Raw genomic sequence first — 57,671 nt, 5'->3', positions numbered from 1 at the left:
TTGCCTCCATCGTATCTCCACAGTTCCTCCATCGAAACCCCATCATTGCCACGCACACTGCGCGCTTCAGAACCTATCCGCCGCCTGCGCGGCATTGTGCACAGCAATGAGAACCTTCAGGACTCCGGTCGCGTTGATCGCGGCCCTCGCCCTGGCCATGACGGCCTGCTCAACCCCCGAAGCCCCTCCCGAAGCCGCACCGCGTGTCAGCGTGATCACCGTCGGCCCACAGGTGGTGCAGCGTGACGACGAACTGCCCGGCCGCGTGGCCGCCGTGCGCACCGCGCAGATCCGTGCGCAGGTGGGCGGCATCGTGCAGCGCCGGCTGTTCGACCAGGGGGCCGAAGTGAGCGCCGGCCAGGCCCTGTTCCAGATCGACCCGGCCGCGTTCCGGGCCGACGTCGATTCGGCACTGGCTGCCTTGCAGCGCAGTGAGGCCGCGCTGGGCCGCAGCCGCGTGCAATCGCAGCGCCTGCATGCGCTGGCCGCCGCACAGGCGGTCAGCCAACAGCATCGCGACGATGCCAGCGCCGAATACGAGCAGGCCCGTGCCGCAGTGAACGAAGCGCGCGCGATCCTGTCCCGTCGCCAGCTCGATCTGCGTTACGCGACGGTCAGTGCACCCATTGCCGGCCGTATCGACCAGGCGCTGGTGACCGAAGGTGCGCTGGTCGGCGTGGCTGATGCCGAGCCGATGGCGGTGGTGCAGCAGATCGACCAGGTCTACGTTGATGTGCGCCAACCGGCGGCGCAGCTGGAGTCGCTGCAGCGCAGTGCCGCCGGTGATGGCGAGCTGCCGGTGACGATCATCGGTGCGGCCGGCAAGCCGCTGCCAGAGCGCGGGCAGCTGTTGTTCTCCGGCATCAATGTCGATGCGCGGACGGGTGACGTGATCCTGCGCATCCTGGTTGACAACCCGCAGCGGCAGCTGCTGCCGGGCATGTACGTGCGCGCGAGGGTGCCACGTGGCGCGCCCGCCAGTGCATTGACCGTGCCACAGCAGGCGGTGCTGCGCAGCGCCGGTGGCCAGGCCTATGCCTGGGTGATCGGCGCCGACGGCAAGGCGGTGATCCGCACGCTGGAAGTGGACGGTAGTGTCGATCGCCAGTGGCTGGTGCGCACGGGCTTGAAGGCCGGCGAGAAAGTGGTGGTCGAGGGTCAGGAGCGCCTGCAGGAAGGCGTGGTGGTCGATGCGCGCGACTGGCAGATGCCGGTTGCCAGCGCCGGTGCAGTACAGGCCGGCAGCAAGGGCTGAGCCTGTTCCCGGCCGGCCCCTCCAGGAAAATCCAACATGGCACGTTTCTTCATCGATCGCCCGGTGTTCGCCTGGGTGCTGGCGATCTTCATCATCCTGGCCGGCGTGCTGGCGATCCCGCGGCTGGCGGTGGAGCGCTATCCAGCAGTCGCCCCGCCCAGCGTCAGCATCTATGCCAGCTACCCGGGTGCCAGCCCGCAGACGCTGAATGATGCCGTGGTTGGCCTGATCGAGCGCGAGCTGTCCAGCGTCAAGCACCTGCTGTACTTCGAGTCGTCGGTGGACACGTCCGGCGAAGCGTCGATCACTGCCACCTTCAAGCCCGGCACCAATCCGGAGCTGGCGCAGGTGGACGTGCAGAACCGGATCAAGGCGATCGAACCACGGCTGCCGCGCAGCGTGCGCCAGAACGGCCTGTTCGTGGAGGCCGCTGATTCCGGCTTCCTGATGCTGGTCGGCCTGCGTTCGCCCGATGCCAGCGTCAGCGAGGCCGCGCTGGGCGATTTCATGGCGCGCAACATCATCGAAGAGCTGCGCCGTATCGATGGCGTCGGCCGCGTGCAGTTGTTCGGTGCCGAGCAGGCGATGCGCGTGTGGCTGGACCCGACCCGGTTGACCGGCTACGGCCTGACCATGGGCGATGTGGCAGCCGCGATCGAGCAGCAGAATCTGGAGATTTCGCCAGGACGCATTGGTGATTCGCCGGGTGTTCCAGGCCAGCGCATCACCGTGCCGCTCAGTGCCGACGGCCAGTTGTCCACGCCGGAACAGTTCGCGGCGATCGTACTGCGTGCCGGCGCCGACGGTTCACGGGTGGTGCTGGGTGATGTCGCCCGCGTCGAGCTGGGCGCGCAGAGCTATGCCTGGGGCACCCGCGAGGACGGCCATCCAGCCACCGCCGCCGGCGTGCAGCTGCGGCCGGGCGCGAACGCGGTGCGTACCGCTGCGGCGGTGCGTGAGCGCATGGCTGAGCTGGCGCCCCTGCTGCCGCGCGGGGTGGAAGCGAGCATCCCGTTCGACACCGCGCCGTTCGTCAAGATCTCGATCCAGAAGGTGGTGCAGACCCTGCTGGAGGCGATGCTGCTGGTGTTCGCGGTGATGTACCTGTTCCTGCAGAACTGGCGTTACACGCTGATCCCGGCGTTGGTCGCACCGATCGCGCTGCTGGGTACGTTCGCGGTGATGCTGGCGCTGGGCTTCTCGATCAACGTGCTGACCATGTTCGGCATGGTGCTGGCCATCGGCATCATCGTCGACGACGCGATCGTGGTGGTCGAGGGCGTGGAACGGATCATGGCCGAGGAGGGCCTGCCGCCGCGCGAGGCCACCATCAAGGCGATGCGTGAACTGACAGGCGCAGTGATCGGCATCACCCTGGTGCTGACTGCGGTGTTCATCCCGATGGCGCTGGCCAGCGGTTCGGTGGGCGCGATCTACCGCCAGTTCACCGTGGCGATGGCGGTGTCGATCCTGTTCTCTGCGCTGCTGGCCCTGAGCCTGACGCCGGCGCTGTGCGCGACCCTGCTGCGCCAGGCCACCCACGGCCATCACGGTCGCGGTGGGCTGTTCGGCGCCTTCAACCGGGGTTTCGAGCGGATGACCGGGCGTTACCAGCGTGGTGTGGCGTCGGTGCTGCAGCGGAGCGGGCGGGTGATGGGCGTGTTCGCCGCGCTGGTGGCGGCGTTGCTGCTGGGCCTGCACTGGCTGCCGGGTGCATTCCTGCCGGAAGAAGACCAGGGCTATTTCATGACCTCGATCCAGCTGCCGGCCGAGGCGACGGCCGAGCGTACGCTGGCCGTTGTCGAAGCCTATGAACGGCACGTGGCCTCGCGTCCGGGCATCGGCTCCAACCAGTCGATCCTCGGCTACAGCTTTTCCGGTTCCGGCCCGAGTGCGGCGCTGACCTACACCATGCTGAAGGACTGGGGTGAGCGCGCAGGCGCAACCGCGGCCGGTGAGGTGGAGGCCGCACAGCAGGCGATGGCCACAGTTGCCGAGGGTGAGGTGATGAGCGTGATGCCGCCGGCCATCGACAGCCTGGGTCGTTCCTCCGGCTTCTCGCTGGCCCTGCAGGCGCGTACCGGGCAGGGCCAGGCCGAACTGCGCGCAGCCCTGCAGCAGCTGCTGAAGCTGGCCGAAGCCAGCCCGTTGCTGTCGGAGGTGCATGCCGATGGCCTGCCAGCCGGCACCAGCGTGCGGCTGGAGATCGACCGCGCCAAGGCCGAGGCGATGGGCGTGGGCTTCGAGCACATCAGCAGCACGCTGTCGGCGGCCATGGGCTCGCAGTACGTCAACGACTTCCCCAACAAGGGACGGCTGCAGCAGGTGATCCTGCAGGCCGATGCGCCGCACCGGATGGAGCTGGAAGACGTGCTGAAGCTGTACGTGCGCAACAGCGAGGGCGGCATGGTGGCGTTGTCCGAGCTGGTCACCCCGCACTGGACCGAGGCGCCGTTGCAGCTGCAACGCTATCTTGGTTTCCCGGCGCTGAACCTGTCCGGCGCCCCGGCCTCTGGCGTGTCGACCGGCCAGGCCATGGCGGAGATGGAGCGGTTGGCCGAAAAGCTGCCGTCCGGCTTCGCCCTGCAATGGACCAGCCAGTCGCTGCAGGAGCGTGAGTCGGGGGCGCAGGCGCCGTGGCTGCTGCTGTTGTCGATGCTGGTGGTGTTCCTGGTGCTTGCCGCGCTGTACGAGAGCTGGTCGATTCCGTTGGCGGTGCTGCTGGTGGTGCCCCTGGGCCTGCTTGGCGCGGTCGCCGCGGTGCTGTTGCGCGGCATGCCCAACGACGTGTTCTTCAAGGTCGGCATGATCACCGTGATCGGGCTGTCGGCGAAGAACGCGATCCTCATCGTCGAATTCGCGCGGCAGCTGCAGCAGCAGGGGCGCGGCCTGGTTGAAGCAGCGCTGGAGGCGGCGCGGCTGCGCCTGCGTCCGATCGTGATGACCTCGCTGGCGTTCGCGCTGGGCGTGGTGCCACTGATGCTGGCGCAGGGCGCGTCGAAGGAAACCCAGCAGGCGATTGGAACCGGTGTGTTCGGCGGCATGGTCAGTGCGACCGTGCTGGCGGTGTTCTTCGTGCCGGTCTTCTATGTAGTGGTGCAGGGCGCGCGGCAGTGGATCGCGCAGCGCCTGCGCAGGCGCCGGCCGATGCCGGGAGGAACCGTGGATGGAACGGAACATCGTTGAAGATCTGCATGAGCAGCAGTTGATGGCGCTGGAACAGCGCCTGTGCGCAGCGCTGCTGGAGAACAATCACGATGCGTTGAACGCGCTGGTATCGCCGGCCCTGTTCCTGATGGATAGCTACGGTGGCCGCATGCTCGATCTGCCGTGGCTGGGTGATTGGTTGGCCGGTGACCTGCAGGTACGAAGCCTGCAGCTGCACGCGGTGGAAACGCTGCTGTGTGGCCGTCTGGCGTTGCTGTCCAGCGACGTGCGGCTGTCGGTGTGGCGGCATGGCCGGGAGCGTGAACTGAAGCTGCGCCTGTTGCGGGTCTGGACCTGCAGTTCCGGCGGCAGTGGCGCGCAGCTGCTGTCGATGGCGGTGCTGGCCGCATGAGTGCGGTCAGGCTGTTTTCAGGCCCCGCTCACCGCGAGGTGGTAGGGTCGAGCATTCCTGTAGTGTCGACAAGGAGTCGAGCCATGCGTGTAGTTCCCAGTCTGTTGGCAGCCTCCCTGGGGTTGGTCCTGGCCGCGTGCCAGCCGGCCCAGGCACCCGCGGCGGGCAGCAATGACGCCTCGCCTGCCACGCCGAAGCCGAGCGCCAACACGGAAGGTGGCAGCGAGACCGCCTACCAGTGTGGTGATCTGAGCGTGCGCGCGACCTTCAATGGCGAGGATGCTGCCACGGTGGTGATCGGCGAGCGTAGCTTCGCCATGACCTCCGAGCGCGCGGCATCCGGCGCCAAGTACAGCGATGGCCTTGGCAACAGCTTCTGGACCAAGGGCAGCGATGATGGCCTGCTGAGCCTGAAGGGCGAGCCGGATCGCGAGTGCCATACGGTGGAAGCTGCCGAAGGCGATGGCAGCGCCGGCAATGCCGCGTTCCGTGCCACCGGCAATGAACCCGGATGGCTTGCAGTCGTCGATGGCGATATGCCGGGCCTGCAGGTGGAAGTTGACTATGGCGAGCGCCGCTTTGACGTGGCCAGGCCCACCCAGGGCGCTGATGGATGGAGCGGCAAGGCGTCCGACGGCACCGACGTCAAGCTCAGCTTCCAGCGCACTGCCTGCCAGGACGATATGAGCGGGGAGGCGTTCGAGGCGAAGGTGATGCTGACCGTCGGTACCCGCCAGTACCACGGCTGCGGCAATTTCGGCGCGAAGCAGCCGTAAGTTACCTGTAGAGCCGAGCCCACGCTCGGCTGCAGTACCTGTCCAACCCACCGCAGCCGAGCACGGGCTCGGCTCTACACAACTACTGTCAGCGATGCGCTGCTTGCTGCCTGCGGCGAACTTGCCGCAGGCAGCGATCGGCAGGCGATCGGCGCAGGGTGCTTAGTCGGCACGGCCGGCGAATTCGCCGGTGGCGGTGTTCACCAGCACGCGCTCGCCGTTGACGATGTACTCCGGCACCATGATCTCGATGCCGGTGTTGAGCTTGGCCGGCTTCGGGCGCTTGGTGGCGGTGCCACCCTTCAGTTCCGGCGGCGTCTCGATCACTTCCAGCACCACGGAGGCCGGCAGCTGGATCGCCACCGGCTGCTCGTCGATCACCTGCACGTAGATGCCGGTCAGGCCGTCGGTGATGTAACCGGCGTCATCGCCGATCACGTCCGCATCCAGGGTGTACGGGGTGTAGTCCTCGTCATCCAGGAACACGAAGGCATCGCCGTCCTTGTACGAATAGGTGGACTGGCGGCGCAGCAGTTCGACCTCGACCAGGTTGTCGTCGGCATCGAAGCTGGCGTCGAGCTTGTTGCCGCCCGGCACGCTGTACATGATGAAGCGGAAGCGGACGTTGCCGCCGCGACCCTGCGGCGAGCTGCGCTCGATGTCGCGGATCTGGTACACGCCGTTGTTGTACTCGACGACGTTGCCCTTCTTGATGTCGTTGGCTTTCATGGTGATCTAGGTCGTTGGGGGAGGGCGCCGTCCCGGCGCCCGTGGGGAATCACTTCGGAGCGAGGCGGGTAGCGCCGTCCAGGCGGATGGTCTCGCCGTTGAGGTAGGTATTGCCAAGGATGAAGCCGACCAGGCTGGCGAAGTCTTCCGGCTTGCCCAGGCGCGACGGGAACGGAATCGAGGCGGCCAGCGACTGCTGCACGGCTTCGGGCATGCCGTCCACCATCGGCGTCCAGAACACGCCGGGAGCAATCGTATTGACGCGGATGCCGAAGCGCGACAGTTCGCGCGCCATCGGCAGCGTCATCGAGACCACGCCGCCCTTGCTGGCGGCATAGGCGGCCTGGCCGATCTGGCCTTCATAGGCAGCGATGCTGGCGGTGTTGATGATGACGCCGCGCTCGCCGTCGGTGCCGGCCTCGTTGTGCTGCATGCGGTTGGCCGCGGCCTTGGCCACGTTGAAGCTGCCGACCAGGTTGACCATCACCGTGCCCTGGAAGCCGGCCAGCGGCATCGGGCCTTCTTTGCCCAGCACGCGGCCGGCGCCGAGGATGCCGGCACAGTTCATCGCCACGTTCAGGCCGCCGAGGAAATCGTGGGCCTGGTCGATGGCTGCCGAGACGGCCGCTTCATCGCTGACGTTGACGTTGAAATAGCGGGCCTTGTCGGCACCCAGCCCGGCAATGGCGGCGGCGCCCTTGGCGTCGTTGAGGTCGAACAGGGCCACCTTGCCGCCCTGGGCGACGAGGTGCTGGGCCACGGCCAGGCCGAGGCCGGAGACGCCGCCAGTGATCACGGCACGTACGGAAGACAGCTGCATTGAACGGTCCTGCAGGTTCGAGAACCGCCGATTCTAACGGAAGCCGTGACCGCCGCCGTTGTGCACTGCGCCGCCGGTGCAGGGCGGCGCAGTGCAGCGGTCAGCTGGCGGCGGCCAGCGCCTGCCCGGTGCGGCTGGCGGTGGCGCGACCGAGCAGGCCGGCCAGCCAGCGGCCGGTCTCGGCCAGTGCCGGCAGGTCCACGCCGCTGTCCAGGCCCAGGCCCTGCAGCAGATAGACCACATCCTCGCTGGCGACGTTGCCGCTGGCGCCCTTGGCATACGGGCAGCCACCGGCGCCGGAGACCGCGCTGTCGACCACGCGCACGCCTTCTTCCAGGCAGGTGGCGATGTTGGCGATGGCCTGGCCGTAGGTGTCGTGGAAGTGCACGGCCAGTGCCGTCATCGGAATCTCGGCGGCAACCGCCTGCAGCATCGCCCGAGCCTTGCGCGGGGTGCCGACGCCGATGGTGTCGCCCAGTGAGATTTCGTAACAACCCATCTGGTGCAGGGCGCGCGCCACCCGCACCACGTCGGCCAGTGGCACCTCGCCCTGGTAGGGGCAGCCGAGTACGGTGGAGACATAGCCGCGCACGCGCACGCCATCGGCGGCGGCGCGGCGCAGGATCGGCTCGAACCGGGCCAGCGATTCGTCGATGCCGGCATTGGTATTGGTACGGTTGAACGCCTCGGAGGCGGCGGTGAACACCGCCACTTCCTCCACGCCCACCGCACGGGCGCGGTCGTAGCCCTGTTCGTTCGGCACCAGTACCGGGTAGTGCACGCCCGGCCGGCGCTGGATGCCGGCATAGACCTCGGCGGCGTCGGCCAGTTGCGGGATCCACTTCGGGCTGACGAAACTGGTCGCCTCGATGCTGCGCAGGCCGGTGGCCGACAAGCGGTTGATCAGTTCGATCTTGTCGGCGGTGGACACCGACTGCTTTTCGTTCTGCAGCCCATCACGCGGGCCGACCTCGACGATGCGGACGTAATCGCTCATGCGGCTGCCCCATCGGACGGACGGTGGCAGACCGCTTCGATGTTGTTGCCGTCCGGGTCGAGCACGAAGGCGGCGTAGTAATCCGGGTGGTACCACGGGCGCAGGCCCGGGGCGCCGTTGTCGCGGCCACCGGCGGCGAGGGCGGCGGCGTGGAAGGCGTCCACCTGCGCGCGGCTGGTGCAGGCAAAGGCCACGTGCACGCCGTGACTGGTGGTGCCGCCATTGCCGAGCCAGAAGAACGGCTTGCCGTCGCTGCCGAAGCCGATGTGGTCGTGGTCACCGGTTTCTTCGGCGCTCACTTCCATCACCACGCCGATCTGCAGCGGCGCCAGTGCCTGCAGGAAGAAGGTCCTGCTGCGCGCCAGGTCGGCGCTGGTCAAACCAAGATGATCGAGCATGTTCAGGCTTCCGTGACCCAGTGGGGGGCGCGCTTGTCGAGGAAGGCGCCCAGGCCTTCCTGGCCCTCGGCGGACACCCGCAGGCGCGCGATCAGGGCGGCATTATCCCGATCCAGCGCGTCGCGGTCATGGCTGTCGCGGACCTGCCGCACCAGCTGCTTGGCGGTGGACGAGGCGATCGGGCCGGCCTTGTCGAGCAGGGCCAGCTGGCGTTCCAGGGCTTCGTCCAGGCGTTCGGGCTCGACCAGTTGGTGGACCAGGCCGATGCGCAGCGCGGTATCGGCGTCGAAGTGCTCGCCGGTGGCGAACCAGCGCCGCGCTTGGCGCGGGCCGATGGCCTCGATCACGTAGGGCGAGATCACCGCCGGCAGCAGGCCGAGGCGGCTTTCGGTCAGGCCGAAGCGGGCCGAGGTGCTGGCGATGGCGATGTCGCAGCAGGCGACCAGGCCGACGCCGCCCCCGAAGGCGGCGCCATGGATCCGGGCCAGGGTCGGCTTGGGCAGCTCGTCCAGGGTGCGCATCAGCCGCGCCAGGGCCAGCGAGTCCTCGCGGTTGTCGGCCTCGCTGGCGGCGGCCATGCCGCGCATCCACTGCATGTCGGCACCGGCCGAGAAGGAAGCGCCGTGACCGGCGACCACCACGGCCCGGACCGAATCATCGCCGCCGGCGGCTTCCAGTGCGGCAGTCAGCCGGGCGATCAGGCTGGCGTCAAAGGCGTTGTGCAGCTCCGGCCGGTTCAGCCAGAGGGTGAGGACAGCGCCACGGCGCTCGATCTGCAAAGCATCGTTCATGGGATTCCAAGGTCACTCCATACCTGTATGGATCATAGCGGGCCATTGGTCATGGGCCATGACGCGACGCGGGAATGTTAGAATCGAGAACCATTTACATCCAGCAGAGAACACGCTAGATGACGCTGTCCGAACTGCCGCTGCACACCTCGGCCGTGGTCGAGTCCGTGCAGGACCTGCATGCCAACGATGCCATTGCCCGTCGCCTGCGCGAGCTGGGTTTCGTGAATGGCGAGGAAGTACGCTTGGTGGCCAAGGGCCCGGTGGGGGGCGAGCCGCTGCTGGTGCAGGTCGGGTTCACCCGGTTCGCGCTGCGGATCAGTGAAGCCAAGCGCGTCGTGGTCGACGCTGCCAGCCAGGAACGACGTGCATGACCGCCACTGTCTCCGCCTCACCGCTGCGCATCGCGCTGGTCGGGAACCCCAACAGCGGCAAGACCGCGCTGTTCAACCAGCTGACCGGCAGCCGGCAGAAGGTCGCCAACTACACCGGCGTCACCGTAGAGCGCAAGGAAGGTCGCCTGCGCGCGCCATCCGGCCGCGAATTCGCCGTGCTCGACCTGCCGGGTGCCTACAGCCTGCATCCGGCCAGCCTGGATGAGGCGATCACCCGTGACCTGTGCCGGGGCTTCTACCCGGGCGAAGCTGCGCCGGACGTGCTGCTGTGCGTGATCGATGCCACCAACCTGCGCCTGCACCTGCGCTTCGCGCTGGAACTGCGCGAGCTGGGCAAGCCGATGGTGGTGGCGCTGAACATGGTCGATGCCGCCCAGCGGCGTGGCATCCAGGTGGATGTGGCTGCGCTGGAGCGCGAGCTGGGCGTGCCGGTGGTGGAGACCGTGGCGGTGCGCAAGCAGGGTGCCAAGGCCCTGGTCGAGCGCCTCGATGCGATGGTGCCGCACCTGGATGCACCGGTGCCGGGCCCGGAAGGTGGCATCGACTACCATGCCAAGGTGCGCGAGATCCTGTCGGTCGCCGTGCGGATGCCAGCGCGGACCGCGAAGATCGACGACGCGCTGGACCGCTGGCTGCTGCACCCGGTGTTCGGGCTGATCAGCCTTGCAGTGGTGATGTTCCTGATCTTCCAGGCGGTGTACGCCTGGGCGACGCCGTTGATGGATGGCATCGAGGCTGGCTTCGCCTGGCTCGGTGCTCTCGTTGGCAGCGTGTTGCCGGAGGGTCCGCTGGCCAGCCTGCTGACTGACGGCATCATCGCCGGCGTCGGTGGCGTGGTGGTGTTCCTGCCGCAGATCCTGATCCTGTTCTTCTTCATCCTGGTGCTGGAGGAATCCGGCTACCTGCCACGTGCGGCGTTCCTGCTCGACCGCATGATGGCCGCCGCCGGCCTGTCCGGCCGCTCGTTCATCCCGCTGCTGTCCAGCTTCGCCTGCGCGGTGCCGGGCATCATGTCCACGCGCAGCATCCAGGACCCGCGTGACCGCCTGGCCACCATCCTGGTCGCACCGCTGATGACCTGCTCGGCGCGCCTGCCGGTGTACGCCCTGCTGATCGGTGCGTTCATTCCGCAGAAGACGGTGTGGGGGGTGTTCAACCAGCAGGGCCTGGTCCTGTTCGGCCTGTACGCCGCCGGCATCCTCAGTGCGCTGGCGATGTCCTGGATCATGAAGAAGTGGCGCCGCGACAAGAGCGAGCATCCGCTGATGCTGGAGCTGCCGTCGTACCGCCTGCCACATGTGCGTGACCTGGCGGTCGGCCTGTATGAGCGCGGCATGATCTTCCTCAAGCGCGTCGGCGGCATCATCCTGGCGCTGACCATCCTGCTGTGGGTGTTGCTGTCGTTCCCGGCGGCCCCGGCCGATGCCACGATGCCGGCCATCGACTACAGCTACGCCGGCCGGATCGGCCATGCGATGGCGGTGTTCTTCGCACCGCTGGGCTTCAACTGGCAGATCTGCATCGCGCTGATTCCGGGCCTGGCCGCGCGTGAGGTGGCGGTGTCTTCGCTGGCCACCGTGTATGCGCTGTCGGCCGCCGATGACGATGCCGCCAGCCAGGCGCTGACCCCGTTGATCAGCGATGGCTGGTCGCTGGCCACGGCCCTGTCGCTGCTGGTCTGGTACATCTACGCCCCGATGTGCATCTCGACGCTGGCTACCATCAAGCGCGAGACCAACTCGTGGAAGCAGATGGGCTTTGCCGCGTTCTACCTGTTTGCCGCGGCTTACGTGGCCGCGCTGATCACCTACCAGGTGACCAGCGCGCTGGGAGGCGGCTGATGGATACCGGGCTGCTGATCCAGTACCTGATCATCGCGGTGGCCGTGCTGGTCAGCGCCTGGGTGGTGCTGAAGAAGCAGTTCCCCGGTACCGTACGCAGGCTGCGCGGCGCATTGGCGCTGGCCCTGCTGAAGCCGGGTCGCGCGGCCTGGCTGCAGGCGCTGGGGCGGAAGATCGCGCCGCCGGCCAGTGGTGGGGGGGGGGGCTGTGGGGGGTGCGACAGCTGCGGGCCGACTCCGCCGAAGCAGCGCTGACGCTGCTTTCCTGCTCTGGTGGGTGCGAACCCTGGTTCGCACACTTGCGGGCTTCATCCACGCATGGCGTGGATCTACCGGACGCAGGCCGGATTCAGACCTCTCTGCGGATGATCGCGCGGAAGTTCCCGCCCTGATTCAATCGCCGCACCGATTCGCGGTTTCCATGGGCTGTTGCGAAACCCGCCACGTCGGCCAGGGCATCGAGCAGCAGGGCCTTCAGCGCGTCGCGGTTGCCGGCCTCCAGCAGGTCATCAAGATCCTGCTGGATGAAGGTCCGGCGCAGGCCCGGCGTTTCTTCGATCCGCCAGTCGACATGGGGCGTGGGAATGCTGGAGCGGTACCGGAAAGCCGTTTCAAGATCGTCAGGCGCGAGGGGATACGCGAGCAGCTCTGGAAAGTAGAGTCCAGCATTCACATAGAAGCCCCGGCTTTCGCTGGCGCGCTGGTGATTCACGACAAGCAGGGCGTCATCCAGCAAGCGGTAGCGGGTGGTCGACGTCCCGGCATAACCGGTCTTCCTGGCGCATTTGCTGAAGACGGTCGAGGATTTCATGGGTTTTGCCCGGGCTGAGGGAAGGGCCACAGACTTGAAGGGGAGCGTTGCCGCGTCCAGTGGCAAACCCGTCACCGCAGGGGCATGCAGCATCGCAGCGATGGCGCTTGCCGGAGCGGGCGTGCTGCCGCTAGCCTGCAGGCATGAACCAGACTCCCCTGCGATTGCTCATTCACGGTGCCTCCGGGCGCATGGGCCAGGCCCTGCTGCGGCTGGCCGCCGAACATTCCGAAACCCTGCAGATCGTGGCCGCCGTGACCGGTCGCGCGCCGGCCCAGCGCGTAGTCGACGGTGTGCCGTTCTTCGCGGCCAGCGAACTGCCCGGTGCGCCGGTGTTCGACGTGGCCATTGACTTCAGCCTGCCGGAGGGCTTCGACCCGCTGCTGGCGCTGTGCGTGGATCGCGGGGCCGGGCTGGTGTCGGGTACCACCGGTATCTCCAGCACACAGCGCCAGGCGCTGGACGCCGCGGCGGCGAAGATCCCGCTGGTATGGGCCTCGAACTTCAGCCTGGGCGTGGCGGTACTGGACGAACTGGTGGAGCGCGCGGCGCAGGCGCTGGCCGGCTGGGACTGCGACATCGTCGAATCGCACCACACCCAGAAGAAGGACGCGCCATCGGGCACTGCATTGACCCTGGGCGCGGCCGCGCAGCGGGGCGGGGCGGAGCCGCACTACGCCAGCCTGCGCGCCGGCGACATCGTAGGCGAGCATTTGGTGCAGTTCACCGGGCTGGGCGAGCGCATCGAGCTGGTACACCGGGCCACCAATCGCGACATCTTCGCCCGCGGCGCCCTGTTTGCCGCCCGCCAGCTGCAGGGCCGGGCCCCGGGCAGCTACCGCGTGCGGGACCTGCTGCAGTAAGGCGGGTTGATTCCTGGGGTCGGATCCCTTTCCAGCGGAGAGGGCTCTGCCCCCATCCGAGGGCGCCTGGGGTCAGAGCCTTTCCCATTCGGGAATGGATCCGACCCCGCCTCCGGCCCGCATACCCGGCCGGATTGAAATGAATGCGCAATCGCCTGTTCATGAAGCGCGATAACCGCTGGCGTGAGCGCCCCGGCAGCGCTACAATTCGCACTCGCCGAATCACGAAAGCCGGACCGGTCCCAGACCGTACGTCCGCGCTTTTTTGCAACCGGATTTCCGTGAAGCGCAGGCGTGACTTCGGCAGCCCCCTCGGTAGCCAAAGTGAGATTCCCGTGACCCAAGCCGCAATCCTCGTCCTCGAAGACGGCACCGTATTCGAGGGCGAATCCGTAGGCGCGCCCGGCCTGTCCGTCGGTGAAGTGGTGTTCAACACCGCCATGACCGGCTATCAGGAAGTGTTGACCGACCCGTCCTACGCCCGGCAGATGGTCACGCTGACCTATCCGCATATCGGCAACACCGGCATGACCGACCAGGACGACGAAGCGTCCAAGGTGTGGTCGGCCGGCCTGATCGTGCGCGACGTTCCGCGCCGCCCCAGCAACTGGCGTAGCCAGGTGTCGCTGCAGGACTGGCTGATCCAGCGTGGGGTGGTCGCCATCGCCGGCATCGACACCCGCAAGCTGACCCGCATCCTGCGCGAGAAGGGTGCGCAGAACGGTGCGCTGATGGCCGGCGACATCGACGTGGAAAAGGCACTGGAAGCCGCCCGCAAGTTCCCGGGGCTGAAGGGCATGGATCTGGCCAAGGTCGTCACTACCGAGAAGACCTACACCTGGACCGAGGGCCAGCTGGACCTGGATGCCAACGCCTTCGTCAGCGTGCCGGCCAAGTACAAGGTCGTGGCCTACGACTTCGGCGTGAAGACCAACATCCTGCGCATGCTGGCCGAGCGCGGCTGCGAAGTGACCGTGGTGCCGGCGCAGACCCCGGCCGCCGAGGTGCTGGCACTGAAGCCGGACGGCGTGTTCCTGTCCAACGGCCCGGGTGACCCGGAACCGTGCGACTACGCCATCGAAGCGATCAAGACCTTCATCGACGTGAAGATCCCGACCTTCGGCATCTGCCTGGGCCACCAGCTGCTGGGCCTGGCCTCGGGCGCGCAGACCATGAAGATGGGCCACGGCCACCACGGTGCCAACCACCCGGTGCAGGACCTGGACAGCGGCCGGGTGATGATCACCTCGCAGAACCACGGTTTCGCGATCGATGAAGCAACCCTGCCGCCGACCCTGCGCGTGACCCACCGTTCGCTGTTCGACGGCACCAACCAGGGCGTCGCCCGCACCGACGTGCCGGCGTTCTCGTTCCAGGGCCATCCGGAAGCGTCGCCGGGCCCGCACGACGTCGGTCCGCTGTTCGACCGCTTCGTGGTGCTGATGGAGCAGGCCAAGGCGTGATCAGTACGCCGCCGGCCTGCCGGTGGCGTCGCGATGGACCGTAAACCCCGCATCGCTGCTGCCCCCGGCGCGGCGCCGCGGATCAAGATTCCTGATCGACAGCGTGCGATCACCCCCCTTGTCACGCTGTACTGACTTAGAGAAGAAAATGCCCAAGCGCACTGACCTCAAGACCATCCTCATCATCGGTGCTGGCCCGATCGTCATCGGCCAGGCCTGCGAGTTCGACTACTCCGGTGCCCAGGCCTGCAAGGCCCTGCGTGACGAGGGTTACCGCGTGGTGCTGGTCAACAGCAACCCTGCCACGATCATGACCGACCCGGAGATGGCCGACGCCGTCTACATCGAGCCGATCAACTGGCAGACGGTCGAGAAGATCATCGCCAAGGAAAAGCCCGATGCGCTGCTGCCGACCATGGGTGGCCAGACCGCGCTGAACTGCGCGCTGGACCTGGCCGACCACGGCGTGCTGGAGAAGTACAACGTCGAACTGATCGGCGCCAAGCGCGAAGCGATCCGCATGGCCGAAGACCGCGAGCTGTTCCGCGTGGCCATGGGTGAGATCGGCCTGGAGTGCCCGACTGCCGCCGTCGCCCACACCCTGGACGAAGCGCTGGAAATCCAGACCCGCGTCGGCTATCCGACCATCATCCGCCCCAGCTTCACCCTGGGCGGCAGCGGTGGCGGCATTGCCTACAACCGCGAAGAGCTGGTCGAGATCGTCAGCCGCGGCCTGGAACTGTCGCCGACCACCGAAGTGCTGGTGGAAGAGTCGGTGCTGGGCTGGAAGGAATTCGAGATGGAAGTGGTCCGCGATACTGCGGACAACTGCATCATCGTCTGCTCGATCGAAAACCTGGACCCGATGGGCGTGCACACCGGTGACTCGATCACCGTGGCCCCGGCCCAGACCCTGACCGACAAGGAATACCAGCGCCTGCGCGATGCATCCATCGCCGTGCTGCGCAAGATCGGCGTCGATACCGGTGGCTCGAACGTGCAGTTCGGCATCAACCCGAAGACCGGCCGCGTGGTCGTCATCGAGATGAACCCGCGCGTGTCGCGTTCCTCGGCGCTGGCTTCCAAGGCCACCGGCTTCCCGATCGCCAAGGTCGCCGCCAAGCTGGCCGTGGGCTACACCCTGGACGAACTGAAGAACGAAATCACCGGCGGCCTGACCCCGGCCTCGTTCGAGCCGTCCATCGACTACGTCGTCACCAAGATCCCTCGCTTCGCCTTCGAGAAGTTCCCGGCCGCCGATGCCCGCCTGACCACCCAGATGAAGTCGGTGGGCGAGGTGATGGCGATGGGCCGCACCTTCCAGGAGTCGGTGCAGAAGGCCCTGCGTGGCCTGGAAACCGGCAAGGTCGGCTTCGACCCGACCGGCCTGGACCTGGGCAACGAAGACGACCTGCAGACCCTGCGTCGCGAGCTGAAGGCGCCGGGCCCGGAGCGCCTGTTCTATGTGGCCGATGCGTTCCGCGCCGGCATGAGCGTGGAAGAGATCTACGCACTTTCGTTCATCGATCACTGGTTCCTGGACCAGATCGAGGAAATCATCGCGGCCGAAGCCGAAGTCGCTGCCGGCGGCATCGATGCGCTGGATGCCGCACGCCTGCGCAAGCTGAAGCGCGCTGGCTTCTCCGACGCGCGCCTGGCGCAGCTGACCGGCACCAACGAAGCCGCCATCCGCGCGCTGCGTCGTGCGCACAAGGTGCGCCCGGTCTACAAGCGCGTGGACTCCTGTGCCGGTGAGTTCTCCACCGGTACCGCCTACCTGTACTCGACCTACGAGGACGAGTGCGAGGCCGCGCCGAGCAACCGCGACAAGATCATGATCCTGGGCGGTGGCCCGAACCGCATCGGCCAGGGCATCGAGTTCGACTACTGCTGCGTGCACGCGGCACTGGCGCTGCGCGAGGATGGCTATGAAACCATCATGGTCAACTGCAACCCGGAAACCGTGTCGACCGACTACGACACCTCCGACCGCCTGTACTTCGAGCCGCTGACCCTGGAAGACGTGCTGGAAATCGTCGAGCTGGAACAGCCGAAGGGCGTGATCGTGCAGTACGGCGGCCAGACCCCGCTGAAGCTGGCGCGCGCGCTGGAAGCCAACGGCGTGCCGGTGATCGGCACCAGCCCGGACTCGATCGACCTGGCCGAAGACCGCGAGCGCTTCCAGCAGCTGGTGGACAAGCTGGGCCTGAAGCAGCCGCCGAACCGCATCGCCCGCAATGATCAGGAAGCCCTGCTGCTGGCCCGCGAGATCGGCTACCCGCTGGTGGTGCGCCCGAGCTACGTGCTGGGCGGCCGTGCCATGGAAATCGTCTACGGCGAAGCCGACCTGGCCCGTTACGTGCGCGACGCTGTGAAGGTGTCCAACGATTCGCCGGTGCTGCTGGACCGCTTCCTCGACAATGCTGTCGAGTGCGACGTCGACATCATCGCCGACAAGGATGGCAACGTCCTGATCGGTGGCGTGATGGAGCACATCGAAGAAGCTGGCGTGCACTCGGGCGATTCCTCGTGCTCGCTGCCGCCGTACTCGCTGTCGGCTGAAACCCAGGCCGAACTGCGCCGCCAGGTGGTGGAGCTGGCCAAGGCCCTGAACGTGGTCGGCCTGATGAACACCCAGTTCGCGATCCAGACCAGCGACGAGGGTGCCGACACCATCTACCTGCTGGAAGTGAACCCGCGTGCCTCGCGCACCGTGCCGTTCGTGTCCAAGGCCACCGGCATGGCGCTGGCGAAGATCGCCGCCCGTTGCATGGCTGGCAAGAGCCTGGCCGAGCAGGGCGCGACCAAGGAAATCGTGCCGGACTACTACTCGGTGAAGGAAGCGATCTTCCCGTTCGCCAAGTTCCAGGGCGTCGATCCGATCCTCGGGCCGGAGATGCGCTCCACCGGCGAGGTGATGGGCGTCGGCCGCACCTTCAACGCCGCCTTTGCGCGTGCGCAGGAAGCCGGTGGCATCAAGGCACCGCCGGTCGGCAAGGCCTTCGTCTCGGTCCGCGACCCGGACAAGAAGCGCGTGCTGCCGGTGGCCAAGGCGCTGCTGGCGCGTGGCTACAGCTTGGTCGCCACCCGTGGCACCGCCGCGTGGCTGCAGCAGCACGGCATGGACTGCGAGATCATCAACAAGGTGGTCGAAGGCCGTCCGCACATCGTCGACTCGATCAAGAACGGCGAGATCGTCTACATCGTCAACACGACCGAAGGTCGTTCGGCGATCAACGACTCGTTCTCGATCCGCCGCGAGGCGCTGCAGCATCGCGTCACCTACTCGACCACCATTGCCGGCGCCAAGGCGCTGGTGGATTCACTGGAATTCCGCGGCACCGGCCCCGTCTGGTCGCTGCAGGAGCTGCACAAGGAGTTGAATGCATGAGAGCCCCCATCACCATGAAGGGCGCGCAGAAGCTGCGCGACGAACTGGATCACCTGAAGTCGGTCAAGCGCCCGAAGGTCATCGCCGCCATCGCCGAAGCGCGTGAGCACGGTGACCTGAAGGAGAATGCCGAGTACCACGCCGCGCGCGAGGAACAGGGCTTCATCGAAGGCCGCATCAAGCAGCTGGAGGGCGAGCTGTCGCACGCCGAGATCATCGACGTGAGCAAGCTCAATGCCGGCTCCAAGGTGGTGTTCGGCGCCAGCGTCACGCTGGCCGACGTGGAAACCGACGAAGAGAAGAAGTACCAGATCGTCGGTGACCTGGAAGCGGACATCAAGCTGGGCCTGATCGCGATTTCCTCGCCGGTGGCGCGGGCGATGATCGGCAAGCTGGAAGGCGATTCGATTGTGATCGACGCCCCGGCCGGCCAGCGCGAGTACGAGATCGTCAGCGTCAGCTACGTGGACTGACCGCGTGGCGACGGCGACCCTGCTGTTGCCTGCACGCAGCCGCTTTGCCGCGGCTGCGCTGCCGGACGATGTGGCACGCGCGCTCGGCCGTGCCACGACGGTGCAGGTCCTGCCGGGCGAGCGCGCGCAGCTGACACGCCATTTCTCGGTTGCCGCGCCGCACTGGCCGGTGGCCGCGTTGACCCGCCAGCGCGACGTCGGCGATGCCGCCGGCGCCAGCTGGCTGCGTGCCGATCCGGCCTGCATGGTGCCGGACATGCACGGCGCGCGGATGATGGCCTACGGCGAAACACTGCGGCCGACGCTGGCCGACAGCCTCGCGTTGCTGCCGGTGCTGCAGCCATTGTTCGCCGATGCCGGCTTCGTGCTCGACGCACCCGATCCCTCGCGCTGGTACCTGCGGCTGCCGATCGACAGCGAGCTGCCGGACTTCGACAGCCCCGACGAGGTCCTCGGCGATGACCTGTTCTCGCATCTGCCCGAAGGCGAGGGCGGTCGTCGCTGGCGGGCGCTGATGACCGAGGCGCAGGTGCTGCTGCACAACCATTCCTGGAACCAGCAGCGTGCCGCACAGGGACAACAGCCGATCAATTCGCTGTGGTTCTGGGGCGGTGGCGTGATGCCGGTGTCGGTCAGCACGCCGCACGCGCAGGTGCGCAGCCGGGACGCGCTGCTGCAGGGCCTGGCCCTGGCGGCTGGTGTGGCCGTGGATGGCGAGCAGGCGGTGGATGCGCTGGTCGACCTGCGCCAGCTGCGCTCTTTGCAGCAGCTCGGCAATGATGCGATCCGGCCGCTGCTGGCCGCGCTCAAGCGTGGCGAACTGCAGCGGCTGGTACTGGACTTCGAGGACGGCCTGCAATTCCAGCTGGACCGTGGCCAGCGCTGGCAGTTCTGGAAGAAGCCGCGCCAGCTGCACGATTGAGCGGGGCTATCCACGCATGGCGTGGATCTACTGTAGAGCCGAGCCCATGCTCGGCTGGTGTCATTTCACCTCGCTGACCACCGTCGGCAGGGTCCAGTGCCCACCCGCAACGCCCCGGCACTGCCCGGTGGTGAACTCGCTGCTCTTCACGAATCGCGCGCCATCCCAAGCCCAGTCGTGGCCGGAGGAGCAGTCACCGACGCCGCGCCCACGGAAGCGACCGCTCAACGTAGCGTCGTCGCGATCGAAGTCTTCTGCATCGGACGTGACGAAGCGTGCTTTGTACGGCGGCTTGTCCTGCACTACCCAGTAGCCGCTGCTGAAGTTGTAGGCACCCACGAAGCAGCTGGTGCTTGCCAGCACATGTTGGGCGTCCAGTCGCTGGATCTCGATTTCATCTGTCCCGCCATCGCTCAGGCGGCCGCATTCATCCGGCTTGGGCAGGCTGGCGATCAGTGCCTTGCGCAGGCCCGGTGCTTTCGCCAGTGCCGCGTCCGAGGCGCGCGGTGCCACCAGCGTGCCGCGCACGATCACTGGCACCGGCAACGCCGCAGGCACGCTTGCTTCGGGCTTGTCGCCACGCCGCACCAGCGCACCGGGGGTGCCCAGCCGGCCCTGTGCCTCGTCCATCTTCAGCAGTACGGCCGCTGCACCGCGGTCGGAGATCGGCCAGGCCTTGCCCTTGCCGTCGATGATCTCGATGCGTGCCTGACGCGGCAGTGCGGCGGCCAGTGCATCGGTCTGTGCCTGCTGCAACAACACTTTGTCCCCGTCGCCGGTGTCGCGCACCGCGCCCAGGTCCTTGCCGTTCAGGCGCAGGCGCAGTGCCCCGGTCGGCGTCGGGCTTTCGCCATCCTCGCCATTGCGCAGCCGCGCGATCACCTTCGCACCCGGGCCGCCGGCGCGCTCAAGCATCAGGCTGAGCAGGTTGCCGGGTTCTTCCGGACTGTAGCCGGCGGCGCGGCAGGTGCGGGTGTTGTCACAGGCCAGCGACCAGTCGTTGTGTTCGAATTCGACCCCGGGCCTGGGCTCAGGCGTCGCGGAGTGGGCAGCCGGGGCCACGGTGAGTGCCATCAGCGCGGTCAGCAGGGTGCGGGTCATGGATGGAAGTCCGTTCCAGGGCAGGCAAGCATGGAAGATGCGGTCGTGAATTCCAAATGCTGCTGGCCGAAGAGCCAAGTTGCCTCGTCAGCAGCGGCAGCCGACCGGGGGAGCGGTGCACGTTATGATGTGCGGGTCTCTCGTAACCGGCGATGCCGATGTCCCTTGCCGCCGATGCTGCGCAGCCGCCCTCTGATACACCGCTGATCCGCCGCCGCGACGTGGTCGTGCCCGGCAGCTGGCCAGAGGGCACGCTGCCATTGCTGGCCCGACTCTATGCCAGCCGTGGTGCGGGAACGCCAGAGCTGGCGCTGCCGAAACTGGGAAGCCTACACGCGCCCGAGCTGCTGACCGGTATCGATGATGCAGTGGGCCTGCTGATCGAAGCCATCGCCAACGACAAGCGCATCCTGGTGGTCGGCGATTTCGATTGCGATGGCGCCACCGCCTGTGCGGTCGGCGTGCGTGGCCTGCGCATGCTCGGCGCGCAACACGTCTTCCACGCGGTGCCGAACCGCATGGTGCATGGCTATGGCCTGTCACCGTCGCTGGTGGAAGAGTTGGCCGCGCTGCAGCCGGACCTGCTGGTCACGGTCGACCACGGTATTGCCTGCCATGCCGGTGTCACCGCGGCCAAGGCGCGCGGCTGGCAGGTGCTGGTCACCGACCACCATCTGCCGGGGCCGCAGCTGCCGCCGGCCGACGTGATCGTCGATCCAAACCTGGATGGCGATGCCTTCCCCAGCAAATCGCTGGCCGGTGTTGGTGTGATCTTCTATGTGCTGATGGCGCTGCGCCGGCATATGCGCGAGGCCGGCGTCTTCGCAGATGGCAAGGGGCCGGACCTGACCACGCTGCTGGATCTGGTGGCGGTGGGCACCGTTGCGGACCTGGTAGCGCTGGACCCGAACAACCGTGCGCTGGTCAGCGCGGGCCTGCGCCGTCTGCGCGCGGGGCAGGGCTGTGTTGGCCTGCGTGCGCTGATCGAAGCCAGCGGCCGTGATGCCGCGCGGCTCACTGCCACCGACATCGGCTTCGCACTCGGCCCGCGCCTGAACGCGGCGGGCCGGCTGGAAGACATGGCGCTGGGCATCGCGCTGCTGCTCACCGAAGATCCGCGCCAGGCGCGCGAGATCGCGCAGACGCTGGAGCAGATCAACGCGGAACGCCGCGCCGTGCAGCAGTCGATGACCGACGATGCCGAGCAGGCCCTGACCCGCGTGGTGCTGGACATGGCCGGGCAACGGCCGGTGGCCGCCTGCCTGTTTGATGCCGACTGGCATCCCGGTGTGGTCGGCCTGGTCGCTTCGAAGATGAAGGATCGCCTGCATCGTCCGGTGATCGCCTTCGCTCCGGCCGAACCGGGCGCCGACACGCTGCGTGGCTCGGCGCGCTCGATTCCCGGGCTGCACATCCGTGACACCCTGGCGCTGGTCGATGCGCGCCATCCGGGCCTGATCGACCGCTTCGGCGGTCACGCCATGGCGGCCGGCCTCAGCCTGCGGCTTGACCACGTTGATGACTTCAAGGCCGCCTTCGTCGCCGTGGTGCTGGAAATGCTCGACCCGGCGGCACTGCAGCAGCAGGTGCTCAGCGACGGCGAACTGGCCGCGGACGAGCTCGATCATCGCCACGCCGATGCGCTGCGGTTGGCCGGCCCATGGGGCCAGGGCTTCCCCGAACCCCTGTTCGACGGCCACTTCGAAGTGGCCAACTGGCGCGTGCTGAAGGAGCGCCACCTGAAGCTGGAACTGCGCCTGCCGGGCGTGCCTGGCACGATCAACGCGATCCACTTCGGCGGCTGGCACGGCAATGCCCCTGGCCGCCACGTGCATCTGGCCTACCGGCTGGCCTGCGACGACTATCGCGGCGGCAGCGCCATCCAGCTGATCGTCGAACACTGCCTGCCCGCCTGAGAAAAAGGGGACGGAGGGGATTAAGTCGCAACTGGCAAACAGGGCATAAGCGACTTAATCCCCTCCGTCCCCTTTTTGGGTCTCCCAACCCCGTTACGGCTGCTGGTGCGTTCAAGGGTCCACGATCCCACTGGAGTCCGGTCATGGTCTTCGCCCGTTGCTGCATTGTGTTGTTGCTGGCCCTTGCGGCCTGGCCCGCTGGCGCGCAGTCGCCGCCGATCTCCCGGCCGCAGGCCGCCACGCCGCTGCTGATCGCACCGGCGGCTGAGCAGGCGGTCCAACTGCGACACGCCCGCATCGAGGGCGAGGTCCAGGCGGGCATCGCCCAGACCCGGATCATCCTGGAATTCCACAACCCGAACCGGCGCGTGCTGGAGGGTGAGCTGCAGTTCCCCTTGGCCGATGGCCAGCAGATCAGCGGCTTCGCGCTGGATATCAACGGCGAGATGCGTGACGCGGTGCCGGTGCCGAAGGACCGCGGCCGCCAGGTGTTCGAGGAGATTGCCCGCCGCGGCGTTGACCCGGGCCTGCTGGAACAGACCGCCGGCAACCAGTTCCGCCTGCGTATCTATCCGCTGCCGGCCGGCGGCAGCCGGCGCGTGCAGCTGGTGATTCGCGAGCCGTTGGCCTTCGCCGGCCAAGGCTGGCAGTGGACGCTGCCGCTGCAGTTTGCCGCCGGTGCAGCCTCGGTTGAACTGAAACTGCAGGCACCTGGCACGACCACCGCAGGTACGGCGCCATTCCGCATCAGCGCGGGCCAGCTGCAGTGGCAGGGCAAGGGGGCGCAGCTGCCGAAGCAGCTGCAGTGGGATCTGCCGGCGACCCGCCAGGCACGGGTGCAGGTGGCGCCCTGGCAGGATGGCCACTATCTGCTGGCGCAGCTGCCGGTGGCGGCCAGCAGCACGCCGCGCAAACTGCCGAGCGAAATCGGCCTGCTGTGGGATGGCTCCGGTTCGGCGGGCCAGCGCGATCACACACGTGAGTTCGCCCTGCTGGATCGCTATTTCGCTGCGCTGCGCGACGGCACCGTGGCCTTGACCGTGCTGCGCGATCGCGCCGAGCCGGTGCGTCGCTTCCGCATCCGCGCCGGCAACTGGAGTGAACTGCGCGCAGCCCTGCAGGCCGTACGCCCGGACGGTGCCAGCGCGCTGGCACAGTGGCAGCCGCAGCCGGGCGTGAAGGAGTATCTGCTGGTCAGCGATGGCCTGCTGACCTATGGGCCGGAACAGCTGCCGGCGATGGCGGCGGATCAGCGCCTGTTTGCGGTCAGCAGTGCCGGTGCGCGCACCGATGCCGTGCGACTGCGTGGTTGGAGTGAAGCGCATGGCGGCCGCTTCGTCGCGCTGGGCAAGGATGTCGATGCGGCCGCGCGTGAGCTGCTGTCGTCGCCGTTGGATGTGCAGGTCGATGCAGGGCGTGGCGTGCAGGACGTGGTCATCGACCGTCGCAGTGAAGCTCAGGGTTGGCTGTGGCTGCATGCGCGACTGGCAGCTGACGGCGTGCCGATGCGGGTGCGCGTGGGTGGCGGCGAATGGCAGGCGCTGCCGGCCATGCAGAAAGGCGATGACGGCGAACTGCTGGCCGGCCTGTGGGCGCAGGCGCGCCTGCAGCAACTGGCCGTTGACCGCCGCGGCAACCGCGAGGCCATGCAGCGCCTGTCGCAGCAGTTTGGCCTGGTCGGGCCGGACACCTCATTGATCGTGCTGGAGACGCTGGAGGATTACCTGCGCTATGCCATCCGTCCGTCCGGCAAGCTGCGCGCGGACTACGATGCGCGGTTCGCACGGCAGGTGACTGACCGCGCCGCTGCTGATCGCGAGCGCTTGGACCAGGTGGCTGCGCGCTGGAAGGAGCGCCAGCAGTGGTGGAGCCGCAGCTGGCCGAAGGGTGCGCCGCCGCGGGCCAAGGAAGCAGCGCTGGACGTTGCTTCGGCCGACTATCCTGCCGAGTCAGCGCCGATGGCGATGCTCGTCGCACCGGCGCCCGCGGCACCGCCCGCGCCTGCACCGATGGCCGCGGCGGCAGAACAGCGCATGCAGGCCAGCAGCGCACGCGCGCGTCGTCCGGCGCCCGCGTCGGAGAATGCACTGGATGCGATTGTGGTCACCGGCGGCACGGTCGATGCCGCTGCGGCCGCCAACGATGGCCAGCTCGGCATCCAGCTGGCGGCCTGGCAGCCGGACTCGGCCATCGCCCGGCGCCTGCGCCAGGGCCCGCCGTCGCAGCTCTATGACCGCTATCTGGCCGAGCGCGATGCCCACGCCGACAGCAGCGCCTTCTTCCTCGATGTGGCCGACCTGCTGCTGGAGCAGGGCCAGCGCGAGCTGGCACTGCGGGTGCTGTCGAACCTGGCCGAAATGGATCTGGATAACCGCCACCTGCCGCGCGTGCTCGGTTACCGACTGATGCAGGCCGATGCTCCCGCACTGGCGGTGCCGGTGTTCGAGCAGGTGCTGGCGATGGGCCAGGAAGAACCGCAGAGCTTCCGCGACCTGGGCCTGGCGCTGGCAGCGGCCGGCAAGCCACAGCAGGCACTGGCGCCGCTGTACCAGGTGGTGGTGCGGCCGTGGGACAGCCGCTTCGATGGCATCGCCCTGATCGCGCTGGATGAGCTGACCAACCTGGTGGCCGGCAGCACGCCCCGGCTGGATACCACCGGCATCGACCCGCGCCTGTTGCAGGCGATGCCGCTGGACCTGCGCGTGGTGCTGTCGTGGGACGCCGACAACAGCGACATGGACCTGTGGGTAACCGACCCGAACGGCGAGCGCGCCTACTACGGCAACCGGCTGACCTACCAGGGCGGGCAGATGTCGCAGGACTTCACCGGCGGTTATGGTCCCGAGCAGTTCTCGCTACGCAATGCCAAGCCGGGCAAGTACAAGGTGGAGGCGAACTACTTCGGCAGCCGCCAGCAGCTGGTGACCGGGGCGACGACACTGATGCTGCGCCTGACCACCCATTGGGGCACGGCAAAGCAGAAGGATCAGATGGTGACGATGCGACTGAAGGACCGCGCCGAGACCGTGCTGGTGGGCGAATTCGAGGTTAAATAGTCAACTGCCCCAAGTGGCCGTCCGAGGGTGGGCCAAGGAAGACCCTCGTCGACGCCGCTCTGGGGCAAGGAGGCCCTGTGCGGGGTCGGCTGCAGCCCAGCCGGCTCCCTGCGCCAAGGCGGGTACCGCCTGCCTGAATGCAGCGCCGGCGCATCACGCTCGAGCCTCCCCGGCGCAGGCCCAGGCCCTCATTCCGGGGATCCCCGGCCTGCGGTATCATTACCAGTCATCTTTTGAATGCATAACCGCCGACATGATCGAACTGAATCCTGTCCGCCAGCGCATCACCGATCTGACCGATCGCGTGCTGTCGCTTCGGGGGTATCTTTGACTACGACGCCAAGAAAGAGCGTCTTGAAGAAGTAACGCGGGAGCTGGAAAGCCCCGACGTCTGGAACAACGCCGAGTACGCCCAGAACCTGGGCCGCGAGCGTTCCAGCCTGGAAAAGACCGTGGGCGGCATCGCGTCGGTGCTGGATGGCCTGACCGACGCGACTGAACTGCTGGAGCTGGCCGAGTCCGAGCAGGACGAGGACACCGCACTTGCCGTGGTCGCCGACCTGGACAAGCACCAGGCGCACGTCGAGAAGCTGGAATTCCAGCGCATGTTCTCCGGCGAAATGGACAATGCGGCGGCGTTCGTCGACATCCAGGCCGGTGCCGGTGGTACCGAAGCCCAGGACTGGGCCGAGATCCTGCTGCGCATGTACCTGCGCTGGTGCGAATCGCGCGGCTGGAAGACCGAGCTGATGGAAGTCTCCGGTGGCGACGTCGCCGGCATCAAGTCGGCCACGCTGCGCGTGGAAGGCGACTATGCCTATGGCTGGCTGAAGACCGAGACCGGCGTGCACCGCCTGGTGCGCAAGTCGCCGTTCGACTCGGACAACCGCCGCCACACCAGCTTCACCTCGGTGTTCGTGTCGCCGGAAATCGATGACAACATCGACATCACCATCAACCCGGCCGACCTGCGTACCGACGTGTACCGCTCGTCCGGTGCCGGTGGCCAGCACGTGAACAAGACCGAGTCGGCGGTGCGTATCACCCACATCCCGACCAACATCGTTGTGGCGTGCCAGACCGGCCGCAGCCAGCACCAGAACCGTGACAACGCGATGAAGATGCTGGCCGCCAAGCTGTATGAACTGGAGATCCAGAAGCGCAACGCCGAGAAGGACGCGGTGGAAGCCACCAAGTCCGACATCGGCTGGGGCAGCCAGATCCGCAACTACGTGCTGGACCAGAGCCGCATCAAGGACCTGCGTACCGGCATCGAGCGTTCGGATACGCAGAAGGTGCTGGACGGCGACCTGGACGAGTTCGTCGAGGCCAGCCTGAAGGCCGGTTTGGCCGTGGGCTCCAAGCGCGCCGATGCCTGATCGACGCGCCTGCGCGGATTTCGTCACCCTCGTGCGCAACGCCGAGGGTGGCTGATCACGCTTCCGGTAGAGCCGAGCCCATGCTCGGCTGCTGTTGGCGCAGTAGCAGATGCGTCGAGCATGGCTCGACCCTACAACGGGTACGGCGGTAGCGATGATGCGCAGCGAAAGTGAACGCAAGGAACTCGGTAGCTTCCTGAAGGCCTGCCGCGCCCGTGTCGACCCCGCCACGCTCGGCCTCCCGGCCGGGCGCCGGCGCACCCCGGGCCTGAAGCGCGAGGAAGTGGCGCTGGCCATCGGGGTCAGTGTCAGCTGGTACACCTGGATCGAGCAGGGCCGCGAAGTGCGTGCCTCGCCCGAAGTGCTCGAGCGCCTGGCCAAGGTGCTGCGCATGAGCGAGGACGAACGCGCCTATGCATTCGCGCTGTCCGGCTATGGCGTACCGCTGGAATCGCCGGACGAGAGCGTGACCGACGGCCTGCGCCAGCTGGTCGAAGCGATGCAGCCGATCCCGGCCTATGTGCGCAACACCCGGTTCGATATCCTGGCCTGGAACCCGGCCATCGCCGATCTGTTCGTGGACTACAGCCAGCTGGCGCCGCATGAGCGCAACACGCTGCGGCTGATGTTCCTGTACCCGCCGTACCGCACGCTGATCCTCAATTGGGAAGAAATGACCCGCGGCCTGCTGGCCGGCTTCCGCGCGGCGATGGCGCAGGCGCCGGACAAGGCGCCGTTCCTGGCGCTGGTGGAGGACATCGCCGCGCACAGCGAAGAGTTCCGCCAGTGGTGGCCGGAGCACGACGTGCGGCGGTTCGATGAAGGTGCGAAGAAGCTCAACCATCCCACGCGCGGGTTGCTGGACCTGCAGTACGTGGCGCTGGTGCCGGAGAGCCGGCACGACCTTTCCCTGGTGACCTACCTGCCGCGGAAGTAGGGGGTATTCGGCAGGGCTTGCAGCCCTGCACCCGCAGAGGCCGAAGCGACAGCAACTGCAACAGCAACAGCAACAGCAACAGCAACAGCAACAGCAACAGCAACAGCGGGCATTCCGTGGGATGGCGGGGCGGTGTCGGAGTGCGGGGATGCCGTAAACCCGTCCCTGGGGGCTTGGCAGCCGCTTGCTCGTGTGCGCTTTCCTGCGCACACGGCAAGACCGGGGTTGGGCGTCCTGCCCAACCCGCCCGAGGCATGCCTCGGGCCCATGCGGCTGACACCCCGCACTCCGACACCGCCCCACCTTTGACAGGTTCACGTGGCTGTAGGTAGGTGTCGACCTTGGTCGACACATCTGTCAGATATCGAAATAAATTCCGGGGTCAGATCCGTTTTCCTACGGAAAACGGATCTGACCCCAAGAGTATTTCCGACAGATCGCGGAAAACTGTCGAAGGCGGGGTGGGTCCGGTTGCGGGGGCGTGAGCGCCATGGATGGCGCGACCGAGGCTACATGGGTGAGGGCGCTTTGCTTGCGAAGCACTGCTTCGCAAGCGCCCGAACGCCCAGCCGCCGGCGGCTGGGCCGGACCCCGGAGGGGGATTCACGCCGTCCCCCGCAACCGGACCCACCCCGCCATCCCACGGAATGCAGGCCTTTGACCTTGACGTTGCCCTGGCCTCTGCGGGTGCAGGGCGCAGCCCTGCCGATAACCCCATTCAGACAGGTAAGTGCAGGTCACAGGATAAGCAGACGCCTTGTTGCCTCCGCCAATCGGGTCCACATTCCTGTGCAGAAGACGGGCCGCTGCCCGTTGCCGAGACAACAGGAGACCTGCATGTCCGCTGCCCCCACCACCGCCATTTCCCGCGATCCGGCCACCGGCCTGCAGATCGCCAGCCATCCCTTCGCCACCGATGCCGAGCTGGATGCGATCCTTGATCGCGGCCAGGCTGGCTTCGCTGCCTGGAGCGCCAGCAGCCTCGAACAACGAGCGCAGGTGTTGCGCGCGATGGCGGGCGTACTGCGCCGTGACCGCGAGAAGCTGGCTGCGCTGGCCACCGCCGAGATGGGCAAGGTGCAGGCCGAATCGCTGGCCGAGATCGAGAAGTGCGCCGTGCTGTGCGACTGGTACGCCGACCACGGCGCGCAGTTCCTGCGCGACGAACCGACCCAGGTGCCCGACGACAAGGCTTACGTGTCCTACCTGCCGCTGGGCGTGGTGCTGGGCATCATGCCGTGGAACTTCCCGTACTGGCAGGTGATGCGTGCGGCAGTGCCGATCCTGATGGGCGGCAACGGCTTCCTGCTGAAGCCGGCCGAGAACATCGTCGGTACCGCGCAGCTGCTCGACGCGGCCTGGCGCGATGCCGGGCTGCCGGAAGGCACCTTCATCGCCGCCAACATCAGCCGCGAGGGCACCAGCCGCGCGATCGCCGATGATCGCATCGCCGCAGTGACCCTGACCGGCAGCGTGGCCGCAGGCCGCAGCATCGCCGCCCAGGCCGGGCAGGCGCTGAAGAAGGTGGTGCTGGAGCTGGGGGGCTCGGATCCATTCATCGTGCTGGCCGACGCCGATCTGGACGCCGCCGTTGATGCGGCGGTGGCCTCGCGCTTCCAGAACACCGGGCAGGTCTGCATCGCCGGAAAGCGGATCATCGTTGAAGACGCGGTGTACGACCGCTTCGTCGCGCAGTTCTGCCAGAAGGTGCAGGCACTGACCATCGGCGATGGCCGCGAAGCGGGCAACCGGATCGGACCGATGGCGCGCCAGGACCTGCTGGAGCAGCTGGATGCGCAGGTGCGCGCCTCGGTGGACGCAGGCGCGAAGCTGCTCGTCGGTGGCCATCAGCTCGATCGCCCGGGCGCGTTCTATGCGCCCACCGTGCTGGCGGACGTGGAGCCGGGCATGCAGGCCTTCGATACCGAGACCTTCGGGCCGGTGGCCTCGATCAGCCGCGCCCGCGATGCCGACCATGCGGTGGAACTGGCCAACCAGAGCGAATTCGGCCTCAGCGGCAATCTGTGGACCGGCGACCGCGCCCGTGCCATGCAGCTGGCGCGCCGGCTGCAGACCGGCGGCGTGTTCGTCAACGGCTTCTCCGCTTCGGACCCCCGCGTGCCGATCGGCGGCGTGAAGAAGAGCGGTTTCGGCCGCGAGCTCTCGCACTTCGGCATCCGTGAATTCGTCAATGCGCAGACAGTGTGGTTCGACAAGCATTGACGCGCGGCTCTCATCCTTCCTGCAACGATCCACCATCAGTCCAGCACAAAGGACGGCATCCGATGTCCAAGGGTTCAGATCTGCTTGTCGCCGCGCTTGAGAACGAAGGCGTCGAGCGCATTTTCGGTATTCCCGGCGAGGAAAACCTCGACGTGGTCGAGTCGCTGCGCCATTCCAGCATCGAGCTGGTCATCACCCGCCACGAACAGGCAGCGGTGTTCATGGCGGCCACCTATGGCCGCCTGACCGGCAAGCCCGGCGTGTGCCTGGCCACGCTCGGCCCGGGCGCGCTCAATTTCACCACCGGCGCCGCCTATGCGCTGCTCGGTGCGTGGCCGGTGATCATGATCACTGGCCAGAAGGGCATCGTCGCCAGCAAGCAGGCGCGCTTCCAGATCGTCGACATCGTCGGCACGATGAAGCCGCTGACCAAGCAGGCGCGGCAGATCGTCTCGGCGCGCACGATCCCGACCATCGTCCGCGAGGCGTTCCGTGTCGCCCAGGAGGAGCGCCCGGGCCCGGTGCTGCTGGAGCTGCCCGAAGACATCGCGGCCGATGAGGTCGAGGGCGTGGCGCTGATTCCGCCGCATGCGGTGGACCGTCCCATTGCCAGCCCGGAGGCGCTGGATCGGGCGGCTGAGATCATCCGCAATGCCAAGCGGCCGTTGTTGATGATCGCTTCGGCGGCGTCGCGACCGCAGTCCAGTGAAGCGCTGTCGGCCTTTGTGTTGCGCGCCGGCATCCCGTTCTTCACCACGCAGATGGGCAAGGGCGCGGTGGCCGGAGGTTCGGGCCTGTACATGGGCACCGCCGCGCTGACCGAGCGTGACTACGTGCACATGGCGATCGACCAGGCTGACGTGATCGTGACCATCGGCCACGAGGTGACCGAAAAGCCGCCGTTCGTGATGCGCCCGGGTGGCCCGACCGTGATCCATATCGGCTACTCGCAGGCGGCGGTGGAACAGGTGTACTTCCCGCAGGTAGAGGTGATCGGCGACATCGGCCGTTCGCTCACCCAACTGGCCGACCGCATCGAAGGCGCGGTGCCGAACGCCGATGCTTTGCTGCCGCTGCGCGCGACCATCCTCGAGCATCTGGCCGACCGCGCCGAAGAGGCCGGGTTCACACCGCAGCGGCTGGTGCACGACGTGCGCCAGGTGATGCCGCCGGACGGCATCGTGGCGCTGGACAACGGCATGTACAAGATCTGGTTCGCCCGCAACTACCGTACCCAGGTCGCCAACACATTGCTGCTGGACAACGCGCTGGCGACCATGGGCGCGGGCCTGCCATCGGCGATCATGGCCTCGATCCTGTATCCACAGCGGCGGGTGCTGGCGGTGTGTGGTGATGGTGGTTTCATGATGAACAGCCAAGAGCTGGAGACAGCGCGCCGGCTGGGGCTCAACCTGGTGGTGCTGATCCTCAATGACGGCGCCTACGGCATGATCCGCTGGAAGCAAGCGGTGGATGGCTTCACCGACTACGGCATGACCTTCAGCAACCCCGACTTCGTCAAGTACGCCGAGGCCTACGGCTGCAGGGGGCATGAGGTGACCGCCATCGAGCAGGTCATCCCGACGCTGGAGGCGGCCTTCAACGACGGCGGGGTGCACCTGGTGTCGGTACCGATCGATTACTCGGAAAACCAGCGGGTGCTGGTGGACGAGCTGCGCCAGGCGTTCCCCGGGAACGCGTAGGCGCCGATCCGCTGATGGGGTCAGATCCCTTTGCTGCGCAAAGGGATCTGACCCCTCTCCAGGCCGGGGCAGGGCGGTTTTGGTATGCTGGGCAACCGGCTGTGCCGGGCGCAGCATCCCCCCTCACTACACGATTCCCGCAGATCCATGAGCGAAGCTACCGATACCCCCCCCGTCGACGAGAACAAGTTGATCGCCGAGCGCCGTGAGAAACTCAAAGCGCTGCGTGGGCAGGGCATCGCGTACCCGAACGATTTCCGTCGTGAGGATTTCGCCGGCCGCCTGCAGGACGAATTCGCCGATGCCGAACAGTGGACCGCCGAGGCGCTGGAAGGCAACGGACGCCAGGTGAAGATGGCCGGCCGCCTGATGGCCAAGCGCATCATGGGCAAGGCGAGCTTCGCGCAGATCCAGGACGAGTCCGGCCGCATCCAGCTGTTCCTGCAGGGGGCCGTGCTGGGCGATGCCTACACCGCGTTCAAGGGCTGGGACGTGGGCGACATCATCGCCGTAGAAGGTGGCCTGACCCGCACCAAGACCGGCGAGCTGTCGGTCAAGGCCGAGTCGATCCGCCTGCTGACCAAGTCGCTGCGTCCGTTGCCGGACAAGTGGCATGGCCTGGCCGACGTCGAGCAGCGTTACCGCCAGCGTTACGTCGACCTGATCGTCACCCCGGAGTCGCGCGCGGTCTTCATCAAGCGCTCGAAGATCATCCGCGCCATGCGTGCGTGGCTGGACAATCGCGACTTCCTGGAAGTCGAGACGCCGATGATGCATTACATCCCCGGCGGCGCGGCGGCCAAGCCGTTCACCACCCACCACAACGCGCTGGACCTGGACCTGTACCTGCGCGTGGCGCCGGAGCTGTACCTCAAGCGCCTGACCGTGGGCGGCCTGGAGCGCGTGTACGAGATCAACCGCAACTTCCGCAATGAAGGCGTCAGCACCCGCCACAATCCAGAATTCACCATGATGGAGCTGTATGAGGCCTATGCCACGTACAACGAGATCATGGACCTGACCGAAGGCGTGATCCGAGACGTGGCCAGGACAGTCAACGGCAGCACCGAGGTCGAGTGGGACGGGGCGAAGATCGACCTGGGCCCGGCGTTCCGCCGCTGGCGCATGGACGAAGCCGTGCGCCACCACAACCCGGAAATCTCGGTTGCCGACTGCACCGACCGTGACGCGCTGCTGCGCCATTGCGAGCGCTTGAACATCCGCGTCAAGCCGTCCTACGGCTGGGGCAAGCTGCTGCTTGAGATCTTCGAGGCCACCGTCGAGCACACCCTGATCCAGCCGACCTTCATCACCGACCATCCGGTGGAAGTCTCGCCGCTGGCCCGTGCCAACGACAATGATCCGGGCTACACCGACCGCTTCGAGCTGTTCGTCAACGGCAAGGAGCTGGCCAATGGCTTCTCCGAGTTGAACGACCCGGAAGACCAGGCCCAGCGCTTCCAGGCCCAGGTGGCCGCGAAGGAAGGTGGCGACGACGAGGCCATGCACTACGACGCCGACTACATCCGTGCGCTGGAGTACGGCATGGCCCCGACCGGCGGCCTGGGTATCGGCGTCGATCGTCTGGTGATGCTGCTGACCGGCAGCAGCTCGATCCGCGATGTGCTGCTGTTCCCGTACATGCGTCCGGAGCAGTAAGTCACCTTTTTGACTCCCGATTGTGCGCGCCGTCCCGAAACGAGATGGCGCGATTGACGCGTCCCGCACTCGGCGTATCGTAATTGCACTACCTTGACGCCTGCTATGGCTTGATCGGCGTTAGGGAAGGGCACGGTGTGGGGAGTCCGCTTCACATTGTGATGACGATCATGAATCGGGATGCACGACACGGGAGTCAGGCCGATGCAGGGTGCGAGCGTTCGCAGCGGCAGAGTATCCTCGCCTGCTGATGATCCAGCGTGGTCGAAAAACCAGGCAGAGTACGCGTTGAATATCGTCATCGTTGATGACCAGACTTCCGCCCGGACGATGCTGCGTCACGTCATCGAAGACATCGCGCCGGAACTGAGCGTGTATGACTTCGGCGATCCGCTGACCGCATTGGCCTGGTGTGAAGCCCATCCGGTCGACCTGCTGCTGCTCGATTACCGCATGCCGGAGATGGACGGGCTGGAATTCGCTCGCCGTTTCCGTCGGCTGCCCAAGCACCGCGACATTCCGGTGATCCTGATCACCGTGGTCGGTGACGAGCCGATCCGGCAGGCGGCACTGGAAGCAGGGGTCATCGACTTCCTGGTCAAGCCGATCCGCCCGCGCGAACTGCGTGCGCGCTGCTACAACCTGCTGCAGCTGCGCCAACAGACCGAGAACGTGAAGCAACGGGCGCTGTCGCTGGAGCAGCGCCTGCTGGCCAGCATGCATGAGGTCGAAGAGCGGGAGCGCGAAACGCTGTCGCGGCTGGCGCGGGCGATCGAGTTCCGTGATGCAGGCACCAGTGCCTATCTGGAGCGCATGGCGCGCGTGGCCGGCCTGATCGCCGACCAGCTCGGGCTGCCCGAGGAGGACGTGCGCCTGATCGAAATGGCTGCGCCGCTGCATGACATGGGCAAGATTGCCATTCCCGATGCGGTGCTGCTCAAGCAGGGCAAGCTCAACGAGGAGGAGCTGGCGATCATGCGCCGGCACCCGCGGATTGGCCATGAACTGCTGAGCGGCAGCCAGAATCGTTTCATCCAGGTTGGCGCCTTGATCGCACTGCGTCATCATGAGCGCTACGATGGCAGCGGCTATCCCGATGGGCTGGTCGGCGATGCGATTCCGCTGGAAGCGCGCATCGTGGCTGTCGCCGATGTCTTCGACGCCCTGATTTCGCCCCGTCCGTACAAGGAAGCATGGACCATGGAAGCCACCCTGGCTTATCTCTACGCCCAGCGTGGCCGGCTGTTCGATCCCCGATGCGTGGACGCGCTGCTGCGCGGCCGCGAACAGCTGGACCAGATCTGCGCCGAGCATTCGATGGCGTCCGCGCGCCCGGGGCTGGGCGCGTGAAACGGCTGTTGTCGCAGCTGCGGCTGCGCCTGTCCCAGCGCCAGGACAGCGAACACGGCCAGCAGATCGTCCGTATTGTCCTGATCAGCCTGATCCTGGCCTACGTGTTGTTGCCGGCGCCGCGCCACGATCTGCCGCACACGCAGTACGTGGGCGTGCTGGCGATCGTATTGACCGGCCTGAGCCTGTCGCTGCTGCTGTTCGGCTGGCTGCTGTGGCGGCCGGCGCGTTCTGATCCCCGCCGCGTGCTGGGCATGCTTGCCGACTATGGCCTGATCGCTGCCGGCATGGTGCAGATGGGGGAGCCCCTGGCCTGGGTCTACATCGTGGTGATGTGGGTGACGGTCGGCAACGGCATGCGCTTCGGCAACCACTACCTGTACGTGGCGGTGGCGATGGCGATGGTGAGCTTCGGTTGCACGGTGCTGCTGACGCCTTACTGGCAACAGAATTTCCGTCTGGCCATCGGCCTCTGGCTCGGCCTGGCCGCGGTGCCGCTGTACTTCTCGACACTGCTGCGGCAGCTGACCGAAGCGATGGCCGAGGCGCGCCGTGCCAGCGAGGCCAAGAGCCGTTTCCTGGCCAACATGAGCCACGAGTTCCGCACGCCGTTGAACGGCCTCAACGGCATGACCGAAGTGCTGGCGACCACGCGCCTGGACGATGAGCAGCGCGAGTGCCTCAACACCATCCAGGCGTCGTCGCGCAGCCTGCTGGCGCTGGTGGAGGAAGTGCTGGACATCTCGGCCATCGAGGCCGGCAAACTGCGCGTGGTGGCCGAAGACTTCGCCGTGGCCGACGTGATCCAGGCGATCGGGCTGATCCTGTTGCCGCAGGCCAAGGCCAAGCGCCTGGATTACCGGGTGAAGGTCGCCGATGGTGTGCCGCCCCGCGTGCGCGGAGACGTCGGGCACCTGCGGCAGATCCTGCTGAACCTGGCCGGCAACGCGGTCAAGTTCACCGATCACGGCCGGGTCGAAATCCGTGTCAGCGTGGTGCAGGCCGATACCAGTGGCGCGGTGCGGCTGCGCTTCGACATCCTCGACACCGGCATCGGTGTAGCCCCGGCCATGCGTGCGCGGCTGTTCGATGCCTTTGAGCAGGCTGACGTCAGCATGGCGCGTCGCCACGAGGGCACCGGGCTGGGCACGACCATCGCCAAGGGCCTGGTCGAAGCAATGGACGGCGATATTGGTTATCTGGAAAACCCGCCGCGCGGCAGCCATTTCTGGGTCGAGCTGCCGTTCGCGCCGCCGCAACCGCAGGTGCCGGGTGCGGTACCGAGCCTGACCGGTGACGACGACGCGGGGCGGGGTGGCAACGTGATCGCATTTGCCGACCCGTTCCTGCGCCATCGCGCCCGCGTGCGCAGCATGCAGATCCTGGTGGCCGACGACCACGAGGCCAACCGCATGGTCCTGCAGCGCCTGCTGCAGAAGGCCGGGCATCGCGTGCTGTGCGTGGACGGCGGTGAGGCAGTGCTGGATGCGCTGGCCGACAGTGAATTCGATGCGGTCATCGTCGACCTGCACATGCCGGGCATGAGTGGGCTGGACATGCTGAAGGAGTTGCGGGTGATGCAGGCCGGCGGCGGTCCGCGCACGCCGGTGCTGGTGCTCAGCGCCGATGTCACGCCCGAGGCGATCCAGCGCTGCACCCAGGCCGGGGCGCATGCTTTCCTGGCCAAGCCCGTGGTGGCGGTGCGCCTGCTCGATACCCTGGCCGAGATCGCCAGCAACGCCCAGCTGAAGACCATGGCCGCACCGGTGGTGCGACCGATGGCGCTGCAGGATGGGGTGCTCGACAGCAGCGTGCTGGACGAGCTGGCCTCGCTGGGGATGGGCGAGGGCTTCGAACGTGAGTTCATCCGCCAGTGCCTGGAGGACGTGGCGAGCTGCATGGGCAAGGCCGAGCAGGCCGGCGAGGCCACGCAGTGGGATGTGTTCCGCGAACAATCCCATGCGATCAAGGGTGTGGCCAGCAACCTTGGCCTGATGCGCGCGTCGAACCGTGCCGGCGAGCTGATGCGGATGGCCGACTGGCAGCTCAAGACCGAATGGCGCCAGCGCCTGGGCATCCTGCAGGAAGCGATCAAGGAAGGCCGGCGTGCACTGGAGGCGCGGGCCGAACGCCGGCTGCGCGGCGCTGCTGACGATGGCGAGGCGCGCTGAATCACGGCAAGGCCCATAAAAAAAGCCCGGTGGCCAACCGGGCTTGAACCCATCCTGGGGGAGGGATGAATCAGGCCGCGTCGAGACTGGCGCGACGGGTCTGGGCCTTGATCAGGCGATCCATGGTGCGCAGAGAGCGGTCGCCGAGGGCCAGGGCGGAATCGACCCATACCTTGGTGATCTCCAACAGTTCGTCATAGCTGACAGGCTGGGCAATGCTGCGTGCGGCGTTCATTGCCAGGTAGGACTGCGGGGTGCGCTGCTGCTGGCGGATCAGTTCCTCGACGGCCGCCCGGCCTTCGCCCTTCTTCACCAGCACGTCGACCACGCCCATCGCATGCATTTCCTCGGCGCTGTAGACCCGGCCGTCGAGGATGATCTTCTCGGCCAGGTGTGGTGACACCCGGCGGCACAGGAAGGAGTAGGCGCCCATACCCGGGAACAGGCCGAACAGAACTTCGGGCAGGCCGAGGCCGCTGCCTTCCTCGGCGACGATGGTGTGGCAGGCCAGGGCCATTTCCAGGCCACCGCCCAGGGCGTCGCCCTGGATCAGGGCGATCGAACGGACATCGCCGCCGAACCCGGTATGCAGGTGGTGCACGCCCTCAACGCAGCGCTGGGCGTAGTTCAACAGGAGGTCGCGGTTGCCTTCGCGGATCAGGCGGGTGAACAGGTCCAGGTCACCGCCCAGGTTGTAGGCGACGGCATCGGAGGCCAGCACGAAATGCCGCAGGGTGCCGCTGTGGCGCTCGGCAGGGCTGCGGGTGATGGCCGCCATGTAGCTCCACATCTCGTCGAGCATGTCCTTGCGGCAGCAGGGACGGATGCCGGTGGCGGCATCGGCATGCATGAACAGCCAGTGGGCAGTGCCGTCGGCACTGTCTTCGGTACGGATGGTGGCGAACGGTGAGCCGCTTGAAGGCAGCTTTTCGATGGTACTCATGGAAGGGTCCTCGGCATGCGGCCCGCAGTGTCAGGTGGGTGGCCGGCGGGCCGAACGGTCCACACACGCGGCGATGCTACACCGCCTCAGGGGCGTCGCATGCGAAAGGGCCCGGGACGTTTCCGCCCCGGGCCCTGCATCGTTCAAATTGCCGAAAACCCTTACTGGGCGGGCGTATCGCGGAGTTCGCGACGGAGGATCTTGCCGACATTGGTCTTCGGCAGCTCCTTTCGGAATTCGACGATTTTGGGGTGCTTGTAGCCGGTCAGGTTGGCCCGGGCATGCTCCTTGACCATTTCGGCGGTCAGGTTCGGATCCTTCTTCACGATGACCACCTTCACCACCTCGCCGGACTTGTCGTCCGGCACGCCGACCGCGGCCACTTCCAGCACGCCCGGCATCATCGCGATCACGTCCTCGACTTCATTCGGATACACGTTGAAGCCGGACACCAGGATCATGTCCTTCTTGCGGTCGACGATGTAGAAGAAGCCGTGTTCGTCCATCTTCGCCATGTCGCCGGTATGCAGCCAGCCGTCGGCATCGATCGCCTTGGCGGTTTCCTCCGGGCGCTGCCAGTAGCCCTTCATCACCTGCGGGCCCTTGATGCAGAGCTCGCCGACCTCGCCCAGCGGCAGGATGGCGCTGTTGTCGTCCTTGATGCAGGCATCGGTGGACGGGATCGGCAAGCCGATCGAGCCGTTGTATTCCGTCAGGGTGAGCGGGTTGATGCAGGCTGCCGGCGAGGTCTCGGTCAGGCCATACGCCTCGACCAGGGTCACCCCGGTGACCTTCTTCCAGCGCTCGGCCACGGCGCGTTGCACCGCCATGCCGCCGCCCAGGGTGACCTTCAGCGAGGAAAAGTCGACCGTGTCGAAGCCGGGGGTGTTGAGCAGGCCATTGAACAGCGTGTTGACGCCGGTGATGGCGGTGAAGCGCACCGACTTGAGCTCCTTGACGAAGCCCTTCATGTCACGCGGATTGGTGATCAGGTGGTTGCAGCCACCGAACTTCATGAAGACCAGCCCGTTCGCGGTCAGTGCGAAGATGTGGTACAGCGGCAGGGCGGTGATGATCCACTCCTTGCCCATCTCGATGCCCGACGCACTGATCCAGGCCGAGGCCTGCTGCATGTTGGCGATCAGGTTGCGGTTGGTCAGCATCGCGCCCTTGGCCACGCCGGTGGTGCCGCCGGTGTACTGCAGGAACGCAATGTCGTCGTGGTCGATCTCGACCTTGGGCAGGCTGTGGCGGCTGCCGATCTTGAGCGCCTGGCGGAAGCGCACCGCGCCCTTGAGATGGTAGTTGGGCACCATCTTCTTGATGTACTTCAGCACGAAGTTGACGATCACGCCCTTGGCGCCAAGCAGGTCGCCCAGGCCGGTGGTGACCACGTGCTTGACCGGCGTATCGGCGATGACCTGCTCGACGGTATCGCCGAAGTTGTCGACCACCACCAGTGCGGTCACGCCGGCATCGACCAGCTGGTGCTTGAGCTCGCGCGCGGTGTACAACGGATTGACATTGACCACGGTCAGGCCGGCGCGCAGCACGCCGAAGGTGGCCACCGGGTACTGCAGGCAGTTGGGCATCATCAGGGCGACGCGGTCACCCTTCTTGAGCTTGAGCTCTCCCAGCAGGTAGGCCGCGAACTGATTGACCAGCGCGTCGGTCTCGCCATAGGTGAGGACCTTGCCGAAGCTGGAGTAGGCGGGACGGTCGCGGAATTTCGCGACGGAAGCGTCGAAGACCGAAGCTACCGAATGGAACTCGTTGACGTCGATCTCGGCGGGAACGCCTTTCGGATAGCTCTGCAGCCAGGGACGATCCAGACTCATATTCCCCCTCCAGGAATCGTGATGTATTAGGTTCCGGCCCTGAGCGTATCGACAACGGCCGGTCATTGCAGCATACCCCGCCGTAGGGAAAACGCGAAGAGGGGTTCGCGGAGGCTGCAACGGTAGGTGCCGACCTTGGTCGGCACAGGATGGCGAGGGATCGCTGTAAGGCGTGCCCACCAAGGTGGGCACCTACCGGTTCGGGGTGGGGGTCTGCCGAAGGGCCGCTTGCGTCAGCCCTGCTTGCGTACCGGTGCGCCGTTGGCCTTGTAGTACGGCGCAGTGCTGCGGGCCAGCGGGGTGCGGCCACGGATCACATCGGCAAGCTTCTCGGCCATCATGATGGTCGGCGCATTGAGGTTGCCGGTCACCACCTGCGGCATGATCGAGGCATCGACGATGCGCAGGCCTTCCAGGCCGTGCACGCGACCCTGGCCATCGACCACCGCCATCGGGTCGTCGGCATGGCCCATCTTGTTCGAGCACGACGGGTGGTACGCGGTTTCGGCATGCTCGCGCACGAATGCATCGATCTGCGCGTCGGTCTGCAGTGCACTGCCCGGCGAGATCTCGCGGCCGCTGTACGGGGCCAGCGCCGGCTGCGCGAAGATCTCGCGGGTGATGCGGATCGCCGCGCGGAATTCGCGCCAGTCCTGCTCGTGCGACATGTAGTTGAACAGGATGCTCGGATGTTCGCGCGGGTCCTTCGAGCGCACATGGATGCGGCCACGGCTGGGCGAGCGCATCGAGCCGACGTGCATCTGGAAGCTGTGCGCCTTGATCGGGTTGGAGCCGTTGTAGTTGATCGCCACCGGCAGGAAGTGGTACTGCAGGTTCGGCCAGTCGAACTCGGCGTCGCTGCGGATGAAGCCACCGGCCTCGAACTGGTTGCTGGCGCCGATGCCGGTGCCCAGGAACAGCCACTCGGCACCGATCGCCGGCTGGTTGTACAGCTTCAGCGCCGGCGCCAGCGACACCGGCTTCTTGCATTCGTACTGCAGGTACATCTCAAGGTGATCCTGCAGGTTGGCGCCGACGCCGGGCAGGTGGTGCACCAGGTCGATGTCCAGGCTGCGCAGCAGGTCGGCCGGGCCGACACCCGAGCGCTGCAGGATCTGCGGCGAGGCGATGGCGCCGCCGCACAGCAGCACTTCGCGGCGGGCGGTGGCGCGCTGCGGCTGGTCGTTGTGCAGCCACTGCACGCCCACCGCGCGCTTGCCCGAGAACAGGATGCGGTCGGTCAGCGCGTGGGTGACGATGGTCAGGTTCGGGCGTGGCTTGGCCAGGTCCAGGTAGCCGCGGGCGGTGCTGGAACGACGGCCGTTCGGGGTCACCGTGCGGTCCATCGGGCCGAAGCCTTCCTGCTGGTAGCCGTTGAGGTCGTCGGTGCGCGGGTAGCCGGCCTGCACGCCGGCTTCGACCATCGCAGCGAACAGTTCGTTGTTGCCGGCCTTCGGCGTGGTCACCCGCAGCGGGCCATCACCACCGTGGTAGTCGTTGGGGCCGATGTCGCGGGTTTCGGCCTTGCGGAAGTAGGGCAGGCAGTCCAGATAGGTCCAGTCTTCCAGGCCCGGCATGCTGGCCCAGTTGTCGTAGTCCATCGCGTTGCCGCGGATGTAGCACATGCCGTTGATCAGCGACGAGCCACCCAGGCCCTTGCCGCGGCCGCAGTCCATGCGGCGGTTGTTCATGAAGGGCTCCGGATCGGTCTTGTACGCCCAGTTGTAGCGCTTGCCCTGCAGCGGGAAGGCCAGTGCAGCCGGCATCTGGGTACGGAAGTCGAGCCGGTAGTCCGGGCCACCGGCTTCCAGCAGCAGCACGCTGACATCGGCATCTTCGGTGAGGCGGGTGGCCAGCACGTTGCCGGCTGAACCGGCGCCGATGATGATGTAGTCGTACTCGTTATGGGTGCTCATGGGTGTCTCCTGCAGACCGGGGCGCGCTGCATGCAGGCGTCCCGGCGGAATGTCGGATCGGCGCGGTGGCCGGACGATGGGGCGTGCTCGGGGCGCGCCGGTCAGAACACGCTGGCGTAGTCGCCCAGCTCGACCTGCACCGACTTGATGCGGGTGTAGTGGCCGAGGGTGGAGATACCGTTCTCGCGGCCGACGCCGGATTCCTTGTAGCCACCGACCGGCATTTCGGCCGGCGATTCACCCCAGGTGTTGATCCAGCAGATGCCGGCTTCCAGGCGATGGATGATGCGGTGGGCGCGGCTGATGTCCTTGCTGACCACGCCGGCAGCGAGGCCGAAGGTGGTGTCGTTGGCACGACGCACCACTTCGTCTTCGTCGTCATAGGCGAGGATGCTCATCACCGGCCCGAAGATCTCTTCCTTGACGATGGTCATGTCATCGCGGCAGTCGGAGAACACGGTCGGCAGCACGTAGGCGCCCTGGGCCAGCGCACCTTCGGTGGCACGGCCGCCACCCGTCAGCAGGCGGGCACCTTCGGCCTTGCCGCTCTCGATGTAGCGCAGCACGTTTTCCATGTGCGGGAAGCTGGTCAACGGGCCGAAGTTGGTGTCGGCGGCCATCGGGTCGCCGATGCGGATGCGCTTGACGCGCTCGACGACGGCCACCTCGAATGCGGCCAGCATGCTGCGCGGCACGAACACGCGGGTGCCGTTGGTGCAGACCTGGCCGGAGCTGAAGAAGTTGGCCATCACCGCAATGTCGGCGGCGCGGTCCAGATCGGCGTCATCGCAGATCACCAGCGGTGACTTGCCGCCCAGCTCCATGGTCACTTCCTTCAGCGACGAGGACGCCGCGCTGGCCATGACCTTCTTGCCGGTGGCGACGCCACCGGTGAAGGAGATCTTCTCGATCACCGGGTGCTCGGTCAGCCACTGGCCGATCTCGCGGCCCGGGCCCTGCACGACGTTGAACACGCCGGCCGGCACGCCGGCTTCGGTGTAGATTTCGGCCAGCCGGATCGCGGTCAGCGGCGTCACTTCCGACGGCTTGAACACCATCGCGTTGCCGGCAGCCAGCGCCGGCGCCGACTTCCACATGGCGATCTGGATCGGGTAGTTCCATGCGCCGATGCCGGCGACCACGCCCAGCGGCTCGCGACGGGTGTAGAAGAAGCTCGATTCGCGCAGCGGCAACTGGATGCCTTCGATGGCGGTGGCCAGTCCCGCGTAGTACTCGACCACGTCGGCACCGGTGACGATGTCCACGGTGGTGGTCTCGGCCAGCGCCTTGCCGGTGTCCAGGGTTTCCAGGTGGGCCAGTTCGTCGTTGCGCTCGCGCAGGAGCTCGACGGCGCGGCGCAGGATGCGCGAGCGCTCCATGGCGGTCATCGCGGCCCACACCTTCTGGCCTTCGGCTGCGCTCTGCACGGCACGCTCGACGTCGGCCTGGCTGGCGACCTGCACCTCGGCGATCACCTCGCCGGTGGCCGGGTTGACGGTCTTGAAGGTCTTGCCGCTGGTGGCATCGACGCGCTGGCCGTGGATGTAGAGCTGTTGGACGGGCAGGGTGGTCATGGGGCGTACTCCTTGGAAGGGGGCGGGTGCTGGAGCGCTTATAGCGCGACAGCCTGCAACTGGAAGTCGATGTAGCCGTAAGCGATGCGCCGGGACTTCTCGGCGTTGAACTGGCCGCCGACCAGGCTGCCGCGCAGCCACAGGCCATCGATCATCGCGGCCAGGCCGCGGGCAGCCAGGCGGGCCTGCGGGTGGGGCAGCAGGCGGTTGAACTGGTGGCACAGGTTGGAGAACAGGCGCTGGTCGTTGGCGCGCTGCAGCCGGGCCAGTTCCGGCTGGTGCATGCTGGCGGCCCAGAAGGTGAGCCAGACGCGCATCGCGGTGCCGTTGATCTGGCTGTCGTCGAAGTTGCCATCGACGATGGCGCGCAGCTGCTCGCGCGGATCGTCGCCGGCGTCTGCGCGGTAGCGGGCGACGGCGTCCTTCAGTTCGCGCAGGATCTGCCGCATTGCAGCATTGAGCAGGCCGTCCTTGTCGCCGAAGTAGTGGGCGACGATGCCGCTGGACAACCCCGCCTTCTTCGCGATGGTGGCGACAGTGGCATCGGCCATGCCGATCTCGTCGATGGTCTGGAAAGTGGCCCGGATCAGCTGTTCGCGCCGTACCGGTTCCACGCCTTTCTTCGGCATTGTCTCTCCACGGTTTGCGACCCGAAGGATCGGGCTGCCCGCCATTATGCTTTTTATTGATTGAACGTTCAATCAATAAACCCTAGGATGCGCTCGCGCCCCACGCCATGGGCCCGGTTTACCGGTCCGGCCCCGCCCATGTGCTCCCTCGGACTTGATGAGACGACCCCATGTCTTCCCTGGCTCATCCCAAGCGTTCGCCCCTGCGCTTGAACCGTTTTGTCTTCCTCAGCTCCTCGGTGTCGATCGGCATCCTCGGGCTGCTCACCGTTCTCTATCCCGAAGGCAGCGAGCACTGGCTGCAATGGGCGCAGGCCGAAGTGTCGGCCGCGTTCGGCTGGTGGTACATGCTGCTGATCGTGCTGTGCCTGGGCTTCGTGCTGTGGCTGGCGTTCTCGCCGTACGGCCGCATCCGCCTGGGCCACAACGAGGAATCACCGGCCTTCGGCTATGTCGCCTGGGTTTCGATGCTGTTCTCGGCCGGCATCGGCATCGCGCTGCTGTACTACGGCGCCTACGAGCCGCTGGATCATTTCCTCAATCCACCCGGGCAACCCGGCGGCACCGTGGCCGCCGGCCGTGAAGCGATGGTGCTGACCTTCCTGCACTGGGGCCTGCATGGCTGGGCGCTGTATGCGCTGGTCGGCGTGGCACTGGGCTATTTCGCCTATCGCCGGGACCTGCCGCTGGCGCTGCGCTCTGCGTTGTACCCGGTCTTCGGTGAGCGCATCCACGGCCGCATCGGCGACATGGTCGATGGCTTCGGCATCCTGGCCACGCTGATCTCGATGGTGACCAACCTCGGCATCGGCGCGCTGGTGGTGCAGTCCGGCCTGGTCTACCTGTTCCACATCCCGGATACGCCGCAGGTGCTGGTGGTGATCGTGCTGGTGATGATGGTCGTGGCCACCATCGGCGTGGTGGCCGGCGTGGAAAAGGGCATTGCCTGGCTGTCCAACCTCAACGTGCGCCTGCTGTGTGGCCTGCTGCTGTTCGTGCTGGTCACCGGCCCGACCCTGCACCTGTTCGATGGCCTGATCCAGAACACCGGCGATTACCTCGGCGCGTTCGTGCGCAAGAGCTTCGACATGTACCTCAACGACCCCAAGGGCCGTGAGTGGATGGGTTCGTGGACGCTGTTCTACTGGGCGTGGTGGATCGCCTGGGCGCCGTTCGTCGGCCTTTTCGTGGCGCGCATCTCGCGTGGCCGCACCATCCGCGAAGTGATCATGGGCGTGCTGCTGATCCCGCTCGGCTTCACCCTGGCCTGGCTGTCGATCTTCGGCAATACCGCCATCGACCTGGTGCTCAACCACGGCCAGGCGATCCTGGGGGACGTAGCCCAGCATGATGCAGCGATGACCTTGTTCAAGCTGCTGGAATACCTGCCTGCGGCGCCGTACGTGGCCGGTGCTGCGGTGGTGATCGGCTTCGTGCTGTTCCTGACCCCGGTCGACTCGGGCACGCTGATGATCGCCAACCTGTGCACCCGTCGCGTTGACGATGGCGTGGAAGATGGCCATGACGCGCCGATCTGGCTGCGCGTGTTCTGGGCCGCCGGCATCACCGTGGCCAGCGTCGGCCTGCTGCTGGCCGGCAACTTCAGCGCGATGCAGACGGCGGTGGTGCTGTGCGGCCTGCCGTTCTCGTTCACCCTGGCGTTCTACATGTGGGGCCTGTTGAAGGCCCTGCGCACCGACCCGGACGCGCCGCGCCGCTGAGCGCTTCTTTAGAGCCGAGCCCATGCTCGGCTGCTGTTGGCGCAGAACCCGCCGAGCGCAGGCTCGGCTCTACAGGGGGCATCGCAAACGCAAAGGGCCGGATCCGCAAGGATCCGGCCCTTTCCTCAATCGGGCGCAGCCGCGCCGTTACTTGCTGGCCAGCTGGCGCAGCACGTACTGCAGCAGGCCGCCATGACGGAAGTACTCGACTTCCTTCGGGGTCAGCAGCATCACCGACACCTCGAAGGTCTTCTTCGTGCCATCGGCCTTGGTGGCGGTAACCGTGGCGCGCTTGCTTGCACCGTCCTGCAGGCCGGTGATGTCGATCACTTCCGAGCCGTCCAGGCCCAGCGTCTGTGCGTTCTCGCCGTTGCGGAACTGCAGCGGCAGCACGCCCATGCCGACCAGGTTGGAGCGGTGGATGCGCTCGAAGCTCTCGGCGATGACCGCCTTCACCCCCAGCAGCAGGGTGCCCTTGGCCGCCCAGTCACGCGACGAGCCGGTGCCGTATTCCTTGCCGGCCAGCACCACCAGCGGCACCTTGTCGGCCTTGTACTTCATGGCCGCGTCGTAGATCGCCAGCTTTTCCGGCTGGCCACCACCGGCCGGGTAGTACAGGGTGTTGCCGCCTTCCTCGCCACCGAACATCAGGTTCTTGATGCGGATGTTGGCGAAGGTGCCGCGGACCATCACGTCATCGTTGCCGCGACGGCTGCCGTAGCTGTTGAAGTCGGCCGGCTGCACGCCGCGCTCCTGCAGGAAGCGGCCTGCCGGCGAGTCCTTCTTGATGTTGCCGGCCGGGGAAATGTGGTCGGTGGTGATCGAGTCGCCGAACAGGCCCATCACGCGTGCGCCGTGCACGTCGTCGATGCTGCCGGTCTGCATGGTCATGCCATCGAAGTAGGGCGGGTTCTTGATGTAGGTGGAGGCGTCGCTCCACTCGTACAGGTTGCCGTCCGGCGAGGCGATGGTGTTCCAGCGGGTGTCACCCTTGAACACATCGGCGTAGTTCTGCTTGAACATCTCCGGGCCAATGGTGGCGGCGATGACATCGCCGATTTCCTTGTTGCTTGGCCAGATGTCGCGCAGGAACACCGGCTGGCCATCGCTGCCGGTACCCAGCGGCTGGGTGGTCAGGTCGATGTCGGTGGTGCCGGCGATGGCATAGGCCACCACCAGCGGCGGGCTGGCCAGGTAGTTCATCTTCACTTCGGGGTGCACGCGGCCCTCGAAGTTGCGGTTGCCCGACAGCACCGAGGTCACCACCAGATCGCCAGCGGCGATGCCGGCGCTGACTTCGGTCGGCAGCGGGCCGGAGTTGCCGATGCAGGTGGTGCAGCCATAGCCGACCACGTAGAAGCCGATCTTCTCCAGCTCCTTCAGCACACCGGCCTTTTCAAGGTAATCGGTAACCACGCGCGAGCCCGGGCCGAGCGAGGTCTTCACCCACGGCTGGCGGTTCAGGCCCTTGGCGGCTGCGTTGCGGGCCAGCAGGCCGGCACCGATCATCACCGCCGGGTTGGAGGTGTTGGTGCACGAGGTGATGGCGGCGATGACCACTGCGCCATCCTTCAGCCGCACCTTGCGGCCTTCGATCTCGATGTCGGCAAAGCCCTTGGCCAGCTGCTCGTTGCCGACCGCGGCGCCGCCGCCTTCGTTGACGAAGGTGGCAACGTCCTCGCTGCGCTTGTCACGGTTGGCAGTCATGCCGACCAGCGCTTCGCGGTAGTTCTTCTGCACGTCTTCCAGCAGCACGCGGTCCTGCGGGCGCTTCGGGCCGGCGAGCGACGGCTTCACCGTGCCCATGTCCAGTTCCAGCGTGCTGCTGTACTGGGCGTGCGGGCTGCCGGGTTCGTGCCACAGGCCCTGCGCCTTGGCGTAGGCCTCAACCAGGCTGATCTGCTCTTCGCTGCGGCCCGACAGGCGCAGGTAGTTCAGCGATTCCGCGTCGATCGGGAAGATGCCGCAGGTGGCGCCGTACTCCGGGGCCATGTTGCCGATGGTGGCGCGGTCGGCCAGCGGCAGGTGCTGCAGGCCGTCACCGTAGAACTCGACGAACTTGCCCACCACGCCCAGCTTGCGCAGCATCTGGGTGACGGTCAGCACCAGGTCGGTGGCGGTGGCGCCCTCGGGCAGCTTGCCGGTCAGCTTGAAGCCGACCACCTGCGGGATCAGCATCGACGACGGCTGGCCGAGCATGGCGGCCTCCGCTTCGATGCCGCCCACGCCCCAGCCCAGCACGCCGATGCCATTGATCATGGTGGTGTGGCTGTCGGTGCCAAACACCGTATCCGGGTAGGCCACTGCCTTGCCGTCCTTGTCCGCGGTCATCACCACGCGGGCAAGGTTTTCCAGGTTCACCTGGTGGACGATACCGGTGTTGGGTGGCACCACCTTGAAGTTGTCGAAGGCCTTCTGGCCCCAGCGCAGGAAGCCATAGCGTTCCTGGTTGCGCTGGAACTCGATCTTGCCGTTGAGGTCCAGCGCGTCGGGCTTGCCGAACACATCGACCTGCACCGAGTGGTCGATGACCAGTTCGGAGGGAATCTGCGGGTTGATCTGCTCCGGCTTGCCGCCGAGCTTGACCACCGCATCGCGCATCGCGGCCAGGTCGACCACGCAGGGCACGCCGGTGAAGTCCTGCAGGACCACGCGCGCCGGCATGAACGCGATCTCGGTATCCGGCTCGGCCGCCGGGTTCCAGCGGGCCACGGCTTCGATGTGATCCTTGCCGACGGTGATGCCGCCGTCCTCGTGCCGGAGCAGGTTCTCCAGCAGGATCTTCATCGAGTAGGGCAGGTGGGAGATATCGAAGCGCTGGCCCAGCGTGGGCAGGCTGAAGTAGTCGTAGGTCTTGCCACCGACATTCAGCTGGCTGCGGGTGGAGAACGAATCGCTCATGCGGGGTAACTCCTTCTTGCGGATGGCTTGCTCTGGCCCGCACATGAGCGGGCCTGCTTGCGGTCGCCGCGGGCCTGGCGGCCCCGGTGGTCCCAGTATGAACCCCAGACTGAATGGATTCATCCGGGCCGGGTTCCGGCCTGCGGCATCGGTTCCAGACTACAGGGGAAGGTGTATGGCGTATGTCACGTTTGTGGCCGATCCTTTGCGAGGCAAGGGCTGGCGGTGCGCCGGTCCTGTTCAGGGTGGAAGTATGCCCGGGGAAGTATGTATAATTTGTGCATACTCTGGAGGGCCTACTGATGGAAGCCACCGTTGCAGAACGCGGACAGATCACCCTGCCCAAGGCGGTGCGTGATGCCCTCGGCCTGACCAAGGGCACGCTGCTGAAGGTCGAGCTGGACGGCAGCCGCATCATCCTGCGCAAGAGTGTTGACGATGCCATTTCACGGGCGCGCGGCAAGTTCGCGCTGGACGGCTTCGAGTCATCCGACGCGGCCGTGCGCGCGGTGCGTGACGAGGAGTAAGCCGTGATGATCGCCGTCGATTCGCCGGTGCTGGTCGAGCTGCTCAGCAATGGCCCGCAGGCCGATGCCGTGGAAGCCATCCTCCGGCAGAGCCTGGTCGGTGGCCGCGTGGTGGTCTGTGGCGCAACCCTCGCCGAAGTGTGCGCATCGCTGCGCGGCGGCGCCGAGGTGCTCGAAGCGCTGGAAGAAATGGGCGTGCATTTCAACCCGATGGAAGCCAAGTCGGCGCTGCGCGCCGGCGAGATGCATCGCCGCCACCGCCAGCGCAGCGGCAGCCGCCGCAGCCTGGATGAATTCATGGTCGGCGCCCACGCACTGCTGCAGTGCGACGGCCTGATCACCTGGAACGACACGTTTTACCGCGACTACTTCAAGGGCCTGAAGCTGATCGTGCCGCACGCCTGAGCCCACTTTTGATTTTTCAACCTACGCATTACCCGGGAGTTGTCATGTTGGAAGCCTACCGCCACCACGTCGCCGAGCGCGCTGCGCTTGGCATCCCGCCGCTGCCGCTGAGCGCGCAGCAGACGGCCGATGTCATCGAACTGCTGAAGAACCCGCCGCAGGGCGAGGCCGAGTTCCTGCTCGACCTGCTGACCCACCGCGTGCCGGCCGGCGTCGATGACGCGGCCAAGGTCAAGGCCTCGTACCTGGCGGCGATCGCGCTGGGCAGCGAGCAGAACCCGCTGATCAGCCGCGAGCGCGCCACCGAACTGCTGGGCACCATGCTCGGCGGCTACAACGTTGCACCGCTGGTGCAGCTGCTGGACGACGCCAGCGTCGGCACCATCGCCGCCAACGGCCTGAAGAAGACCCTGCTGGTGTTCGATGCGTTCCATGACGTGCAGGAGAAGGCCAAGGCCGGCAACGCCAACGCCCAGGCCGTGCTGCAGAGCTGGGCCGATGCCGAGTGGTTCACCAGCAACCCGGAAGTGCCGCAGAGCCTGACCGTCACCGTGTTCAAGGTGCCGGGCGAAACCAACACCGATGACCTGTCGCCAGCACCGGACGCGACCACCCGCCCGGACATTCCGATGCACGCGCTGGCGATGCTGAAGAACAAGCGCGACGACGCGCCGTTCACCCCGGAAGAAGACGGCAAGCGCGGCCCGATCCAGCAGATCCTGTCGCTGAAGGACAAGGGCCACCTGGTCGCCTACGTCGGCGACGTGGTCGGCACCGGCTCCTCGCGCAAGTCGGCCACCAACAGCGTGCTGTGGTGGACCGGCGATGACATTCCGTACATCCCGAACAAGCGCGCTGGCGGCGTGTGCCTGGGCGGCAAGATCGCCCCGATCTTCTACAACACCATGGAAGATGCCGGTGCGCTGCCGATCGAGCTGGACGTGTCGAAGATGGAGCACGGCGATGTCATCGAGCTGCGTCCGTACGAAGGCAAGGCGCTGAAGAACGGCGAAGTGATCGCCGAGTTCCAGGTCAAGTCCGACGTGCTGTTCGACGAAGTGCGTGCCGGTGGCCGCATCCCGCTGATCATCGGCCGTGGCCTGACCGGCAAGGCGCGCGAAGCGCTGGGCCTGGCCCCGACCGACCTGTTCCGCCTGCCGGTGCAGCCGGCCGATACCGGCAAGGGCTTCTCGCTGGCGCAGAAGATGGTTGGCCGCGCCTGTGGCCTGCCGGAAGGCCAGGGCATGCGCCCGGGCACCTACTGCGAACCGAAGATGACCTCGGTCGGCTCGCAGGACACCACCGGCCCGATGACCCGTGACGAGCTGAAGGACCTGGCCTGCCTGGGCTTCTCGGCCGACCTGGTGATGCAGTCGTTCTGCCACACCGCCGCTTACCCCAAGCCGGTGGACGTCAAGACCCACCACACCCTGCCGGAGTTCATCTCCACCCGTGGCGGCGTTTCCCTGCGCCCGGGCGACGGCGTGATCCACAGCTGGCTCAACCGCATGCTGCTGCCGGACACGGTCGGCACCGGCGGTGACTCGCACACCCGTTTCCCGGTGGGTATTTCGTTCCCGGCCGGCTCGGGCCTGGTCGCCTTCGCCGCTGCCACCGGCGTGATGCCGCTGGACATGCCGGAGTCGGTGCTGGTGCGCTTCAAGGGCAAGATGCAGCCGGGCGTGACCCTGCGTGACCTGGTCAACGCGATCCCGTTGTACGCGATCAAGTCGGGCCTGCTGACCGTGGCCAAGGCGGGCAAGAAGAACATCTTCTCCGGCCGTATCCTGGAGATCGAAGGCCTGCCGGAGCTGAAGGTCGAACAGGCGTTCGAACTGTCCGACGCCTCGGCCGAGCGTTCGGCGGCAGGTTGCTCGGTGCGCCTGAACAAGGAGCCGATCATCGAGTACCTGACCAGCAACATCACCCTGCTGAAGTGGATGATTGCCGAGGGTTACCAGGATCCGCGCTCGCTGCAGCGCCGTATCGAGAAGATGGAAGCGTGGCTGGCCAACCCGCAGCTGCTGGAGCCGGATGCGGACGCCGAGTACGCCGCCGTCATCGAAATCGACCTTGCCGACATCCACGAGCCGATCGTGGCCTGCCCGAACGACCCGGACGACGTGAAGACCCTGTCCGAAGTGGCCGGTGCCAAGATCGACGAAGTGTTCATCGGTTCGTGCATGACCAACATCGGTCACTTCCGCGCCGCTGCCAAGCTGCTGGAAGGCAAGCGTGACCTGCCGACCCGCCTGTGGGTGGCCCCGCCGACCAAGATGGACGCCTCGGAGCTGACCAAGGAAGGCGTGTACGGCACCTTCGGCGCTACCGGCGCACGCATGGAAATGCCGGGCTGCTCGCTGTGCATGGGCAACCAGGCGCAGATCCGCGAAGGCTCCACCGCGATGTCGACCTCGACCCGCAACTTCCCGAACCGTCTGGGCCGCAACACCAACGTGTACCTGGGTTCGGCGGAACTGGCGGCGATCTGCTCGCGCCTGGGCCGCATCCCGACCAAGGAGGAGTACATGGCGGACATCGGCGTGATCAACGCCAATGGTGCGGAGATCTACCGCTACATGAACTTCGACCAGATCGAGGAATACCAGGACGTGGCCAGCACGGTCGCTGCCTGATGCGGTAACGGAAAACCCCCGGCTCGCGCCGGGGGTTTTTTGTGAGCGGACGACGCATGGTAGTGCCGGCCGTTGGCCGGCATCCCGTTGAAATGAAAAACCCCCGGTGAAAGCCGGGTTTTTCATTGTGCCCGGCCAGGTGGCCTAGCCCATCCGCCTCGCGGTGAGGGCCTGCTCGTGGGCGAGGTCCTGCTGGGCGTCCTGTTGTGCCTGCGAAATCTGCTCGGCCTTGGCGAGCGACTGTTCTACGGGCGTATTGACGGCCTCACTGATTGGAACCGACGCCCGCAGGTGTGCTGGATTGTCGAGCGCTCCCTGCACAACGAACATGCGAGAGGCTGGGCCATCGCTGGGTGAATTGCCCAGTACAACGTGATCGACGCGTTCCAGGCCGCTGCCCTTGGCCGACGCAAGCAGGCCGGCCGCCACGCGCTCACTGGTTTCATCGAAGCTGCGCCCGTGCCTGGCATCCACGGCGGATACACCCTCGCGAATCTGCCGGTAGAGCGCATGGTCTGGATGGCCTTCCTTCCTGGGATCCAGGCCTGCCCTGTCCAAGGTTGATTCAATGCTCTCCTGCAAAGGGGTCCTGGGAGAGAAAGCGGGATTGCTGAGAGAGGGCGAGCCCTTGTCGGTTGCATCCTGGATCAGTTTATCGCCAGGCCTGAGCGCATTGCGGGCCCGCTGCTCGGCTTCAGCTTCGTGGCGGGCGTATGCACCGGCTTCCTCGACACCGCGCAGGAAATTGATACCGTCGCGCAGCAGACCGGGCCCGCCGCCGACAAGCACGGTCGCACCCGCACGTAGTTGATGAACATCACTGCGGTAGTCGGCAATCCGGCGCAGGTCCTCAGGATCCGTAACGCGCGCCTGTGGATTGTCCAGTACAGATTGCACCGGGCCCTTATCGGTCATGCGATCAAGGAAATGAACCACTCGATGGGAGTCGCCCAACTGGACCGCCACCGCGGCGGACATGACATGGCCGCTCTTCATCCCGGGTGTTCCGATCGAGGCGATGCGCTGGCCGTGCTCGGCGTTGCGCAGGATCTCCAGTTCCCTGGGCAACGCATACATCTCGACCTTGCCGTAATGGGGACCGCCGGCACTGACCAGGTCGCCTGCCAAGACGTGGTTGGTGAAGGGCGCCGCGCTGGCTGGCTGGCCTTCAGGAAGGCGATATGCCAGCCCGGCGGCACCGTAGGGATTGAACGCGTCGCCGGGGAGGTTGTAGTGGTGTGCAGTGATCTGTGCGAGCGCGCCGCCGAGGGAGTGGCCGGTGACGTGTACTGGCCCGGCTCCCCTTTCTTCGGCCAGCCTGAGGGCTTGCTTTGTCAGCGCCAGCGCGTCAGTCAGTTGCGCGTTGACTCTGGCGGTGACCATCGCGGCGTCGATGCCGCCATCAAGCATGGGCTGACGATCAAACTCGGTACCGCGATGGGCGACGATGACTTCCTTTGTATTGATGTTGAGGTAGACAATGCCCTGATATCCGCTCCCAGAGTCACGACAAGCGAGGACCTCATACTTTGTTCCGCCGACGGTGATGTCGGAACTGACGGGCGGAAGCGGGTCCTTATAGACATTGTCCGAAAGCGCCGCGCTTTCTCTAGGATTCATTGCGATGCTCCTTCAATCCGTGTGGAGACTTCGATTGGAAAGTACTCCTCGCGCTTCTCTGGGGGCATCTTTTCGTACCAACTTGAAGGCTCGGTTGGCGTCCGCTCTGTCGACTGTCCTGTGGTCAAGGGCGGCAATGCGCGCTTTACGTAAGCAGTGAAGGTTCTCCCGCCCTCAATTTCCTTGAACAGTGCTGCGACGGACGCTCGAATTGGGCGACCATCAATGATGAAGGCGAATGAAGCTTCCACGAGCACGGGTGTCCAAGTGCACGGGCCACGACCGTAATAGTCGGCAACTTCCATACCGTCGTTGAAAACAGCACTGCTGAATTCAGTTGCACTGAGGCGCTGTGCCTGAACCTCAACCTTGTGCTGGTTCGGCTCGTACTGCACCCCCTCCCAATTGTTGACCGGAGGCAGACAGAGTGGGTCTATCTCATACGTGACGAAGACCGAAGGAACGGGAACATCCACGGGTGCATCGTGGACCCGAATCACAATCGGCAGCGCATCCCTTGGCGCAGGATTCTCGCGATAGACCGGGAACGAGCGTTCCTTGTTGCAGCCTGCGACAACCAGTGTGATCAAGGCGATCAACGCAACATGAGCAAGGCTGGGGACGGATTTCAGCATGAGCGGTCCATGTCGCTGCAGGATTGTCCTTGATCCTTGGAACATGCGGTCTCATCGCGAACGACGGCGCCACATCCGGGCAAATGCGACAGGTTGCGCAGTGGGTATTGTCCGTTACCCGGACTTCCCACCCTGTGTACCCGAGCAGCGCGGCCTTGCGGGGTAACGTTCATCGGCGTTCCATTGCGGTGCGATACCTGACTATACGACCCGCTCCAGCCGCGCTCCAAGTCGGTGTCCTGCGGGCCTCCCGTTTGGCGCGCATGGCTTGCGGCAGGATCAAACCTCGATCAGCGCCGTTGAAACATCAATGGTCGAAAGTGCTGGCGGCGGATCGGCAATGGAGCCTGACGTCTCTTGGAGGTGTCCAGCAGGGAGCGGAGCCGAGCGTGGGCTCGGCTCTACAGGGGCCTGTCAGCTGCGGGCGAGGGCGAGCAACCGCTCGGCGATCCGCTCCAGTGGCACCTGTTCCTCGGCAGCGCCCAGCTTGAACGCGGCACCGGGCATGCCCCAGACCACGCTGGTCGCTTCGTCCTGCACCAGCGTTGGGGCGCCGGCCTGGCGCATTTCCAGCAGGCCGCGCGCGCCGTCGTCACCCATGCCGGTGAGGATGGCACCGATGGCATTGCCACCGGCGCTCTGCGCGACCGAGCGGAACAGCACGTCCACCGCGGGCTTGTGCCGGTTCACTGCCGGGCCGTCGTCGACACGGCAGCGCCAACGCGCACCGTCGCGGATGATGCGCAGGTGCTTGCCGCCGGGCGGCAGGTAGGCGTGGCCAGGCAGCACGGCTTCGCCGTCGCTGGCCTCGCGGACGGCCATGGCCGAGTGGCGGTCCAGGCGCTCGGCAAAGGCGCTGCTGAAGCTGGCCGGCAGGTGCTGGGTCATCACCACCGCGGGTGCATCGGCAGGCATGCCTTCCAGCACCACGCGCAGCGCTTCGGTGCCGCCGGCTGACGAGCCGATCGCGATCAGGCGGTCGGTGGTACGGAACTGCGGCGAGGCAGCACGCGTCGCCGGCGCTGCGTCCAGCGTGAGCTTGGGGGCGCTGGCACGCACCAGCGGACGCACGCGCGAGCGCGCCGCCATCTTGACCTTGGCGATGATCTCCTCGGCATAGCCCTGCAGGCCGCGGGCCACGTCCAGCTTGGGCTTGGAGACGAAATCCACGGCGCCCAGCGCCAGTGCCTGCAGGGTGGTGTCGGCGCCTCGCTCAGTCAGCGAAGAAATCATCACCACCGGCAGCGGATGCAGGCGCATCAGGTTTTCCAGGAACGCCAGCCCGTCCATGCGCGGCATTTCCACGTCCAGGGTGATCACGTCCGGGAGCAGGCGCTTGATCTTCTCGCGCGCCAACAGCGGGTCAGCCGCGGTGCCGACCACGTCGATGGCCGGGTCGCTGGACAGGATTTCCGTGAGCATCTGCCGCACGACGGCGGAGTCGTCGACGATCAGGACCCGGCAGGGGGCGTTGCCGGTGAAGGTCATTCGAACAGCTCCACGCCACCGGTGACCGGCGCCTTGGACAGGCGCGCACGCACCGCCGATTCGGCGGCGGCCACCTCGGCCTCATGCGCATGCGGCAGGCGCTGCACCACCACGCGGCCGGTATCGGCGAAGAACCAGATCTTGCGCGGATGGATGCCGCACAGGTCCTCGGCAATGATCGGAATGTGCTCGGCCTGAAGGTACTGGCGGACAAACTCGGCGTTGCGGGTGCCAACCGGGTTGCTGGTGAAGCCCTTCAGCACGTTGGCGCCACCGAACACCTTGGCCTCGATGCGCTTGCGGTGGGCACCACGCTTGAGCATGTCGTTGATCAGCAGTTCCATCGCGTAGCTGCCGTAGCGCGCGGGCGCGCCGTCACCGGCGTTGCCCTCGGGCAGCAGGAAGTGGTTCATGCCGCCGATCTTCAGCACCGGGTCGCGCAGGCAGGCGGCTACGCACGAGCCCAGCGTGGTGGTCAGCGCGGTGGTGTCATCGACCACCAGGTACTGGGTGGGCAGCAGCTTGGCGGCGATGGTCTGGAAACGCGCATCCTGGTAGCGCATCACATCGTCGGTACGCAGCGAAGCATTCATGCGCCGGCCTTCGCCGCACGGCGGTACAGGGTGCGGCCGCAGGGCTGGATCAGGTCGGCGGCGTGCAGATAGTTCTCCGAATGGCCGGTGTAGAGCAGACCGTCATCGGCCAGGTGCTGCACCAGGCGGCCGAGGATCGCGCGCTGGGTCGGCTTGTCAAAGTAGATCATCACGTTGCGGCAGAACAGTGCGTCGAACGGGCCACCGACGTCGTAGCGCGGGGCGAGCAGGTTCAACGGGCGGAATTCGATCAGTTCGCGCAGCGCAGGCAGCACGCGGCACTGGCCCTCGTTGGGGCCGCTGCCACGCTGGAAGTAGCGGCGGCGCAGGTCCGGATCGAGGCTGGCGACGCGATCGATGTTGTAGACGCCACGGCCGGCGGTGGCCAGCACCTGGGTGTCGACGTCAGTGGCGATGATGCGTACCGGCGGCTTCAGGGTGCCAAAGGCCTCGCACGCGGTGATCGCCATCGAATAGGGCTCTTCGCCGGTGGACGCCGCGCACGACCACAGCAGCAACGGCGTGCGGCTGGAGCGCTGCTGCAGTTCTTCGCGCAGCTTGTCGAAGTGGTGCGGTTCGCGGAAGAACGAGGTCAGATTGGTGGTCAGGGCGTTGGTGAACGCCTGCCACTCGTCACCATCTTCCTGCTCCAGATGGTCCAGGTACTGCTGGAAGCTGCGCATGCCCAGCGTGCGCAGGCGGCGTGACAGGCGGCCATACACCATGTCGCGCTTTGCCGGCGCAAGCGCAATGCCCACGCGCTGGTAGATCAGGTCGCAGACGCGGCGGAAATCACGGTCGGCGAACTCGAATTCGCGTGGGCCGGTAACGATGGGAGTAGGACTTTGCACGGGGGACGTGTCCATCGGCGGGGGCAGCGGCCGAAGCCGCTACGGGTGGGTCTCAGAATTCCTGCCAGTCGCTGTCGCTGGCGACGAAGGTGCCGGCGTTGCTGCTACGACGTGGCGATATCGGTGCAGGTGCTGCCGCGCGGCTTGGCTGCGGAGGTGCCACGGTGGTGACTCTCGCCGGCTCGACCCGCGCGGCAACGGCCTGCATCGCGGCCGAGACCTGGTTGTCGAGCCGGAAGATCGCCACGGCATCTGCAAGCTGTGCGGCCTGGTCTTCCATCGCACGTGCGGCAGCGGTGGCTTCCTCCACCAGCGCGGCATTCTGCTGGGTGGTTTCGTCCATCTGCACCACGGTCTGGTTGACCTGCTCGATGCCCGCGCTCTGTTCCTGCGAGGCGGCGGAGATCTCGGCCATG

The 57,671-nt window shown here is 66.5% G+C and carries 43 protein-coding genes and 1 pseudogene; 25 read left to right on the top strand and 19 right to left on the bottom strand.

Annotation, left to right across the window (positions count from 1 at the left end; all coding sequences use genetic code 11):
- The first annotated feature begins 106 nt into the window (after window positions 1-106).
- From AC5P7X_RS19440 to AC5P7X_RS19425, 4 genes are all read left to right on the top strand, one after another.
- Entirely contained in the window at window positions 107-1,255 is a 1,149-nt protein-coding gene (locus AC5P7X_RS19440; protein ID WP_495215270.1) for an efflux RND transporter periplasmic adaptor subunit, read from the top strand.
- A gap of 36 nt (window positions 1,256-1,291) precedes the next feature.
- Complete coding sequence (locus AC5P7X_RS19435; RefSeq protein ID WP_171956884.1) at window positions 1,292-4,441, top strand: multidrug efflux RND transporter permease subunit; 3,150 nt, start codon at window positions 1,292-1,294, stop codon at window positions 4,439-4,441.
- Complete coding sequence (locus AC5P7X_RS19430) at window positions 4,422-4,814, top strand: nuclear transport factor 2 family protein (protein WP_329842612.1); 393 nt, start codon at window positions 4,422-4,424, stop codon at window positions 4,812-4,814. Before AC5P7X_RS19435 ends, AC5P7X_RS19430 begins: the two co-directional genes overlap by 20 nt.
- Window positions 4,815-4,897: 83 nt before the next feature.
- Window positions 4,898-5,590: a COG3650 family protein gene (locus tag AC5P7X_RS19425; RefSeq protein WP_329842614.1), complete on the top strand. Its 693-nt coding sequence runs from the start codon at window positions 4,898-4,900 to the stop codon at window positions 5,588-5,590.
- A gap of 162 nt (window positions 5,591-5,752) precedes the next feature.
- Here the strand turns inward: AC5P7X_RS19425 and yeiP are convergent, their stop codons facing one another.
- The 5 genes from yeiP to AC5P7X_RS19400 form a co-directional block, all read right to left on the bottom strand.
- Window positions 5,753-6,319, bottom strand: coding sequence for an elongation factor P-like protein YeiP (yeiP, locus tag AC5P7X_RS19420; RefSeq protein ID WP_005409468.1), 567 nt, complete (start codon window positions 6,317-6,319; stop codon window positions 5,753-5,755).
- Window positions 6,320-6,368: 49 nt separating this feature from the next.
- Window positions 6,369-7,139: an SDR family oxidoreductase gene (locus tag AC5P7X_RS19415; protein WP_329842615.1), complete on the bottom strand. Its 771-nt coding sequence runs from the start codon at window positions 7,137-7,139 to the stop codon at window positions 6,369-6,371.
- A 100-nt stretch (window positions 7,140-7,239) separates the two neighbouring features.
- Window positions 7,240-8,136, bottom strand: a complete 897-nt coding sequence (locus AC5P7X_RS19410) for a hydroxymethylglutaryl-CoA lyase (RefSeq protein ID WP_070489848.1) — start codon at window positions 8,134-8,136, stop codon at window positions 7,240-7,242.
- Entirely contained in the window at window positions 8,133-8,534 is a 402-nt protein-coding gene (locus AC5P7X_RS19405) for a VOC family protein (protein ID WP_329842617.1), read from the bottom strand. The genes AC5P7X_RS19410 and AC5P7X_RS19405 overlap by 4 nt, the downstream gene beginning before the upstream one ends.
- A gap of 2 nt (window positions 8,535-8,536) precedes the next feature.
- Window positions 8,537-9,325 carry an enoyl-CoA hydratase/isomerase family protein gene (locus tag AC5P7X_RS19400; RefSeq protein ID WP_053499991.1) on the bottom strand — a complete coding sequence of 263 codons (789 nt, stop codon included), beginning with the start codon at window positions 9,323-9,325 and terminating at the stop codon, window positions 8,537-8,539.
- Window positions 9,326-9,444: 119 nt separating this feature from the next.
- Here AC5P7X_RS19400 and AC5P7X_RS19395 point away from each other — a divergent pair, with 119 nt between their 5' ends.
- Genes AC5P7X_RS19395 through AC5P7X_RS19385 form a run of 3 tightly spaced genes read left to right on the top strand, consistent with a single transcriptional unit; the run spans window position 9,445 to window position 11,815 of the window.
- Complete coding sequence (locus AC5P7X_RS19395) at window positions 9,445-9,699, top strand: FeoA family protein (protein ID WP_005416370.1); 255 nt, start codon at window positions 9,445-9,447, stop codon at window positions 9,697-9,699.
- Window positions 9,696-11,561: a ferrous iron transporter B gene (feoB, locus tag AC5P7X_RS19390; protein ID WP_206621077.1), complete on the top strand. Its 1,866-nt coding sequence runs from the start codon at window positions 9,696-9,698 to the stop codon at window positions 11,559-11,561. Before AC5P7X_RS19395 ends, feoB begins: the two co-directional genes overlap by 4 nt.
- Window positions 11,561-11,815: a DUF6587 family protein gene (locus AC5P7X_RS19385; RefSeq protein ID WP_495215269.1), complete on the top strand. Its 255-nt coding sequence runs from the start codon at window positions 11,561-11,563 to the stop codon at window positions 11,813-11,815. Before feoB ends, AC5P7X_RS19385 begins: the two co-directional genes overlap by 1 nt.
- A gap of 94 nt (window positions 11,816-11,909) precedes the next feature.
- Here AC5P7X_RS19385 and AC5P7X_RS19380 read toward each other — a convergent pair whose 3' ends face one another.
- Window positions 11,910-12,371, bottom strand: coding sequence for a DUF4304 domain-containing protein (locus AC5P7X_RS19380; protein WP_495215268.1), 462 nt, complete (start codon window positions 12,369-12,371; stop codon window positions 11,910-11,912).
- Between the two features lie 143 nt (window positions 12,372-12,514).
- Between AC5P7X_RS19380 and dapB the strand changes: the two genes are divergently transcribed.
- The 5 genes from dapB to AC5P7X_RS19355 all read left to right on the top strand — a co-directional run bounded on the left by dapB (window position 12,515) and on the right by AC5P7X_RS19355 (window position 19,483).
- Complete coding sequence (dapB, locus tag AC5P7X_RS19375; RefSeq protein ID WP_080375120.1) at window positions 12,515-13,234, top strand: 4-hydroxy-tetrahydrodipicolinate reductase; 720 nt, start codon at window positions 12,515-12,517, stop codon at window positions 13,232-13,234.
- Window positions 13,235-13,569: 335 nt separating this feature from the next.
- On the top strand, window positions 13,570-14,697 hold the full coding sequence (carA, locus tag AC5P7X_RS19370) for a glutamine-hydrolyzing carbamoyl-phosphate synthase small subunit (RefSeq protein ID WP_005416375.1): 1,128 nt from the start codon (window positions 13,570-13,572) through the stop codon (window positions 14,695-14,697).
- A gap of 148 nt (window positions 14,698-14,845) precedes the next feature.
- Window positions 14,846-18,088 (top strand): carbamoyl-phosphate synthase large subunit, encoded by a 3,243-nt coding sequence (carB, locus tag AC5P7X_RS19365; protein ID WP_065177614.1) that lies wholly within the window; start codon window positions 14,846-14,848, stop codon window positions 18,086-18,088.
- An 8-nt stretch (window positions 18,089-18,096) separates the two neighbouring features.
- Window positions 18,097-18,561 carry a transcription elongation factor GreA gene (greA, locus tag AC5P7X_RS19360; protein WP_026347191.1) on the top strand — a complete coding sequence of 155 codons (465 nt, stop codon included), beginning with the start codon at window positions 18,097-18,099 and terminating at the stop codon, window positions 18,559-18,561.
- A 4-nt stretch (window positions 18,562-18,565) separates the two neighbouring features.
- On the top strand, window positions 18,566-19,483 hold the full coding sequence (locus AC5P7X_RS19355; RefSeq protein ID WP_065177615.1) for a phosphoglycerate mutase: 918 nt from the start codon (window positions 18,566-18,568) through the stop codon (window positions 19,481-19,483).
- Window positions 19,484-19,543: 60 nt separating this feature from the next.
- On the opposite strand, the gene AC5P7X_RS19350 is transcribed toward AC5P7X_RS19355, so the two are convergent.
- Window positions 19,544-20,584 carry a DUF1176 domain-containing protein gene (locus tag AC5P7X_RS19350; RefSeq protein WP_329842621.1) on the bottom strand — a complete coding sequence of 347 codons (1,041 nt, stop codon included), beginning with the start codon at window positions 20,582-20,584 and terminating at the stop codon, window positions 19,544-19,546.
- Window positions 20,585-20,742: 158 nt separating this feature from the next.
- Here AC5P7X_RS19350 and recJ point away from each other — a divergent pair, with 158 nt between their 5' ends.
- The 9 genes from recJ (at window position 20,743) to AC5P7X_RS19305 (ending at window position 36,978) form a co-directional block, all read left to right on the top strand.
- Window positions 20,743-22,500 (top strand): single-stranded-DNA-specific exonuclease RecJ, encoded by a 1,758-nt coding sequence (gene recJ / locus AC5P7X_RS19345; RefSeq protein WP_206620850.1) that lies wholly within the window; start codon window positions 20,743-20,745, stop codon window positions 22,498-22,500.
- Window positions 22,501-22,643: 143 nt separating this feature from the next.
- The gene (locus AC5P7X_RS19340) at window positions 22,644-25,556 is read left to right on the top strand and encodes a DUF2135 domain-containing protein (RefSeq protein WP_495215267.1); all 2,913 of its coding nucleotides are present in this window, start codon (window positions 22,644-22,646) and stop codon (window positions 25,554-25,556) included.
- Between the two features lie 253 nt (window positions 25,557-25,809).
- Window positions 25,810-26,935, top strand: a protein-coding gene (gene prfB / locus AC5P7X_RS19335; protein ID WP_141750815.1) for a peptide chain release factor 2 whose coding sequence is annotated in 2 segments (ribosomal slippage) — window positions 25,810-25,884 and window positions 25,886-26,935 — 1,125 coding nt in all. Because the reading frame shifts where the segments join, the coding sequence is not laid out codon by codon here.
- 154 nt (window positions 26,936-27,089) lie between these two features.
- Window positions 27,090-27,872: a helix-turn-helix transcriptional regulator gene (locus AC5P7X_RS19330; protein ID WP_053500957.1), complete on the top strand. Its 783-nt coding sequence runs from the start codon at window positions 27,090-27,092 to the stop codon at window positions 27,870-27,872.
- Window positions 27,873-28,709: 837 nt separating this feature from the next.
- Entirely contained in the window at window positions 28,710-30,095 is a 1,386-nt protein-coding gene (locus AC5P7X_RS19325) for an NAD-dependent succinate-semialdehyde dehydrogenase (RefSeq protein ID WP_329843614.1), read from the top strand.
- A 62-nt stretch (window positions 30,096-30,157) separates the two neighbouring features.
- Entirely contained in the window at window positions 30,158-31,798 is a 1,641-nt protein-coding gene (locus AC5P7X_RS19320) for an acetolactate synthase large subunit (RefSeq protein WP_329843615.1), read from the top strand.
- A gap of 147 nt (window positions 31,799-31,945) precedes the next feature.
- On the top strand, window positions 31,946-33,457 hold the full coding sequence (lysS, locus tag AC5P7X_RS19315; RefSeq protein ID WP_053499438.1) for a lysine--tRNA ligase: 1,512 nt from the start codon (window positions 31,946-31,948) through the stop codon (window positions 33,455-33,457).
- Between the two features lie 204 nt (window positions 33,458-33,661).
- Entirely contained in the window at window positions 33,662-34,807 is a 1,146-nt protein-coding gene (gene rpfG, locus AC5P7X_RS19310) for a cyclic di-GMP phosphodiesterase response regulator RpfG (protein WP_032954148.1), read from the top strand.
- Window positions 34,804-36,978, top strand: coding sequence for a response regulator (locus tag AC5P7X_RS19305; RefSeq protein WP_329843616.1), 2,175 nt, complete (start codon window positions 34,804-34,806; stop codon window positions 36,976-36,978). Before rpfG ends, AC5P7X_RS19305 begins: the two co-directional genes overlap by 4 nt.
- 70 nt (window positions 36,979-37,048) lie before the next feature.
- Here the strand turns inward: AC5P7X_RS19305 and AC5P7X_RS19300 are convergent, their stop codons facing one another.
- From AC5P7X_RS19300 to betI, 5 genes are all read right to left on the bottom strand, one after another.
- Window positions 37,049-37,921 carry a crotonase/enoyl-CoA hydratase family protein gene (locus AC5P7X_RS19300; RefSeq protein ID WP_053499433.1) on the bottom strand — a complete coding sequence of 291 codons (873 nt, stop codon included), beginning with the start codon at window positions 37,919-37,921 and terminating at the stop codon, window positions 37,049-37,051.
- Between the two features lie 161 nt (window positions 37,922-38,082).
- Window positions 38,083-39,759 (bottom strand): long-chain fatty acid--CoA ligase, encoded by a 1,677-nt coding sequence (locus AC5P7X_RS19295; RefSeq protein WP_053499432.1) that lies wholly within the window; start codon window positions 39,757-39,759, stop codon window positions 38,083-38,085.
- A gap of 233 nt (window positions 39,760-39,992) precedes the next feature.
- Window positions 39,993-41,675, bottom strand: coding sequence for a choline dehydrogenase (gene betA, locus AC5P7X_RS19290; protein WP_005416392.1), 1,683 nt, complete (start codon window positions 41,673-41,675; stop codon window positions 39,993-39,995).
- Window positions 41,676-41,776: 101 nt separating this feature from the next.
- Entirely contained in the window at window positions 41,777-43,249 is a 1,473-nt protein-coding gene (gene betB, locus AC5P7X_RS19285) for a betaine-aldehyde dehydrogenase (RefSeq protein WP_005416393.1), read from the bottom strand.
- 38 nt (window positions 43,250-43,287) lie between these two features.
- The gene (betI, locus tag AC5P7X_RS19280) at window positions 43,288-43,878 is read right to left on the bottom strand and encodes a transcriptional regulator BetI (protein WP_005416394.1); all 591 of its coding nucleotides are present in this window, start codon (window positions 43,876-43,878) and stop codon (window positions 43,288-43,290) included.
- Window positions 43,879-44,048: 170 nt separating this feature from the next.
- Here betI and AC5P7X_RS19275 point away from each other — a divergent pair, with 170 nt between their 5' ends.
- A complete protein-coding gene (locus AC5P7X_RS19275) occupies window positions 44,049-45,599 on the top strand; it encodes a BCCT family transporter (RefSeq protein ID WP_005416395.1) in 1,551 nt (516 codons plus the stop codon).
- A gap of 147 nt (window positions 45,600-45,746) precedes the next feature.
- Here AC5P7X_RS19275 and acnA read toward each other — a convergent pair whose 3' ends face one another.
- Complete coding sequence (gene acnA / locus AC5P7X_RS19270) at window positions 45,747-48,500, bottom strand: aconitate hydratase AcnA (protein ID WP_346607966.1); 2,754 nt, start codon at window positions 48,498-48,500, stop codon at window positions 45,747-45,749.
- A gap of 302 nt (window positions 48,501-48,802) precedes the next feature.
- On the opposite strand from acnA, the gene AC5P7X_RS19265 reads away from it, so the two are divergent.
- Genes AC5P7X_RS19265 through acnB form a run of 3 tightly spaced genes read left to right on the top strand, consistent with a single transcriptional unit; the run spans window position 48,803 to window position 52,068 of the window.
- A complete protein-coding gene (locus tag AC5P7X_RS19265) occupies window positions 48,803-49,027 on the top strand; it encodes an AbrB/MazE/SpoVT family DNA-binding domain-containing protein (RefSeq protein ID WP_005409505.1) in 225 nt (74 codons plus the stop codon).
- Window positions 49,028-49,033: 6 nt separating this feature from the next.
- Window positions 49,034-49,432: a type II toxin-antitoxin system VapC family toxin gene (locus tag AC5P7X_RS19260; protein ID WP_010482492.1), complete on the top strand. Its 399-nt coding sequence runs from the start codon at window positions 49,034-49,036 to the stop codon at window positions 49,430-49,432.
- 44 nt (window positions 49,433-49,476) lie between these two features.
- Complete coding sequence (gene acnB, locus AC5P7X_RS19255) at window positions 49,477-52,068, top strand: bifunctional aconitate hydratase 2/2-methylisocitrate dehydratase (protein ID WP_005416403.1); 2,592 nt, start codon at window positions 49,477-49,479, stop codon at window positions 52,066-52,068.
- Window positions 52,069-52,212: 144 nt separating this feature from the next.
- On the opposite strand, the gene AC5P7X_RS19250 is transcribed toward acnB, so the two are convergent.
- The 6 genes and pseudogenes from AC5P7X_RS19250 to AC5P7X_RS19225 form a co-directional block, all read right to left on the bottom strand.
- A complete protein-coding gene (locus AC5P7X_RS19250; protein ID WP_495215266.1) occupies window positions 52,213-53,688 on the bottom strand; it encodes an XVIPCD domain-containing protein in 1,476 nt (491 codons plus the stop codon).
- On the bottom strand, window positions 53,685-54,323 hold the full coding sequence (locus AC5P7X_RS19245) for a hypothetical protein (protein ID WP_065184922.1): 639 nt from the start codon (window positions 54,321-54,323) through the stop codon (window positions 53,685-53,687). The genes AC5P7X_RS19250 and AC5P7X_RS19245 overlap by 4 nt, the downstream gene beginning before the upstream one ends.
- Window positions 54,324-54,737: 414 nt before the next feature.
- Complete coding sequence (locus tag AC5P7X_RS19240) at window positions 54,738-55,811, bottom strand: protein-glutamate methylesterase/protein-glutamine glutaminase (RefSeq protein WP_495215265.1); 1,074 nt, start codon at window positions 55,809-55,811, stop codon at window positions 54,738-54,740.
- The gene (cheD, locus tag AC5P7X_RS19235) at window positions 55,808-56,404 is read right to left on the bottom strand and encodes a chemoreceptor glutamine deamidase CheD (RefSeq protein WP_053499420.1); all 597 of its coding nucleotides are present in this window, start codon (window positions 56,402-56,404) and stop codon (window positions 55,808-55,810) included. Before cheD ends, AC5P7X_RS19240 begins: the two co-directional genes overlap by 4 nt.
- Window positions 56,401-57,270: a CheR family methyltransferase gene (locus AC5P7X_RS19230; RefSeq protein WP_049416359.1), complete on the bottom strand. Its 870-nt coding sequence runs from the start codon at window positions 57,268-57,270 to the stop codon at window positions 56,401-56,403. Before AC5P7X_RS19230 ends, cheD begins: the two co-directional genes overlap by 4 nt.
- A 37-nt stretch (window positions 57,271-57,307) precedes the next feature.
- A pseudogene (locus tag AC5P7X_RS19225) lies at window positions 57,308-57,671 on the bottom strand (methyl-accepting chemotaxis protein); the annotation flags it as partial.

The organism is Stenotrophomonas sp. YJH_SMC_53 (assembly GCF_059369995.1).
The sequence above is the reverse complement of the archived record's forward strand: the minus strand, read 5'-3'. Positions and strand labels throughout refer to the sequence as shown.

Coding starts and splice junctions, on each gene's coding strand:
- AC5P7X_RS19440 (WP_495215270.1), top strand. CDS start 107: ATGAGAACCTTCAGGACTCCGGTCGCGTTGATCGCGGCCCTCGCCCTG.
- AC5P7X_RS19435 (WP_171956884.1), top strand. CDS start 1,292: ATGGCACGTTTCTTCATCGATCGCCCGGTGTTCGCCTGGGTGCTGGCG.
- AC5P7X_RS19430 (WP_329842612.1), top strand. CDS start 4,422: ATGGAACGGAACATCGTTGAAGATCTGCATGAGCAGCAGTTGATGGCG.
- AC5P7X_RS19425 (WP_329842614.1), top strand. CDS start 4,898: ATGCGTGTAGTTCCCAGTCTGTTGGCAGCCTCCCTGGGGTTGGTCCTG.
- yeiP (WP_005409468.1), bottom strand. CDS start 6,319: ATGAAAGCCAACGACATCAAGAAGGGCAACGTCGTCGAGTACAACAAC.
- AC5P7X_RS19415 (WP_329842615.1), bottom strand. CDS start 7,139: ATGCAGCTGTCTTCCGTACGTGCCGTGATCACTGGCGGCGTCTCCGGC.
- AC5P7X_RS19410 (WP_070489848.1), bottom strand. CDS start 8,136: ATGAGCGATTACGTCCGCATCGTCGAGGTCGGCCCGCGTGATGGGCTG.
- AC5P7X_RS19405 (WP_329842617.1), bottom strand. CDS start 8,534: ATGCTCGATCATCTTGGTTTGACCAGCGCCGACCTGGCGCGCAGCAGG.
- AC5P7X_RS19400 (WP_053499991.1), bottom strand. CDS start 9,325: ATGAACGATGCTTTGCAGATCGAGCGCCGTGGCGCTGTCCTCACCCTC.
- AC5P7X_RS19395 (WP_005416370.1), top strand. CDS start 9,445: ATGACGCTGTCCGAACTGCCGCTGCACACCTCGGCCGTGGTCGAGTCC.
- feoB (WP_206621077.1), top strand. CDS start 9,696: ATGACCGCCACTGTCTCCGCCTCACCGCTGCGCATCGCGCTGGTCGGG.
- AC5P7X_RS19385 (WP_495215269.1), top strand. CDS start 11,561: ATGGATACCGGGCTGCTGATCCAGTACCTGATCATCGCGGTGGCCGTG.
- AC5P7X_RS19380 (WP_495215268.1), bottom strand. CDS start 12,371: ATGAAATCCTCGACCGTCTTCAGCAAATGCGCCAGGAAGACCGGTTAT.
- dapB (WP_080375120.1), top strand. CDS start 12,515: ATGAACCAGACTCCCCTGCGATTGCTCATTCACGGTGCCTCCGGGCGC.
- carB (WP_065177614.1), top strand. CDS start 14,846: ATGCCCAAGCGCACTGACCTCAAGACCATCCTCATCATCGGTGCTGGC.
- AC5P7X_RS19350 (WP_329842621.1), bottom strand. CDS start 20,584: ATGACCCGCACCCTGCTGACCGCGCTGATGGCACTCACCGTGGCCCCG.
- recJ (WP_206620850.1), top strand. CDS start 20,743: ATGTCCCTTGCCGCCGATGCTGCGCAGCCGCCCTCTGATACACCGCTG.
- AC5P7X_RS19340 (WP_495215267.1), top strand. CDS start 22,644: ATGGTCTTCGCCCGTTGCTGCATTGTGTTGTTGCTGGCCCTTGCGGCC.
- AC5P7X_RS19330 (WP_053500957.1), top strand. CDS start 27,090: ATGATGCGCAGCGAAAGTGAACGCAAGGAACTCGGTAGCTTCCTGAAG.
- AC5P7X_RS19325 (WP_329843614.1), top strand. CDS start 28,710: ATGTCCGCTGCCCCCACCACCGCCATTTCCCGCGATCCGGCCACCGGC.
- AC5P7X_RS19320 (WP_329843615.1), top strand. CDS start 30,158: ATGTCCAAGGGTTCAGATCTGCTTGTCGCCGCGCTTGAGAACGAAGGC.
- lysS (WP_053499438.1), top strand. CDS start 31,946: ATGAGCGAAGCTACCGATACCCCCCCCGTCGACGAGAACAAGTTGATC.
- rpfG (WP_032954148.1), top strand. CDS start 33,662: ATGCAGGGTGCGAGCGTTCGCAGCGGCAGAGTATCCTCGCCTGCTGAT.
- AC5P7X_RS19300 (WP_053499433.1), bottom strand. CDS start 37,921: ATGAGTACCATCGAAAAGCTGCCTTCAAGCGGCTCACCGTTCGCCACC.
- AC5P7X_RS19295 (WP_053499432.1), bottom strand. CDS start 39,759: ATGAGTCTGGATCGTCCCTGGCTGCAGAGCTATCCGAAAGGCGTTCCC.
- betA (WP_005416392.1), bottom strand. CDS start 41,675: ATGAGCACCCATAACGAGTACGACTACATCATCATCGGCGCCGGTTCA.
- betB (WP_005416393.1), bottom strand. CDS start 43,249: ATGACCACCCTGCCCGTCCAACAGCTCTACATCCACGGCCAGCGCGTC.
- betI (WP_005416394.1), bottom strand. CDS start 43,878: ATGCCGAAGAAAGGCGTGGAACCGGTACGGCGCGAACAGCTGATCCGG.
- AC5P7X_RS19275 (WP_005416395.1), top strand. CDS start 44,049: ATGTCTTCCCTGGCTCATCCCAAGCGTTCGCCCCTGCGCTTGAACCGT.
- acnA (WP_346607966.1), bottom strand. CDS start 48,500: ATGAGCGATTCGTTCTCCACCCGCAGCCAGCTGAATGTCGGTGGCAAG.
- AC5P7X_RS19265 (WP_005409505.1), top strand. CDS start 48,803: ATGGAAGCCACCGTTGCAGAACGCGGACAGATCACCCTGCCCAAGGCG.
- AC5P7X_RS19260 (WP_010482492.1), top strand. CDS start 49,034: ATGATCGCCGTCGATTCGCCGGTGCTGGTCGAGCTGCTCAGCAATGGC.
- acnB (WP_005416403.1), top strand. CDS start 49,477: ATGTTGGAAGCCTACCGCCACCACGTCGCCGAGCGCGCTGCGCTTGGC.
- AC5P7X_RS19250 (WP_495215266.1), bottom strand. CDS start 53,688: ATGAATCCTAGAGAAAGCGCGGCGCTTTCGGACAATGTCTATAAGGAC.
- AC5P7X_RS19245 (WP_065184922.1), bottom strand. CDS start 54,323: ATGCTGAAATCCGTCCCCAGCCTTGCTCATGTTGCGTTGATCGCCTTG.
- AC5P7X_RS19240 (WP_495215265.1), bottom strand. CDS start 55,811: ATGACCTTCACCGGCAACGCCCCCTGCCGGGTCCTGATCGTCGACGAC.
- cheD (WP_053499420.1), bottom strand. CDS start 56,404: ATGAATGCTTCGCTGCGTACCGACGATGTGATGCGCTACCAGGATGCG.
- AC5P7X_RS19230 (WP_049416359.1), bottom strand. CDS start 57,270: ATGGACACGTCCCCCGTGCAAAGTCCTACTCCCATCGTTACCGGCCCA.